Here is a 57047-nt window from a genome sequence, read left to right as displayed (position 1 = left end):
GTCAGCGTCAGGGCCAGTTGCCCGGCCAGCACCGTCGGCGAAGCGAGTTGACCATACATTTCCTGAACCCTGACTGAAAAACCCGCTCCCCCCGGCAGGGTGTAATCAATACTGACTCTGGAGCCAGCCGGGGTTTGCCAGTGCTCCGGTAACCACTCGTTCAGTTGCTGTTGCTGCCGGTAACTCAGCTGCTGCCACAGTAAATTGTATAACGGCAGTTGTTGTAGCTCCGTCAGCTTATTCAGCTCGCCAAGGTAGGGGCCCAGCCAGACGGATAAGGTCGTTAGTAAGGCAGCATCGCTCAGATCCGGTAAGCTGCTGTCCACAGTGCGCGCCAGCGCCAGCCGCTGCTGCAGTTGCCGGCAATGGTCGTTAAACGGCAATAACTGCAGACCCTTACGCAGCAGATAGTCGAGCCAGGCTTGCTGTCTGAGCTGGGGGGCCAGCTGTAACTGCGCCGGCTTGCGCTGCAGTACTAACTGACCAAAGCGCAGTTGCTGTTCACTAAAAAACGCCTGCTTCTGCTCATCCCAACCACTGTAACTTTGCCAGCTTAACTCAGGCCAGTCCGCCAGTACCTCGTCCAGCGTAATCGCCACCGCCTGACTAATGCGGTTTTGCTGCTGATAGTCACGGCTGCTGCTCACCACCAACAAGGCTTGCCCCGACAAGGGATCATCCGGCGCCAATACCGCGCCACAACCATTGGCCAGTAAATAGCCCTGACCACGGCGCTGCGCCAGCCGATCCGGAAAGGCGCGTAGCAATAAGGTTGGCAGCAATTGCAGTGGCAAGGTCGTCAGCTTGCTCACGCCAAGCTTGCGGGCAAACTGCTCGGCCTGCGGGTATAAGCTGGCAAAAGGTGGCCGCCGCTGCTGGAGCAGTGCGAGTTGTTGATACAGGTCCTGCGTAGCGGGCCGGCTCTCTTCCAGCAAGGCGGCTAACAGGGCTGCCAGCCAACCGGCACCGGCGGTACTTTCTTCCAGCTGCCTGGCATGCTGTAACATACTGGCCAGCCGGATGTCGGTAGCAAACTGGTACAGTTCACGACCATAGCGGGTGAGCTGCCCTTTAGCATCCAGCACCTGTAGTTGCTGCAATAAGGCCGTCGCCGCGGCCAGATTACCGCTGGCCGGGGCCGTTAACCAGTTTAACGCCTCTGGCTGACAACCCCAGACTGCCAGCTCCAGCCGCAGCTGGGTTAATTCCGCCAATTCGATCTCCGGCGGCTCGAAAGCCGGGCGGCGCTGCCATTGCTCCGGCGTATCCAGCCGGTAACAAATGCCCGGCGCCAAACGACCAGCGCGACCGGCGCGCTGCACCGCTGCAGCCTGGCTTATGGCAACGGTTTCCAGTTTAGTCAGGCCATTACGCGCCTGATAGCTGGCCCGGCGTGCCTGGCCACTGTCTACCACTACGGTAATGCCTTCAATGGTTAAGCTGGTTTCGGCCAGATTAGTCGCCAGCACAATTTTATACTGGCCGGCCGGTGGTGCGGCAATAGCGGCTTGTTGCTGCGCCAGGCTGAGGCTACCGATTAGGGGCCAGACTTGCAGCTCTGGCGGCAAGCCCTGGCTCTGTAACCAAGTGGCGGCCTGCTGAATTTCGGCCTGACCGGGTAAAAATACCAGCAGATTGCCGCCGTGCAGACGATAAGCCTGTAATGCCAGCTTAGCGGCCTGTAATGCCAGCGGTTCTTTCGACACCGGCATCGGCGGCTGATAGCGGATCTCAACCGGATAGCTGCGACCGTCGCTTTGCAGCAGCGGCGCCTGCAAATACTGTTGCAGTGCCTGACAATCCAGCGTCGCCGACATCACCAGCAGCTTTAACTGTTCATTCAGTTGCTGCACCTCTAACGCCAGCGCTAACCCCAGATCGGCATGCAGCGAACGTTCGTGAAATTCGTCGAATATTAAGAAATCGACCGTAGATAACAGCGGATCTTGCTGAATTTTGCGGGTTAAAATGCCCTCAGTCACAATCAATAGCCGGGTATCAGCGCTAAATTGACTGTCCTGGCGGATTTGATAGCCCACTGTTTTACCGACCGGCTCACCCAATTGCTGTGCCAGATAGGCGGCAATGCTGCGTGCCGCCAGGCGGCGCGGCTCCAGCAACAGGATCTTCTTACCGGCAAACTGGGGCTGCTGTAACAGATACAGCGGCAAATACGTCGATTTACCGGCACCCGGTGGCGCCGACAGGATGAGGCGGTTTTGCTGTGCCAGGATCTGGCACAGCTGAGGCAGGATCTCTACAACAGGTAACAAGCTAGAGCTCTCTCAGACAGTGGCAGCATGCTCGCCGCTGGCTGCCACTGCCACTTAGGCTGACAATTCCGCTAACAGGGTAGCGGCAATAGTACGAATGCCCTGACCGGTGGCACCGGCCGCCCAATAGGCATTGGCGCTGCCATTAAAGGCGGCAGCTAGATCAAAGTGCAACCAGCCCTGACCGTCATTCGGTACAAAGCGACTTAAAAAGCCGGCAGCATTGCTGGCGCCACCGGCACCGCCACCTTTGACCGGCCGGCTGTTGGCCGTATCGGCATAAGGTGACGGGCATTGCTGCTGATGCCATTTTGCCAGCGGTAACTGCCAGGTCAGTTCCTGTTGTTCCGCCGCATAAGCCAGCGCCCGCTGTGCCAGTACCTGATCTAAGGCAAACAAGGCATTATATTCGGTGCCCACCGCCGTTTGCGCGGCGCCGGTCAGGGTTGCAGCATCAATAATCAGCCCGGCACCACTGTCGCCCGCCAGTTGCAGACCATCCGCCAGTACCAGCCGGCCTTCGGCATCGGTATTGACGATTTCTACTGTGGTACCATTTTTATAGGTAATAATATCGCCAAGCTTATAAGCATGACCGCTGATCAGGTTTTCGGCGCAGCATAAGATCAGTTTGACCCGCTGCGTCAGACCACCGAGGATCGCCAGCGCCAGCGCTGCCGTGACTGTCGCGGCACCACCCATATCACATTTCATCGTCAGCATGCCTTCAGTCGCTTTAATCGAATAACCGCCACTGTCAAAGGTAATGCCTTTACCGACCAAAGCCGCAGCAACAGGCGCATCCGGGGTGCCGGTCGGGTTAAAGTCCAGCTCCAGCAGTGCCGGTGCGCGATCGCTGCCGCGACCGACCTGATAAATCCCATGCCAGCCCGCCTGTTGCAGTTGTTCACCGAGCAGGATCTGCTGCGACACCTTGCCCTTACCTGCCACCTCTTGAATAAAGGCTGCCGCCTGCTGACACAGCAACTCAGGAGATAATTGCTCCGGCGTCTGGTTAATCAGGCCACGGGCAAAGCTGTAACAACGTACCAGCTGCTGCAAACGCGTCACGGTCGCCGCATCGCCGGTAAAATTAACACCGGTAAAGCGTTTGGCATTAATAAAGCCCTGATAAAAGGCCCACTGCGCTTCCAGCGACCAATCACCCGTTAACTGCACTTCGGTCAGGCCAAGATTATCCAGCTGCCGGGCTGCTTTTTGAATACTACGCAGCTCATCACCGGCTTTAACATGAATCTGATAGCCCTGGCTGCTTGGCGTCAGGCTGGCTTTACCAAAGGCAGCAGCGGCTGGCTGCTGAGTCAGTGAAATGTGTAACAGCTTAGTGGTCGATTCCATCTTTTACTCCGTTTATAGGGGCGCTCGGCGTTTGACGTTCGCGGGTGTGAGTCATTGTAGCACAGAGCGACTGCTGAAAATAAAGTGACTAACGGCTGTTCAGTCTGTATACTCCCGCGGTTTTTCAATAGTGATTGCGATAGCATTAATATTCTGCTATCTATAGCCGCCATCTTTTTTGCTTGGCGGTATTGTACAGGAGAGAATCATGCCAGAGGGCAATAACAACAAAACCCTGGGGCTGCTGGCACTGGCCGGTGTTGAGCCATATCAGGAGGCGGTCGGGGAAGAGTACATGAACCCGAAGCAACTGGAGCATTTCCGCAAAATTCTCGATGCCTGGCGCCAACAGTTACGGGAAGAAGTGGACCGTACCAAGAACCATATGGCCGACGAAGCCGCTAACTTCCCGGATCCGGTAGACCGTGCTGCCCAGGAAGAAGAATTCAGCTTAGAACTGCGCGCACGGGATCGTGAACGTAAACTGCTGAAAAAGATTGAAAAAACGCTACAAAAAATTGAGAACGACGATTTCGGTTACTGTGATACCTGCGGCATTGAAATCGGTATCAAGCGCTTAGAAGCGCGGCCAACTGCCGATCAGTGTATCGACTGTAAAACCCTGGCCGAAATCAAAGAGAAGCAGTTAGGCGGCTAAGGTCTTATCCCTTGGCAAACGCCAGCACTTCCCCCCAAAACACGGCCGGCTATACCGGCCGTTTTGCTCCCTCCCCTTCTGGTCCGCTGCACTTTGGCTCCTTAATTGCTGCCCTGGGTAGTTATCTGCAGGCAAAAAGTCAGGCCGGCCGCTGGCTGGTACGCATCGAAGATATCGATACCCCGCGCACCCAGCCCGGTGCCGACAGCGCCATTTTAACGGCACTGGAAAGCTTTGGTCTGCAGTGGGATGGCGAGATTTGGTATCAAAGCCAGCGGCTGGAACGTTACCAGAGCATTTTTCAACAGCTACGCCAGCAAGGGCTGATCTATGGTTGTCAGTGCAGCCGTAAACAAATTAGCGATGGCGGTGGGATTTATCCCGGTACTTGTCAGCAGCTCGGGCTGTCTGCTGAGCCGTTAGCCTGGCGACTCTGCAGCCCGGCGGCAACCGGCTTTACCGATCTGGTCTTCGGCCCGCAGCAGATCGACGCGGCCCTGGCCGCCGAGCACTATGTGGTAAAACGTCGGGATGGTCTGTTTAGCTACCAGTTGGTGGTGGTAGTGGATGATTGGGATCAAGGCATCACACAAGTGATCCGTGGCGCCGATTTGCTGACGATGACCAGCCGTCAACAGCACTTATTTTGGTTATTGGGCGCAGCAGCGCCTGACTATGGCCATTTACCGCTGGCGGTAACGGCACCTGGCCAGAAGCTGAGTAAACAAAACCATGCCAGGCCGCTGCAAGCTTGGCCGCTGACACAAAGCATGGCGGCGGCTTTAACTGTACTTGGTCATCCGCCGCCGGCAGAGCTTGCCGGTGCCCCGGTGAGCGAGCTGTTAGCCTGGGCACTTGGCAACTGGCAATTACGTCAGGTACCGCAGCAGTTGGAAGTGCGCTGCCCTGACTTTGCCTGATAAATTTGCCGCCGGCCTTACATTCTCATTTTCCGGCAATTCGGGTATGATACGCCGGTTTTTCGGCCAAAGTGCCGTATCGGTTTTTAGGAGACATATCATTATTTCGCGAGTGCTTGATTTTTGCCGCCGTAAGCTGAGCAAAACTGCTACCCAACCGAGCAGTGGCAAGCCGGCTAAAGCTGCCAAAACCCCGGCGACTAAAGCTATCAGCGCCAACCCGGTGCCCTCTTCAGTTTTGCCGCCTTTGCAGGTGATTAGCCGTGATCGGCATGCCATTTCGCGCAAAGATATCAGCCCGAATGCGCTGAAAGTGTTGTACCGGCTCAAAGATGCCGGCTACGACGCCTATCTGGTCGGTGGCTGTATCCGTGATTTATTGCTTGGCTTACAGCCAAAAGATTTCGATGTGGTCACCAATGCCAAACCGGAAGAAATTAAGCAGGTGTTCCGTAACTGCCGGCTGATTGGCCGCCGTTTTCGCTTAGCACACGTGGTGTTTGGCCGCGAAGTGATTGAAGTTGCCACCTTCCGTGGCCATCACAGTGGCGTTGACGACGAGGAAGATAGCAGCAAGATCGCCAGCCTCAGCGATCACGGTCAGATCCTGCGCGATAATGTGTACGGCACCATTGAAGAAGATGCCGAGCGGCGCGATTTTAGTGTCAATGCGCTGTACTACTCGATTAAAGACTTTGCTATCTATGATTTTGCCAATGGCATGCAAAGCATCGCCGAGCGGCGCATTGAACTGATTGGCGATCCGGAAACCCGTTATCGCGAAGATCCGGTGCGGATGCTGCGCGCCATCCGCTTTGCCACTAAATTAAATATGCAGATCGCACCGGATACGGCGCGCGATATCCCTGAGCTGGCGGTATTGCTAAAGAATATCCCGGCGCCACGGCTGTTTGATGAACTGATTAAGATGTGGCTGGCCGGCAAAGGCTTCGACAACTTTATGCTGATGCGTGAGCTGAAAGTCTTTAAGGTGTTACTGCCGCAGCTGGAAAAACTGTTAAAGCAGGAACCGGAAGGTAAAGCCTTTCAGCTGGCCACCCGTGCTTTGCAGGATACCGATCAGCGGGTCGCGCAGGACAAACCGGTGACGCCGGCCTTTGTGTTTGCCGCCATGCTGTGGTACCCGGTAGAAGTGCGGGCTCAGACGCTGCTGATTGAGAGTGGCCTGAATGAAAATGACGCCCTCAGCATCGCGATGACCGAAGTGCTGGATGACGTGCAGCGTAGTATTGCCATTCCGAAACGCTTTAGTCTGGCCATGCGCGATATCTGGATCTTACAAAGCCGGCTGCCAAAACGCGCTGGTCGTCGTGCCTTTAAGCTGATGGAACAAAACAAGTTCCGCGGCGCGTTTGACTTTTTGCAACTAAGAGCCGCCGCCGAAGGCGGTGAACTGACAGCACTGGCAAACTGGTGGCAGAGTTTTCAATTTACCGATGAAGCCGGCAAGCTGCAGCTGATTAATCAACTCGGCAAAGCCGGTGTCGAGCGGCCAAAGCGCCGGCGCACTAAACGTAAAGCGCCTACTGGCAATACTGATAATGCTGCCAGCTGAACGGTGTTATATTGGCCTGGGCGCCAATCTGGTGGAACCGGTGGCGCAGCTGCAAGCCGCGGTGACAGCCCTTGGACAACTGCCCGAAACCAGGCTGGTGCAGGTGTCGCGCTTTTACAGCTCCAAACCGATGGGACCACAGGATCAGCCGGATTATGTTAATGCGGTGGCGGCGCTGGATACCCGTTTAACGCCGCTGGCGTTACTGCATGCCTTACAGCAGATCGAACTTGCGCATGGCCGGCAACGCAAAGCCGAGCGTTGGGGCCCCCGCACCCTGGATTTAGATATCCTGTTATTCGGCATGCAACAAATCGATCATCCCGAGCTGACTGTGCCACACTATGGTATGCGATTGCGGGAGTTTGTGTTGTATCCGCTGGCCGAGCTGGCACCCGATTTAATTTTACCTGATGGCGTGGCATTAAATAGCTTATTACAACAGGTGCCACTAAATGGCCTGGCGCCACTGCAACCTCCTTGCGACTGACGCTACTTTGTGCGAAGGTGCGCATCCGGACTCACTGTCGGAATTGATCAAGATGGCTAAAATTACCACTGCCGTACTGCAAAAAATGAAGCAGCAAGGCGACAAAATCACCATGTTAACGGCTTATGATGCCAGCTTCGCCAAACTCTTTGCCGAACAAGGCGTCGACGTGCTGCTAATTGGCGACTCGCTGGGCATGGTACTGCAGGGCCATAGCGATACACTACCCGTTACCACCGCCGATATCGCTTATCACACCAGGGCGGTGCGCGCCGGTGCCCCCGATGCCTTTGTGATTGCCGATATGCCCTTTATGAGCTATGCCACGCCGGAGCAGGCGATGCAGAATGCGACGCCGCTGATGCAGGCCGGTGCCAATATGGTGAAATTAGAAGGCGGTGACTTTTTACTGCCCACCATTAAAGCCCTGACCGAGCGGGGTGTGCCGGTGTGTGGTCATTTAGGCTTAACGCCGCAATCTGTCCACTTGTTTGGTGGCTTTAAAGTGCAGGGTAAAACCGCGGAAAAAGCCGATGCCATGGTCCGGCAAGCGCTGGCGCTGCAGGAAGCCGGTGCGCAACTGCTGGTGATGGAATGTATTCCACAGCCGCTGGCCGAGCGCATTACTCAGGCGCTGACTATTCCGGTGATCGGTATTGGTGCCGGCAACGTCACCGATGGCCAGGTACTGGTGATGCATGATTTACTTGGCATCAGCAGTGGCTATATCCCAAAGTTTTCTAAAAATTACCTGGCGCAAACCGGTGACATCCGTAGCGCCATAGCAACCTATGTCAGTGAAGTGAAAGCCGGCATTTTCCCGGCAAAAGAGCACAGTTTTCAATAATGCAGCACCTGGAATCGATCTCTGCGCTACGGGCGCAAATCCGCGACTGGCGTTTAGCCGGTAAACGCATAGGCTTTGTGCCAACGATGGGCAATCTGCACGCCGGGCATTTCCGGCTGGTTGATATCGCCCGCCAACATGCCGATGTGGTGATTGCCAGCATCTTCGTTAATCCGATGCAATTTGGTCAGAACGAAGATCTGGATAAGTATCCGCGTACGCTGGCGGCAGATATGCAAGGCCTGACTGCACATGGCTGTGCCGCCTTGTTCACGCCCACGCCAGCCATCATGTATCCGCGTGGGCTGGATGTACAAAGCTTTGTCGAAGTACCAAAGCTGGGCGATTTACACTGTGGCGCCAGCCGGGCCGGTCATTTCCGTGGCGTCAGCACTGTGGTGGCAAAACTATTTAATCTGGTGCAACCGGATGTCGCCTGTTTTGGTCAGAAAGACTATCAGCAACTGGCGATTATCCGCCAGATGGTGGCGGACCTGTCGTTTCCGATTGAGATTATCGGGGTGCCGACTGAGCGCGCGGCGGATGGTCTGGCACTCAGCTCACGTAACGGTTATCTGACGGCAGAGGAACGTGCCAAGGCACCGGCGCTGTATCAGATCCTGCAGCAACTAAAACAACAGATCCTGGCTGCAGCCGCCCCCTACCGCGAGCTGGAGCAAAACGCCAAAGCGACGTTACAGGCGGCCGGTTTTATCCCGGATTATCTGAATATCAGCCATCGTCAGACCTTAGCCCTGGCCAATGACGCCAATGAGCCAAAAGTGATCCTGGCGGCAGCCAAACTGGGTAGCACCCGGCTGATCGATAATCTGGAAGTGTAAATGCTCTATCTGGGCTGCCCGCTGTGGGCTAATCCACACTGGCGTGGCAGCCTGTATCCGCAAGGCACCAGCAGCAGCGACTTTCTCGCCCATTACGCCGCCGTGTTTAACAGCGTCGAGGGCAATACCAGCTTTTACGCCGATCCGGACAGCGCCACCCTCGAGCGCTGGGCGGCGACCTTGCCTGCTGACTTCCGGCTGCAGTTAAAGCTGCCGTCACGTTTTTCGCATAACAGTGCAACGACGCAAGCAGATGATATCCTGGCCTGGTTAAAGACGCTCAGGGTGTTAGGCGATAAGCTTGGCATGCTGCATTTACAACTGCCGGCCAGTACCGGCCCGCATGCTTTGCCCTGGCTGGAACAGCAACTTATCACCCTGCACCCGCATTACCAGTTGTGCGTTGAAGTGCGGCATCCGGCCTTCTTCGATAAAGCCGTACACGAAATCCGCTTAAACCGCTTACTACAGCAGTATCAATGCGAACGGGTGGTGCTCGATAGCCGGGCTCTGTTTAGTGTGCCGGCCCGCAGTCCGGCGCTATTGGATGCGCAGCAAAAAAAGCCCCGGCTACCGGTACATGCGATCTGTCTGAGCGCCCAACCGGTGATCCGCTTTATCGGCTGTGATGATGCCAGCATCAACCAGCATTATTATCAACCCTGGTTACGCAAAGTCGCCGACTGGCTGCAGGCCGGTAAAACTCCCTACTGCTACTTTCATACTCCGGATAATCATGGCGCACCGGCCTTATGCCGCCAGTTTGTCGCTGATTTACAGCCATTGGTGCCCGGCTTGCAGCACCCGGTGCTGGCTCTTTGGCCAGGAGAAGCGCGCCAACAACTCGGTCTTTGGTAGAAAAGACCGCTGAGATCAAAGTTTTTCCGCCCAAAATCAGCTATGCTGCTTCTTAGAATGGCGTGAATGGAGAGCGGATCAGTGCTTAACACCCTGCTAGGCGTCAGCCGGGCAAATTTTCTAACCCTGACCTTAGTTTGCATCCTGCTGGCTGCCACCGCCAGTTGGCAAGCCGGCGCCTCACCTGGCTGGCCAACCCTGTTATTGGTGACCTTGCTGGCGCTCTGTGCCCATATCAGCGTTAATGCCTTTAACGAATATTTTGATTTTAAGTCCGGTCTGGATTTTCTAACCGAGCGCACACCCTTTAGCGGCGGTAGTGGTACTCTGGTGGCTAATCCGGCTGCCAGTTACACTGCACTGGCGATTGCCGTGGTCAGCTTAGCATTACTGATCGCTGGCGGACTTTACCTCACCTTATTGCATGGCTGGCAACTGCTGCTGATTGGCATACCCGGCGTGCTGATTATTTACGCCTATACCCAATACCTGAATCGTTATCCGCTGGCCTGTCTGCTGGCACCGGGCATTGGCTTTGGTTTACTGATGACGCTGGGCGCGTTTTGGGTATTTGCACAGCAAGTCAGCATGGCAGCCTGGCTGTTGGCCACCATTATCAGTTTGCTGGTCTCCAACCTGTTACTGCTAAATCAGTTTCCGGATGTCGAAGCCGACAGGCAGGTCGGACGCCGGCATTTGCCGATTGTCATTGGCCGCCGCCACAGTGCCAGTGTTTATAGTCTGCTGGCCGCTGCCAGCTACCTGTTACTGCTGCTTGGTGTTGCCCTGGGAGCGCTGCCCTGGCAAAGCTTACTTGGCTTACTCAGTTTGCCGCTGCTGCTGAAAATTCTGCCGGGCATTTTCCGGCTGGCAGATAAACCACGCGAGCTGGCACCTTACCTTGGCCTGAATGTGTTGCTGTGCCATCTTTATCCCTTACTACTCAGTGCCGGTCTGTACTGGGCCGCCAGCGGCAATTAATCACGGAGGCAGAATGCAGGTTTTAACAACGGATATTATTGTGGTCGGCGGCGGTGGTGCAGGCTTGCGCGCGGCTATTGCTGCGGCACAGATCAGACCGGATGCCCGCATTAGTCTACTGTCCAAAGTCTATCCGATGCGCTCGCATACGGTTGCAGCCGAAGGTGGCGCGGCGGCCGTCACGCTGGCCGAAGATAGTCTGGACGCACATTTTCAGGATACCGTTGCCGGCAGCGACTGGCTGGCTGACCAGCTGGTGGTGGAACACTTTGTTAAAGCCGCTTATCAAGAGCTGGTGCAACTGGAACACTGGGGTTGTCCGTGGAGCCGTAAAGCCGATGGCAGTATTCAGGTGCGGCGCTTTGGCGGCATGAAAACCGAACGCACCTGGTTTGCCGCCGATAAAACCGGCTTTCATATTTTGCATACGCTGTTTCAAACCTCGCTGCAATATCCGGCCATCCAGCGGCTGGATGAGTTCTTTGTGCTGGATTTATTAGTCAGTGAACAGCAGGTGCTGGGGGTACTGGCGTTGCAACTGAATAGCGGCGAGCTATTCCAGATCCTGGCGCCGAAAGTGATACTGGCTACCGGCGGCGCTGGCCGGCTGTTTCACTACAATACCAATGGCGGCATCGTCACCGGTGATGGTATGGCGCTGGCGTACCGGCATGGTGTGGCGCTACGGGATATGGAGTTTGTGCAATACCACCCCACCGGCTTACCCGGCTCCGGCATTCTGATCACCGAAGCCGCACGCGGTGAAGGCGGGATTCTGCTGAATAAAGACGGCTATCGTTACCTGCAGGATTATGGCCTGGGCCCGGAAACCCCGCTGGGACAACCAAAGAACAAATATATGGAGCTGGGACCGCGCGATAAACTGTCGCAGGCGTTTTGGCAGCAACAACAAGCCGGCCTTACCGGTGACTATCAGGGGCATGCCGTCGTCTATCTGGATTTACGCCATCTGGGGGCGCAGAAACTGGCCGAGCGGCTGCCCTTTATCTGTGAACTGTCACGTTCTTACGTCAATATCGATCCGGTACAACAACCGATCCCGATCCGCCCGGCAGTGCACTATACCATGGGGGGAATTCTGACCGATCTGCACGGTGAAACCAGCATCAGCGGCTTATATGCCATCGGTGAATGTGCGTCCGTTGGTTTGCATGGTGCTAATCGTCTGGGTTCAAATTCACTGACTGAGTTGCTGGTGTTTGGCAAAGCCGCCGGCGAACATGCGGCGCAAAGCCTACCGCCAACCAACACTAGCCAGCCTACTGCGGCCAATATCCAGGCTCAAAGCCGACAACTGCAGCTGGCCAGTCTGTTCGGCGCGAAACAGCAACATAGCGTCGCCAGTCTGCGCAAAGCGATGACGCTGGCGATGGAGCAAGGCTGCGGTATCTACCGCGATGACGCAGGTATGCAGCAGTGTCGCAGTACTCTGCTTGAATTACAGCAACAACTGGCTAAGCTGAAAGTCAGTGACCACAGTAAGGTGTTTAACACTGAACTGATCCAGTATCTGGAACTGAGTTTCGGCCTGGACGTCGCCCTGACCATTTGCGAAAGCGCGCTGGCCCGAAAGGAATCACGCGGTGCGCATCAACGGCTGGATCCGGGCCTGACCCAGCGTAATGATCAGGATTTTTTACAGCATACCCTGGCTTACCGGGCAGCGGATGGCCGTGTTGCACTGCGTTACCAACCAGTTAGGATCACCAGCCTACCACCGGCGGCCCGCGTCTACGGTGCTGCCGCTAAGCAAGGAGCCTGAGCATGGAAAAAACCATTATTATTCAGCGCTATAATCCCGAGCAAGATCAGGCACCCAGCGCAGAGCGCTACCAGGTCCCCTTTGACCACAGCACCTCGGTGCTGGATGCGCTGCTGTATATTCAGCAGCAACTGGATCCGACGTTGGCCTTTCGCTGGTCCTGCCGGATGGCGATCTGCGGCTCTTGCGGCGTGATGGTGAACAAAATCCCGAAATTGGGCTGTAAAACCTTTTTACGCGATTATCCGGCTGAACTGACGATTAGCGCATTGGACCATTTCCCGATTGAGAAAGATCTGATCAGCGATATGGCGGTGTTTTTAGACCATCTGCAAGCGGTAAAACCTTATCTGATTAATGATAGTAAAAACACTGAACCGCACCGACAAACGCCGGCGCAGCTGAAAAAATACCAGAAATTCTCCAGCTGTATTAACTGTGGCCTGTGCTATGCTGCCTGTCCGCAGTTTGGCCTTAATCCGGAGTTTCTGGGGCCAGCGGCGATTGTCACCGCGCAGCGTTATAACCTCGATAGCCGTGATCAGGGCAAAGCACAGCGCATGCCGCAGCTAAATGGCAAAAATGGCGTTTGGGCCTGCACCTTTGTCGGCTTTTGTGCCGATGTCTGTCCAAAACACTTAGATCCGGCAGCGGCGGTCAATCAGGGCAAAGTTGCCTCGGCTACCGATATGCTGATCAGCATCTTTAAACCTTAGGAGGCCCTATGCCAGACTCTGCCGGCGCCCGCCGCCCCTATCTGCAACCGCTCTCGCGCAGCTGGTGGCTAAAACATAGCTTTTTTCTGCGCTATATGCTGCGCGAAGCAACAGTGTTGCCGTTACTGTTTTTCTGTGGCTGCCTGCTGGCGGGGCTTTACAGCCTGAGTCAGGGAGAAAGCCAGTATCAAAGCTGGCTGGCGTTTATGGCGCAGCCCTGGGTGATAGCGCTGAATGCACTGGTGCTGCTGGCCAGCTTTTATCATGCTAAAACCTTTTTTGAACTGTTCCCACGGGTGATGCCGCTACTGCCGGCACCACTGATGATTGCCGGCCAGTGGCTCGGCACCATCGCGGTCGCACTATTGTTACTCTGGTTATTTGGAGCTATCGGATGAATCAGCCAAAACGCTCAGATGAACCGATCTGGTGGGCGCTGTTTAGTGCCGGTGGCGTCTGCTTTGCGGTGATGATTCCGGGTCTGGTATTAACCCTGGGTCTGCTATACCCACTCGGATTATTGCCAGAAGCGGCTTTCAGTTATAGCCGGGTTCAGCAACTGTTACAGAGTTTTTGGGGCTTAGCGGGCCTGATATTGGCTGGAACGGCGATTTGTTTACCGCTATTTCATGCCATGCACCGGGTGCATCATGGTTTGCATGATTTAAAGCTGGCTAAAGGGCCGCTGACCAAGGTCCTCTGTTATGGCCTGGCCAGCCTGCTGAGTATTGTTGCTATCGCTTATAGTGGGATTATTGTTTAAGGGTAGTCAGAAAGCGCTCTGACTCAGCGATGGCTTTATTCATCTCGGCCAGTAACCGGCTGATATCGCGCTCAATACTGCCAAATTCGCCTTTTAGCGCACCAATCGCCTGGGCATTCAGATTATGCTTTAAATACAGCGCATTATCTTTTAATGACGATAACACCGGTTGCATCGTTGCTTCGGCCTGGCGCATGGTCACTAACAAGCTGGTGTACTGGCGGCGGGTTTGGCTAAGTTTGCGTTCGCTATCACGCTTCAGGCTCTGATTACTATATTCTTTCAGCTCCTGCTGCCACTCTTTAAATAGCGCTTCGGCGACCTGCTCAATGGCATCGATACGGTTTTTCACATCCAGAGCTGACTTTTCACAAGCATCGTATTCCGCCTGAGTCAGTTTATACTGCCGCTGTAAATCGCCACCGTCATATTTGACCAGCGCTGAAAACTGCTCCAGCGCCGAACTGAATTGCTCCTGCGCCTCACGTTGTGATTTCTGGGCATTTTCTACGCGATCGACCAGAATATCTCTTTTATGAACACCCACCTTTTCCATCGTCGAGTAATATGCCTGCTGACAGCCGCTAAGCAGCAACAGCAGCACTAACCAGAATTTTGCCATCCTAAACTCCCTGTTCCTTATTCTCAAAGCGCGAACTAGCCGTGCAGTTGCTGCGCCGCCAGTTGTAATAGCTTAGGATAAAACTCTTTATCCTGCTGCGCTAATTGATCCTGCTCCACTAACACATCACGCAAAATCTGCTCTGTGGTCAGCGGATTGGCCAATACCACCCGAAACACTATGGTTTCCTGCCGCTGATAGCGGGCGGGTGTTAGCCGGGTGCGGGAGACGAAAGATTTACCTTCTTCGCGCTGCCGCTTCTGAATAAACTTGGTCAGGCCGTTAAGCAGTTCGTTAAAGCGCAGCAACTGCTCCGGGCTGGCACTGGCCATCGCTTTTTGCACCTGCGCCGGCACATAGCGATAAGTCAGAATACAAAGCTCAGGCTCGGTAATCAGTTCAAAGTCGATATTATGGCTAATCAACGTCGCAAAATAGCGGGCCTTTTCCAGACTGCGGTCGATCAGGATCTGATAACCCTGGCGACCAATCACCTGTAAGCAGGCATGCACCAGCATCGCCATACCGGGTCTTGAGCCTTCCAGCGTTTGGCTGCCTAAATCTTTCGAGCCTTTACGCAAAATATATTCGGCATGATGTTCAATCACGTTCGCCGTCGACGGGTGTTTAAAGACCACCATACCGGCGCCCATCGGCACATACATCTGTTTATGCGCATCAATGGTCACAGAGTCAGCACGCTCAATACCCGCTAGTAAATGCCGGTACTTAGCTGACAATAAGGTCGCACCGCCCCAGGCGGCGTCAACATGGAAATGGCATTGTTGTTGCTCGGCCAGATCGGCAAGCTCATTTAACGGGTCTATATTGCCGGTTTCCGTGGCGCCGGCCACGCCGACAATGGCCAGCACTTTAATATTACGCTCCGCAAGGTCGGCCAGTACCCGGCGCATTTCGGCAGTGTCCACCTTGTTATTGGCGTCCGTTTTGACCGACACCACCATATCACGGCCGATACCCAACACATCTGCGGCCTTACCCAGCGAATAGTGACCGCGTTCTGACACTACTATCGCCAGCCCCTGATAACCATAATGCTGCATCGCGCGGAACAGACCTTCTTTGGCGATACCTTTAAAGTCACCGTCCGGTTTTAACAAGCGGTTGCGGGCAATCCACAGCGCAGTGATATTGGCAATGGTACCACCGGAGCAAAAGGCACCCAGCGAATGATTAGCGCTGTGCATCCACTTTTTATAAAAGCCGTCTTTTTCGCCGTACACCAGATGATGCATCATACCCAATACCTGCCGCTCCAGCGGGGTAAAGGCTTTTGAGGTCTCGATTTTTACCAGGTTCTGATTTAAACCCACCATCATTTTCGACAGTGGCAGCACAAAATAGGGTAAGGCCGACGTCATATGACCAATAAAACTGGGGGCTGCAGTATGCACTGAGTGCGCCACCAGTTTTTGCATAATGGTGTCGGTATAATCAGAAACAAAAGACGGTTGCTCCGGGATCTGGAACGCCTGAAAATCCCGCTCAATCTGCCATAACGGTTTTTCCACCGCTACGATACTTTCATTTAAAAAGCCGGCCAGATTCTGCGACAGGTTTTGTTCGATAATACTAAGGGTCGAGTCCGGCGCTTCCGGGATCGTAAAAATACGCCACAGCGCTTCTTCGGAAGCCGTGGCCTGGCGTTTAATGATGTCGTTCATGCCTGTCGTTACCTGCTGTAACTCTGTCAGCGTTTATACGCAGCAAAGCGTTCAACTGTACTGCAACCACTTAAAAATGTCTGCAACTTTCTGAATTCCGTGTTGTATTGCCGCTAACTGCGTAAGCCAATACCTTTATTGATCAAATACATTGCATAGCTGAATAACACCAGAATAAAGCCTACTACTACCGCCAGCGCCAGCCATAAATTGACATCGCTGTAACCCAAAAAGCCAAAACGGAAGGCATTCACCATATAGACAATCGGATTCAGTTGCGCCAGTTGCTGCCAGAATCCGGGCAACAAGGTCAGTGAGTAGAAGACACCGCCCAGGTAAGTTAAGGGCGTTAACACAAAGGTTGGAATAATGCTGATATCGTCAAAGGTTTTGGCATAGACGGCATTGATCAGGCCACCCAGTGCGAACAACATCGAGGTCAAGACCACGGTTAAGATAATAATCGCCAGATTATGGATACTGATGGTGACAAAGAATAACGACAACACCGTAACGATTAAGCCGACTAAGATACCGCGCGCCATGCCACCACCAACATAACCGAGCACTATAATATAGTTGGGTACCGGCGCTACCAGCAGCTCTTCGACATTACGCTGGAACTTGGCGCTAAAAAACGACGAGGCCACATTGGCGTAGGAGTTGGTAATAACCGACATCATAATCAGGCCGGGAACAATAAATTCCATATAACTAAAGCCGTTCATCTCGCCGATCCGCGAGCCAATTAGGCTACCGAAAATGACAAAATACAGGCTCATGGTAATGGCCGGCGGCACCAGGGTTTGCACCCAAATGCGCATAAAGCGGGTAATCTCTTTGGTCAGAATACTTTGTAGCGCTATCAGATAACGGCCATTCATTTCGTTTGCCCCCGGCCATGCTCAACCAGATTAACAAAGAGTTCTTCCAGCCGGTTGGCTTTATTCCGCATTGATAATACCTTTACCTGCTGCGCACTAAGTTGCTCGAAGATCGGGTTTAAGCCGGCACTTTTCTCCACATCCACTTCCACACTGTGTTGATCTAACTTTCGCCAGACAAAGTCGGCCAACTGCAGGCTCTCCGGCACTTGGTCCAGATCCAGAATAAAGGTTTCTTTACCCAGCTTGGATAACAGGGCTTTCATACTGGTGTTTTCGATAATCCGCCCTTTATCAATAATGGCGATATTACGACACAGCATCTCGGCTTCTTCCAGATAATGGGTAGTCAGGATAATCGTCACACCCTGCTGATTTATCGTGCGTAAGAACTCCCACATTGAGCGCCGCAGCTCAATATCAACCCCAGCCGTCGGCTCATCGAGGATCAACAACTTTGGCTCATGCATCAGCGCCCGGGCAATCATTAGCCGCCGCTTCATGCCACCCGACAACTCACGGGCCCGGGCATGACGTTTTTCCCATAACCCCAGCTGGCCTAAATATTTCTCAGCGCGCTGTAAGGCCACGGCACGCGGTACGCCATAATAGCCGGCCTGATTGACCACGATTTGCAGCAAGGTTTCAAACTGATTAAAGTTAAATTCCTGCGGCACCAGGCCAAGCTGACTTTTTGCCGCTTCCAGCTCGGTATCCAGGTCAAAGCCAAATACCTTAACTTGCCCGCGGCTTTTATTGACCAGCGCACTGATAATACCGATGGTGGTACTTTTACCGGCACCATTTGGCCCCAGCAACGCAAAAAAATCGCCCTGCTGTACCTGTAAATCGATACCACTGAGTGCGACTGTGCCGCTACGATAGATTTTATGTAAGTCTTTAATGTCCAGTGCCAGCGTCACGCTATTCTCCTGTTTGCTGTTGTCGCGCGTCATAGCCCCAGCGCCCCACTAACTGTTGCGCTAAGCCCAACTGGTCCAATACCCGGGCCACCATAAAGTCGACCAAATCGCTGATTTGCTGCGGCTGATGATAAAAACCGGGCGCGGCCGGCATAATACAGACGCCAAGGCGGGCCAGCTTCAGCATATTTTCCAGATGAATAGCGCTGAGTGGACTTTCGCGTACCACCAGAATTAATTTACCGCCTTCCTTAATCACCACATCAGCGGCACGCTCCAGCAGGTTATCACTGGCGCCCTGCGCGATAGCCGACAGACTACCGGTAGAACAGGGGCAAACCACCATCTGTTTCGGCGCCGCCGAGCCGGAAGCAACCGGCGAAAACCAATCGTCCTTACCATAAACCTTTAACAGGCCGGGTGCAGCTTGCAGGTACTGTTCCAGCTGCTGTGCGCATTTCTCCGGCGCAGCACTTAACTGCAATTGCTGCTCAGTGGCAAACACCACCCGCGCCGCACTGGACATCAGCAGATGCACTTTAATGCCCTGCGCTAACAATACCTGTAATAAACGTAAACCGTAGGGCGCACCCGATGCACCGCTAAAGGCCAGGGTAATCTCTTTGCTGGTTATCATTGGCTTTCCTGTCGACTGGCCACGCTTAACTCAGCGCCTCCAGTAGTTGTTGATGAATGCCGCCGAAGGCGCCATTGCTCATTATTACAATCTGATCGCCTGGCTGCACCAGCGCCAGAATGCTGGCTTTCAGCTCAGCGATGTCATAACAGACACTGGCCGGCATCGAGAGCCGCGCGGCCAGCTCGGCCATCGACCAGCCGGCATTGCGCGGTTCATATAAAAATACCTGATCTGCCGTTAACAACGCCTGCGGCAAAGCCGCCTGATGCACACCGAGACGCATAGTATTGGAGCGCGGCTCTAATACGGCGATAATCCGCGCCTGGCCCACTTTCGCCCGCAAGCCTTGTAGCGTAGTAGCTATCGCGGTGGGGTGATGGGCAAAATCGTCATAGATGGCAATACCTTGTGGAGAGCCTTTTAGCTCCATCCGCCGTTTTGGTGCCACGAAGCTGGCTAAGGCCTCGGCTGCAACACCAACCGGGACCCCGGCATGACGCGCGGCAGCAATCGCCATTACCGCATTATCAACATTATGTTGACCACTGAGCGACCAATTTACCCGCGCCACCTGTTGCTGTTGCCAATACAGCGCAAACTGACTGCCATCCGGTGTTAATAACTCAGCCTGCCAGTCACTGCCATAGGCTTCACGTTGACTCCAGCAGCCCAGCGCCAGCGTCTCGGCGACAGCAGGCGTCGCTTCCGGAGATAACACCAGCCCTGAAGCTGGCACGGTGCGCAACAAATGATGAAATTGCCGCTGGATCGCTGCCAGATCCGGGAAGATATCCGCATGATCATACTCAAGGTTGTTAATCACCAGGGTACGCGGCCGGTAATGCACAAATTTGGAGCGCTTATCAAAAAACGCCGTATCGTATTCATCGGCTTCAATCACAAAGAACGGCGCCTCACCTAAGCGGGCAGAAACGCCGAAATTTTGCGGTACACCGCCAATCAGAAAACCCGGCTTAAGACCGGCATAGTCTAAGATCCAGGCCAACATACTGGCGGTGCTGGTTTTACCATGGGTGCCGGAAACAGCCAGTACCCAGCGCTGCTGCAGTAACTGTTCGGATAACCACTGTGGGCCTGAAGTGTAAGGCAGGTTATGTTCCAGCACATACTCAACGGCCGGATTACCACGCGATAAGGCATTACCGATAATCACCAGATCCGGGGCGGGTTCCAGCTGTGCGGGGTCATAACCCGGAGTCAGACTGATGCCCAGCTGTTCCAGCTGAGTGCTCATCGGCGGGTAAACCTGTTGATCGGAACCTGTGACCTGATGGCCAAGGGCTTTGGCCAGGGCTGCGATACCGCCCATAAAGGTGCCGCAAATCCCCAGAATATGAATATGCATAATGTACTTCTCTGTTAAGCAGGGGCTTATTGTAGCAAATGCAGAATAAGCTGCGATCAAAACTGCAATTTAAGAATAAATTCTTTAAAATAACCCAGACTGAATGAGATTTCGCCACTTGTACCGGACGAAAGCTTAATCGGTCTGACTCTGTCTTACCCGAAAATATAACAAGGACCTACTATAATGCGTCGCATCTCACCCGTACTGCAACAAGATGGCGTGGATCCGGATCTGATCTCGTTGTTAAAAACTATCCTGGCGGCCTGCCGCGAAATCGCCTTCCGCGTCGGTCAGGGCGAACTGGCCGGTGTACTGGGTTCAACTCTGTCAGAAAATGTGCAGGGCGAAACCCAGAAAAAACTGGATGTGATCGCGAACGAATTACTAAAAGAAGTGATCCTGGAAACCGGCGTGGTGAAAGCTATCAGCTCAGAAGAAGAGGATGATATCGTACCGGGTAATCCGCGTGGCCGCTATCTGGTAACCTTTGACCCTTTAGATGGGTCCTCCAATACCGATATCAATAGCCTGATCGGCACTATTTTCTCGATATTACCGGCCGATCCACACAAGGACGCCAGTGATGCCAGCCAGTTTTTACAACCAGGCACCGCTCAAGTTGCAGCGGGCTATGTGTTGTATGGCCCATCAACAATGCTGGCGCTGACCACTGGCAAAGGCACCCGCCTGTACACCCTGGATAAAACCTATGGCGGCTTCCTGTTAACCGAAGAGCAGGCCACCATCCCGAAATACACCGCCGAGTTTGCCATCAATATGTCAAATCAGCGCTACTGGCAGGCACCAATGCAAAGTTACATCGCCGATTTACTGCAAGGTAAAGAAGGGGTGCGCGGTAAAAATTACAATATGCGCTGGATTGCCGCCATGGTCGGCGATGTGCACCGGGTACTCTGTCGTGGCGGCATCTTTGCCTATCCCCGCGATCTGAAAGATCCAAGTAAGCCGGATAAATTGCGCCTGATGTATGAAGCTAATCCGATGAGCTTTCTGGTAGAACAGGCTGGCGGTGCCAGCTCCACTGGCTATCAACGCATTATGGAGATCATTCCGACTGATATCCATCAGCGGGTAGCAGTGATTTTAGGTTCCAAACATGAAGTGGAAACCTGTGTTGGCTACCATCAAACCGGTAGTGCGCCAACCACATCAGACTAATTATCAATAGCCATTTTTACGGCCGTCATTATAATGGCGGCCAGCAATTAATCAGAGGACCAAGCAATGAGCTTAAGCGATGTAGCAGCTGGCAAAAATCTGCCGGATGAAATTAACGTAATTATTGAAATTCCGGCCAATGCCGATCCAATCAAATACGAAGTGGATAAAGACACCGGTACCGTCTGGGTAGACCGCTTTATGGCCACCCCTATGTTCTATCCCTGCAACTACGGCTTTGTGAACCAGACTTTGTCTTTGGATGGTGACCCGGTTGACGTACTGGTACCAACGCCTTACCCACTGGTACCAGGCGCCGTGATTAAATGTCGCCCGGTTGGCGTACTGAATATGGAAGATGAGTCTGGTCAGGATGCCAAGGTTATTGCCGTACCTGTTAGCAAGCTGACCAAACTTTATGACCATATCCAGGATATCAACGATGTGCCTGAGCTGCTGAAAAAGCAAATCCAGCATTTCTTTGAGCGTTACAAAGAGCTGGAGCCAGGTAAGTGGGTTAAAGTTACTGGTTGGGCCGATGCCGCCGCCGCGAAAGCTGAAATTATGACCTCTTTCGAGCGCGCCAAAAAATAAGCCAACAGCCGCTGTTGCCAATAAAAAAACCGGAGCGCCCTCCGGTTTTTTTATTGGCGTTAACATTAAGGCCTTAACTTGCCATCCTGATACGCCAGTAAATACTGCATTAAATCGGCAGCAGGCATCGGTTTAGCAAACAAATACCCCTGTACTTCTTCGCAGCCCATCGCCATCACGGCCTGCAACTGCTCCTTGGTTTCAACACCCTCGGCAATAGTGGACAGACCGATACGTTTACCTAAACTGATAATGGTCTCAGCAATCAGTCCGCCACCCTCGTTCGTTACGGTGCTGACAAAGGCACGGTCTACCTTGATCCGATCCAGCGGCAGTTGCTGTAAATAGCTCAACGATGAGAAACCAATGCCGAAGTCGTCGATCGCCACTTTAATACCAAAGCTCTTTAGCTGCTGCAGTGCATCAATCACGATTTTCGGCTCGTCCATCACCACTGACTCAGTGATCTCCAGCTCCAGTAACTGCGGATTAACCTGATAGCGTTTAACCGTGTCGATAACGGAGGGCACAAAATGTGGCGAACGGAATTGTGGCATCGACACATTTACCGCAATTCGCAGACTGCCACAGTTGGCTGCCGCTAATTGCTGTAGTTGCTTACAGGCCTGCTCTAAAACCCATTGCCCAATATCGACAATCAGGCCTGAGTACTCTGCCAGCGGAATAAAGATCGCCGGCGAGATATAGCGCCCGGGTTGATGTGGCCAACGTAATAAAGCCTCCATCCCCACTACGGCCTGGCTCTTCAGACACAGCTGTGGTTGATACCAGAGTTCCAGTTTATCCAATGCAAAGTCGGCGCGCAGCATTCTGAGCATCGTCAGCCGCTCGGTCACCTCTTCTTCCATTGCCGGTTCATAATACTGATGGTGTACGCCCAGGGTTTTTTTGGCTTTATTCAGCGCAATATACACCTGCTTCATAATCACCATGCCCTGCTCTGCAGCTTCGCGCAGCCGGCAGATACCAAAGGTCGCATTCATTTGCAGGCTATGTTCCGATGCCTGGAACGGTTGCGCGAAAACAGCAGTTAAACGCTCTGGCGTTAACTCATCTTCCGGCCCCGCCAACGCAAAAACGTCGGCACCAATACGGCCTAACTGCGAACTGATACCAAAATGCTCGATCAAGCGCAGCGTAATCGCAATCAGCAGTTCATTGCCGACATCCTGCCCCAGACCATCGTTAACATCGGAAAAGTGGTCAATATCAACCAGTACCGCCACCATATGCTCAGGTTCAAAGCGGCGGGTATCCTGTAAAATCTGAATAAATTCGTTGCGGTTTGGCGTCTTAGTCAGCGGATCGATATAGGCGGCATGTTTTAATTGCTGGAACAGCGCAACGTTCTCATAGCCAACAGAGATATTACTAAGGAAGACTTCAATCAGCTGTTTATCTGCATCTTCAATCGGCCGGTTGGTTTCGATATAAACTGCAGCATTATGTTTTTCATTACCCAGATATAATACTGTGTCCTGATCCGAAAACAGGTGCTGGCGATTTTTCAGGCAGAGATTAATCTGTTCAACGATGCGTTTATTGTCCAGCCGGTCAAGCTGACATTTAATAAAAGGGGCATAATGGCCGGCGGCGCCCAATACATAAATTTTATCGCTGGCGGTACCATCATCCTCAATCTGGGCACAAAGCACCCCTTCCGCGTGCAGACCAATTAGCGACGAGATTTGGGTAACCACCCCTTCGGAAAATTCGTGTAAGGAGTGCTGCTCTAATAAATTGGCTCCGGCCTTAATGATCTTCTGCAAGCCGCGGCGGTTCTGATTAATGGTCTTAATTTGTTGGTAAGAACGCAAAGAAGAGATAATGGTGGTGACAAGTTTACTGCGGGTCAGCTCGGTCTTCGTTTTGTAGTCGTTAATATCATATTCTTTAATAACGCTTTCTTCCGGAGCATAACCGGGTTGTCCTGTCCGCAACACGATGCGTAATTCGTCCATTTGCAGCTCATCACGGATCCGTCGTACCACCTGCAAGCCGGCATCATCGGTTTCCATTACCACATCGAGCAGAACTAAAGCGGTATCAGGGTGTTGCTTCAGAAAATCCAGCGCCTGCTGGCCTGAATAGGCATGATGAAACTCCAGCTGTTTTCCCAATACGACCAGGTCGCTAAGTGCTAACTTAGTGACAGTATGAATTTCCTGGTCATCGTCTACGATAAGCAGCGGCCAGACCCCTGCAGCAGGTTCTTTTGGCACACTGGCACTGTCGTCATCGGCTAAAAACAGAAATCCGTCCTCTGTTTCTTTTGATGTCATGAGCTGGTCCTTTGCTAAAGCTTGCTGTAAATATACCCGCATCTTTGCAGAAAAAGAAATCCTGCAGCGATTTAATTTTACATGCCCTAAACTGCAACCACATCAGCACAGCCGATAATGCTGCAGCAAAGTCTCAAATTTACAGGGATCCAAGGGTTTAAGCACAATATCATCCATACCGGCAGCGCGGAAACTTGCTATCTCTGCTGGCAAAGCGTGTGCAGTAAACGCCAGTATCGGCACCTGTTGATAGGACGTCAGACGCCTTAGCTGACGGGCGACTTCCGTACCTGCCAAATCCGGTAGTCTGATATCCAACAACACCAAATCGAACTGTTGCTGTTGACACAGTGTCAGGGCTTCAGCTCCCGTCAGTGCTGAAGTCAGTTGCACGCCCTTATGCTGTAACAAAACCTTGATAAAAGCCTGATTAGTCTCGTTATCATCGACAACCAGTAGATGTTTCAAAGGGCGCGTTGCCAGCTCGTGTAGCCGCTGTGCGAGCCAACCCAGACAAAAATCGGCGCTGGAAAGGCAGCTGAGGTTTTGCTGCCACAGCGACAGGCTAAGCGGCGGAACAAAAATAAAACGTGGACAGCGGATCTCCGTTAATACCGTTAACCACTCCTGGCAGGGGGCCTGACCAGGCAGAAAAATCAGTATCGCAGAGTATGCTTGCTCCTGTAGCCTTTTGCGAAGTTCGCTGAGATTACTACAACTGCTCACTTGCAACGCCAGGTTATGCAAGCTCTGCAGGCGCTCGGTCAAACGCTCGGGATCTGCATCGAATACCAGCAAATGCTCCAGCAGTGGCACACTATGCCGGGCAGCTGCGGTTAACGGCCATTGCAGGCTGATGCGCACACCTAACCCCTCCAGCGACTCAACATGCAAACTGGCGCTCAGTAACCTGGCGGCCAGTTTAAGGACGGCGATGTCAGCATCGCGCCATTGCAGGGCCGAACTATCCGCTTCGTGCAGCTGCGCGGTCAAATGTCGTGGTAAACCATTACCATCACAGGCCAGTTGTAAACTTAATTGCGGATCTGGACTAGCAAGCAACTGAAGTTTAAAACTAAAACGCCTTGCAGACTCTGAACGCAGCGCCAATAACAACATAGCTTGCAATACATGCTTTAAAAATTCAGCATCGATTTCCGGCAACAGTTGATAACAGTCTCCGGATTCTAACCAATCCATAGCGCAATCATCAGGCAACAGCATATTGAGCGTGCCGAGCTGTTCAGTCAGCCACTCCGGTAACAGTAATGGCTGCGGCTGCAAGCCAGCTGCAGCAAACTGATGCTTGGCATAACAATAATGCAGCTGCTGTAGAGTGTCGAACATCGCTTCGGTCAGCTGTGGCTTGCGCTGACCTAACAGCTGCCACTGGTGCAACCAACGGATCAGACACTGTTGCCTGCGCTGTTGTTGTATCTGTTGCTGCTCACTTTGCTGCTGAAACAGCTCAAGCTGAGCCATCAGCTGCTGCTGTTGCGTATCGAACTGTCGGTTCTGTTGTTCCAGCTGTTGCTGCTGCTGCAGTACTTGCAGTAATGCCTGGTCCAGCCCGACGCTGTCCTGACATTGCAATAGTGGCTCGACACCTTGTAACTGTAATGACTCGGCTCGCTGTTTAAACGTGTGTAAACGTTGTAGCTGTTGACGCTGAGGCGCCTCCCGCAAACGCCAGGCTAACAGCAGCAACACCGTCAATAATACCCACGCCAATACCGCCGGCCACCATAGTAGCCAAATCGCGGTCGGCGCTTCAGGGATAATCAGTAACAGATATGTAGGTTGGCTGGAAAAAGGTTCGAAGGGTAAAGCCGGCTTTTGTAATGGCAACACCGCAACATCGCGACCGCTCAGCGTAATCAGCGTTAAACTGCTAAAGTCCTGACCCGGTAACTCCAGCGGTACCAACTCTGTCTGTCCAACCGACAACAGCAGTTCCCCCTGCAACGGATACAATGCCAACGCGGCCACCGGTATACTGGCACCGAACTGTAATTCCGCCAGCTGTTGCTGCAACTGCTCTGGCGCAGCCTGACCAAGCTTCGGGGATAACGCGAGTTGGATCACATCACCGTATAGTTGCAGCTGTGCCTGCAGCAGTTGCCGGTTGTGATGTTGCTGCCAAAGCAAGGTTGACATCACTAACACGGCACAGGCCGCGCAGTAGAACAAGAATAAATAGCGATACTGGGCGATCAAGGTGGTGCTCAAGACAATAAAATCAGAGCACCACTATATGTCTAAAGTAGCCGGGGCTCAAGTCTTGCCCCTGTTTCGAAAAGCAGGTTAGAAATGTATCGCGATACCTGCGAAGATGCCACTAAAGGTGATACCGGCGTAAAGATCGTCGATATCATCCAACTGCAGATCCAACCAGCGATAGCCAAGTTTTAATCTGACATCCAGTGTCAGACTGTCTACCAACTGATAGGCGACGCCGGCTTGCAGATCATACCAATGATTACCACTAAACTGGCTTGCCTGGCCATTGGCAAACAGCTCCAGACCACTGCCCGGCAAACCAAGCCGACTATCCAGATACAACAAAGGTAGCCATTGACGGACACTTTGGCTGGCCTGGCGGTTCGCAGCCATTATTGTCAGTTCACCGGAGAGTTTTTTGGCAACCAGACCCAGATCAAGCTGCAGCAAGCTATTATCCAGTAACTCGTAGTACAGCACATAATCGGTATACCGAAAATCCAGCTCAGTACTCAGCGCGGTACCGGCCGCAAAGGTTGCTCCGCCAAAACTGAAGCTGTTGTTCAGTTCAGTATGACCCTGGCTTTGTAAATTCTGCCACTGCACTCTAAGATTGGGTAACACTGGTACCAGATGTTCAAACGCCAGATAATAGCCTTGTTGGTTCTTATCCCGAAAACTAAAATCCTGTAATTGCTGACTATTCGCAAAACCACCCTGAGTACTGGCTTGCCAGCTATCATAGCCCGCGTGTACACCGAAAAACGTATCCGCCTGTACCGGCGCCATACCAACTGTTGCAGCCAGTGCCAAGATTCTTACCACTTTCATTCTCTACCCTTGCTTTAATAATTCAGATAAATCAATCAGCGCCGCATTGGCGCGGGAGATATAATTTGCCATCACCAGACTATGATTGGCCAGAATACCGAAGCCACTGCCGTTTAATACCATCGGGCTGTGAATAGGCTGCTGAGCGGCTTCCAGCTCACGAATGATTTGCTGTAGGCTCACCATCGCATTACGACGCTGCAGCACTTCCGCAAAATCAACTTCCACCGCCTTCAGAAAGTGCAGCAATGCCCAGGTTGCACCGCGCGCTTCATAAAATTCATCATCCAGTTTCCACCAGCTGGTTTTTACAAAGCGGCGGTCCGGTGTTTCCGTCGACTGACGAGCAGCGATGTCGCCAGCGAGATCGGTATTAAAACGCTCCTGCCCAACACTGGCACTGAGACGCTGTGAATAGCTACCCAAACGCTTTTCGACATTCTTCAGCCAGTCACGCAGATTGTCTGCCCGGGCATAGAACTGGCTGTCCGTTTGTTTTGGATCGACCAAGGCGCTGCGATACAAATAAAGCTGAGCAATCGCCTTACGATATTCAGATTCGGCGCTCGGTAATACCCAACTGCGATGATCAATATTCAGTTGCGGTTGAGCAATCCGTAAAAAGGCATTTTCCGCTGATTGCGACTGAGAGCGGCTAAAGTCTTTGCGAAACGCCAGTGCCAGATCACGTGACATTTCCAGCACGCCAAATTCCCAGGCCGGCATATTATCCAGTAAGCTAAAGGGTGGCAGAATATCATTTGACATATAGCCGCCGCGCTTTTGCAATAAGGTTTCCGTAACGCGGATCAAGGCAGTCGTAGTGTTGTAGCCGACAACCCGGCTGCCATCATCCAGATGTAACCCTTGCTGCACTTCTTCTATCAGTAAGGCGGGCTCGCGACTTACCCACCAACTAAATAACCACAGCACCAGTAAGATCCCGGCTACAACGGCTGACAGAGTAGAGGTTTTATTCATATCATGTCCTAATGGTTTGGCATAGTCGTGACAGGGCGTCACTGCATCCTGTCGTCCTGCGCTATCCGCAGCCAGCCATTATGCATCGTCTAAACCCGATGCAGCCGCGGACAACACTATCTTACACCAAAACCACTGTCACGGCAGCGATAAGCCGGTGATAATCTTGGCCGGGTCAGGCTCCTGCCCCGCCAGGCCCAGCCTTTTTTATAAGCCTGCCAAACCACGACCGCTGGCATAGCGCCAAGCACCAAGCCCAATACCGGCAGCAAATAGATCAGCAGTAAAGTCTGCTCAGCGAAGGCCAACATTTACTCTGCCACCATTGTTACGGCCGCTTTCTCAGCGAGCTGTTGTGCCAGCTGCGGCATTTCGCCTGGTTGCTGTAACACAAGTGGCATCTGCGTGATGGTACTCTCGATCGAATATTGGCTTTGTTGCCGCACATCCAGCGCCAGTTGTTGCTGTAACTGCTGTTGTTGTATTGTCATAGCTGCACGCAGCGATTCAGCTGGATCGGCTAATAGTTGGGTGCTGGTTAAACTAACAACACTAGTAAAAAGAAGAGTAGTTAAAGTACGCATTTGGTTGCTCCTGCAAATTCAGTTCAGTGGTTCGGTACTGCTGCGATACTGAATTCAAGGGGCATGCCAAAGCCGAAAATCCACATAACCATTTGTTTTATAATGATTAATGCAGAGATCAACAAAGAAGGCTGTAAGTGCGGGAAAGTTAGAAAACCAAAAAATAGTCAATTTTGCTATTTTTTGGTTTTTATATAGACAGTCAGTTAATTAGCCGTAGTGTCTGGCGATTCAGGCACCAGTGATAGCGCCTGTAACAGCAACTCTGGTTTGGCATCAGCTAGATGTCCTTGCTCACTCAGTAAGCGACGCCACTGCCGGGCACCCGGCTGCCCCTGAAACAGCCCTAACATATGACGGGCAATATGCCAAAAACGCGCCCCTTGCTGCATTTGTTGTTCAATGTAGGGCACCATCAACCGTACCAGTTGATGCTGCCCCGGTACCGACCAGACATCCTGATATAGTACGGCATCGACCTGGCTCAGTAGATAAGGGTTGGTGTAGGCCTCTCGGCCGATCATCACGCCATCCAAATATTGCAGCTGCTGCTCAGCCTCAGCCAGGGTTTTGATTCCACCATTGATACTGATGTCCAGTGTCGGGAAATCCTGCTTTAACTGATAAACCCTTGGGTAGTTCAGCGGCGGGATCTCACGGTTTTCTTTCGGACTTAAACCTTTTAACCAGGCCTTGCGGGCATGGATCACAAATTGCCGACATCCTGCTGCCGCGACAGTGGCGACAAAATCCTGTAAAAACTGATACTCGTCAGAATCGTCAATACCGATGCGGGTTTTCACACTGACCGGAATACTGATGGCATCCTGCATCGCCTTAACACTATCGGCAACCAGTTGCGGCCTGGCCATCAGGCAAGCGCCAAACATACCGTTCTGCACCCGATCTGATGGGCAACCGACATTTAAGTTTATTGCAGCATAACCACGCTGCTCAGCCAGCTTGGCACAATGCGCCAGCTCAGCCGGTTCGGAACCACCCAGCTGCAGTACTACCGGCTGCTCTTGCGGATTAAAACCAAGATAATCGCCTTTACCATGGATAATGGCGCCGGTTGTGACCATCTCGGTATATAGCACCGCATGCTTGCTCATCAGACGATGAAAATAGCGGCAATGCCGATCGGTCCAATCTAACATCGGAGCAACGGAAAATTTTTGTGGCAAGATAGCGTTATTCAAGTTAGCAAACCATTCAGACAGAAATCAGGACCCGGCATGAACCAGATAAGCCGTTAATTTTTTCACCAGTGGCAACACCAGTAGCAAGGTCGGAAAAGCAATCAGCCAGGATAGGCCCCAGGCTGATAGCCACCCTTGCAGTGTAAAAGCCTCCAGCCCAAGACTTTTCAGGGTGCTGACCAAGGATACGATCAGCGTCATCAGCACTGAGAGTAACAATGGCATGACCAGTGACGCGGCTTTAGCAGGCAGTTTTGGCATATTACAGTTTGACCCGGGTTTAAAAAACGCGAAATTATACCCGATTTTCGGCTTAAATGTGCGGCTTCTTACAGTCACTGGTTTCAGACTAACAATATGGTAAACTGCGGCTAAGTATGGGAGGGCAAGCATGTCTACTGAGAGTTTAGTATCAAAAGCCAGAGCCATCTGCGAGCAAAATGGCGCCCGCTTTACCAGTATTCGGGAGAAAGTTTTCCGCCTGATGGCAGAAAATCATGGCGGCCAGGGTGCCTATGAATTACTGGAACAATTGAAACAAACTGAACCCGCTGCCAAACCGGCAACGATCTACCGGGCGCTGGAGTTTCTGACTGAGCAGGGCTTTATTCATAAGATTGAGTCAAGTAATGCCTTTATGTTGTGCCAGCATTTCGACAAGCATCACCCGGCGCAGCTGTTGATATGTGAGAAATGTGGCAACGTGACCGAACTGCATTCGGCCACTTTAGACGCAGAATTTAGCAAACTGGCCTCGGCACTGGGTTTTCATATTCACCGGAAAACGATAGAGGCGCGGGGGATTTGTCGGCAGTGCCATGGAAATTAACCGCAAAACATTAGCTGCACTCTTGTATAATAAAGAAAAAACTTCTAGGCTTAATTTTGTTGCCATTATCTCGAATCCTCAACTCGTAGGCATTTTAAATGAATGTTGAATATATAAACCCTTTTCTTTCCTCACTCGTCAATGTGCTTTCGACCATGGCTAATACCAAAATTGTGCCGGGCCAGCCACGGGTTAAAAAAGATGAAGTCGCGCAGGGTGATGTCTCAGGTCTGATTGGTATGGTCGGCCCGACCATGAAAGGGTCATTTTCTGTGAGTTTCGATGAGAGTCTGGCGATTGAAATTATGTTCCGGATGCTGGGTGAAAAACCGGCAGGCATTAATGCCGATGTAACCGATATGGTGGGTGAAATTACCAATATGGTCACCGGCGGTGCCAAGCGCATTCTGGGTGAAAAAGGCTATGAATTTTCGATGGCTACCCCGATCGTGGTATCGGGTAAAAATCATACTATTACCCACAAGTGTGACGGCCCAACCATTCTGATGCCGTTTAACTCAGACTTTGGCAAAGTCCATATTGAAGTCAGTTTTGATAAGTAACCGCTGAACGCGGCGTGTTAACGCTCAGCAGTACTGATAATCAACACGTGGCGTAATATTACATAGTAGCTCATAAGGTATGGTAGCCGCACAGGCTGCCACCCGCTCAATGGCCAGTTCAGGCCCCCACAATACGGCTTCGTCGCCAAGTTGATCCAAAGCATTCGGCCCCAAATCCACAGTAATCATATCCATCGACACCCGGCCGGCCAGCGGTACTTCCCGCCCGTTCAACCAAACCGGTGTGCCATTTATCGCGTGGCGCGGATAACCATCACCATAACCTACCGCTATAACGCCTAGCGTGGTATCACAACTGGCCTGCCAATGCCCGCCATAGCCAACCCGTTCACCGGCACGCACCTGACGCAGAGCTATCAGGCGGCTACTCAGTCGCATCACCGGTTGCAGTTGATGCTCGCTGCCAATTTTCCCGGCGAAAGGTGAAATACCATGCAGCATCAACCCGGGTCTGACCCATTCGGCATGGCTCTGTGGAAACGCCAGGATTGCAGCGGAGTTAGCTAAACTGCGCTGCTCTGCCTTAGCAGCCGTTAAGTCAGCAAAGACTGCCAGTTGCTGTAAGGTGCGGTCTGAGTCAGGTTCATCGGCACAGCAAAAATGACTCATCAGCCGGATCCCCGGTAATACCGCACTGCATTGCCACAGCCGGCGGTAAAAATCGTCAAACTGCGCCGGCTCGATCCCCAACCGGTGCATGCCGCTATCAATCTTCAGCCAAACCTTTAGCTGGCCATCCAGCACAGTTTGTTCCAACGCCTGTAACTGCAATTCGTTATGTACCACGGTTTGCAAATTGTTAGCCAGTAACAGGGGTAACTCGGCCGCTTCGTAAAAGCCCTCGAGCAGCACTATCGGTTTGACAATACCACCAGTGCGCAGCGCCAGAGCTTCATCAATCCGCGCCACGGCAAAGGCATCAGCATCACTCAGCGTCTGCGCCACTTTAACCAGGCCATGACCATAAGCATTGGCTTTCAGTACTGCCAATAGCTGACTCTGTGGCGCCAGTTGCCGAACCCGGCTTAAATTATGCTGCAGTGCCTGTAAATTGATTTGCGCGACCGGCCGTCGACTCATTAATACTCATCCTCAAAACGGGCACTGCCGGCATAATTATCAAAGCGCGAAAAATGGCCGTGGAAAGTTAACCGCACCCGGCCTATCGGGCCATTCCGCTGCTTACCAATAATAATTTCGGCGGTGCCTTTATCGGCGCTGTCTTCGTGATAGACCTCATCACGGTAGATAAACATAATCAAATCCGCATCCTGTTCGATCGAACCCGATTCCCGCAAGTCCGAGTTAACTGGCCGCTTATCGGCGCGTTGTTCCAGTGAACGGTTAAGCTGCGATAGCGCGACTACCGGCACTTTCAATTCTTTTGCTAGGGCTTTTAACGAGCGGGAAATTTCGGCGATCTCCAGGGTGCGGTTTTCACTCATCCCGGGTACCGTCATCAGCTGCAGATAGTCGACCATAATCATGCTTAAGCCACCGTGCTCGCGGGCAATTCGCCTTGCCCTCGAACGCACTTCGGTAGGGGTTAAGCCTGAGGCATCATCGATATACATTTTGCCTTTGCTGTTCAGAAGCTCTATCGCCGATGACAAGCGCGCCCAATCTTCGTCTTCCAGCTGGCCGGTACGCACCTTGGTCTGGTTAATCCGGCCTAATGAGGCCAGCATCCGCATCATAATCTGGTCTGACGGCATCTCTAAGCTGAAAATCAGTACCGGTTTATCGCTGGTAATAGCCGCGTGTTCACACAGGTTCATGGCAAAGGTGGTTTTACCCATCGAGGGTCGCGCCGCGACGATAATCAGATCCGATGGTTGTAAACCATTGGTCATCTTGTCCAGATCGACATAGCCGGTCGACACCCCGGTAATGCCATTTTGTGGCGAACGGTACAGCGCGTCTATCTTGTCGATGGTTTTAGCGAGGATACTGTTGATCGGCTCCGGCCCTTCATTGGCTTTAGCGCGCTGCTCGGCAATCTTGAATACTTTGGTTTCGGCAAAGTCCAGCAGCTCTGCCGCAGTGCGGCCCTGAGTATCGTAACCGGCGTCAGCGATATCATGGGCAACACCAATCATATCCCGCACTACCGCGCGTTCGCGGACGATATCGGCATAGGCCAGAATATTGGCGGCACTGGGGGTGTTTTTGGCAATTTCACCCAAATAAGCAAAGCCACCAATATCGTCTAACTGTTGGTTGGCTTCCAGTGCTTCCGAAACGGTGATCAGGTCAATTGGCTGGTTGCCCTCAGCCAGGCGCGCCATCGCATTAAAAATCAGCCGGTGTGAGCGCAGATAAAAATCATGCTCTACCACCTTTTCGGAAACCCGATCCCAGGCTTCATTATCCAGCATCAGGCCGCCCAGCACTGATTGCTCCGCTTCAATCGAATGCGGTGGCATCTTTACTGCTGCAACCTGCTTATCTTTTACACTTTGTTGTGCCACGTTGTACTACCACAGGAAAAAACTTGCTGATGGCGTCATGCTAACCTGCGACTGCGCCAATGCCAATTAAAGCTTTGAAAATTTTACCTGTGATTGGCTGACTGACAGTTGAATGGCTTTGGATTTAACAGAAAAAATGACAGAAAAAGCAGAGGGGATAACAGAACAGAGAAAACGCACTGCCAGGCGGCAGTGCGTCTTAGCCAATTAGGCTTCAGCGATAATGATTACTTTGATAGTGGCAATCACTTCAGCGTGTAACTGCAGGTCGATGTCGAACTCGCCAGTTTCACGTAAAGTACCATTTGGTAACTTCACTTCCGCTTTAGTTACGGCAACGCCGGCTTCAGTGATCGCATCAGCGATATCACGGGTACCAACAGAACCGAACAGTTTACCCTCGTCACCCGCTTTAGAAGCGATAGTCACCTGGGCCAGTTCAGCTACCTTGGCAGCACGGTCGTTAGCAGCAGCTAAACCAGCAGCCAGTTTGGCTTCTAATTCAGCGCGACGGGCTTCGAATTTCTCGATGTTAGCCTTAGTAGCCGGAACTGCTTTACCCTGAGGGAATAAGAAGTTACGGGCATAACCAGACTTAACAGTTACATTGTCACCTAAACCACCCAGGTTTGCGACTTTGTCTAACAGAATAATTTGCATTGCCTATACCCCTCTGTATTAGCTGTGTGAGTCGCTGTATGGTAACAGGGCCAGGTAACGGGCGCGTTTGATGGCGCGGGCTAACTGACGCTGGTATTTAGCGCTGGTGCCAGTAATACGGCTTGGTACGATCTTGCCACTTTCTGTAACATAGTTCTTCAGAACGGCGGTGTCTTTGTAATCAATCTCTACAGTGCCTTCTGCAGAAAAACGGCAGAACTTACGGCGACGGAAAAAACGTGACATTTGTCTGTCTCCTAACTTAATTGTTCAATCTGTTGCGCATGCAGGACCAGTTTTGCCTGACCACTGCGGCTTTGGTGCCGGTTTAAAAAACCACTCACCCTAACCGTGCTGCCCAACGTCAGATGCTGAGCGTGTTGTTGTAACACTGTGCCGCTTAGAACCACCTGCATCCGCACATAAGCCTGACGATTTAAGCCAGCCTCCTGTTGCATGCTGCGATGTTCCAGGGTTAACACAGTGTGCGGGATCCCCGCCGGACTCTCACTGCGCTCAGGGTGCCGGCAAAGGGCGCCACTTAGCACAAAGTAATTGTCCATCTCCAACTTACTCGTCGTTTGCTACTTGCTCTTCAGTTTCACGAGGAGCACGCTCACGACGCTCTTCACGTACCTTAGCCATTGGTGATGGCTCAACGATGGCACCGTTAGTGCGCATAATCAGGTTACGTAATACCGCATCGTTGTAGCGGAAGTTAGTTTCCAGCTCATCGATCACGCTTTGTGGTGCTTCCACGTTCATCAGCACATAGTGTGCTTTGTGCAGTTTTTGAATTGGGTAAGCCAGTTGACGACGACCCCAATCTTCTAAACGGTGGATAGCACCGCCCGCTTCTTTGATCGCGCCAGTGTAACGCTCGATCATACCAGGCACTTGTTCACTCTGATCAGGGTGAACCATAAAAACGATTTCGTAATGACGCATTGTAGCTCCTTACGGTTAGTAAGCCTCGGAAGAACTCGGCCGGGTTCTTATAAAGGCAAGGAACGTTGAGTGTATGGCCGAAGGTCGCGTATTTTAAGGAGTCAGCCGTGAAATAACAAGTGAAAGCGGCAGATTGCACAAAAAAAGTTCAGGCCAGCGAGCTGGCCTGAACATCAAATTCGCCGCGTTAATGACTTTAGCGGGGCGCCAGCTGGCAACGGGCGCCGTTAAGGCGAACACTCTTGCCTGAGCCAGGATGCTGTAAAATACAACTGTCCCCGACTTTAACCAGTACAAAACGGTAGGATGGCAAACTATGCCGCCCATCCAGCGGCCGGCCCTGACTATCTACTGGCATCCGCTGTTCGATAAAAAGTTCAGTGCTGTGCATCAACACATCATCAGCCAGCGTAACACTGGTGCCTCCAACAATACTGACGATAAAATCATTCAGCTGTTGCCGGACGCCGGGTTCTACGCTGCTCAGCACCGCAGGCTCAGCCGCCCGGCTATGCTGACAGGCTGCCAGCATAACAGCACAGCAGCTTAACAGCAGGGCAATGGCTCTCACTGCGCCCCCTCAGCCGGTAGCAACTCAGTCACCAGCTTATTGTTGAGCAGGATGTCCTGATAGCGCGGGTCTAATAAGCGCATTTGTCCGGGCTCGTCACTGTCGATCCTGGCTTCTGGTTGCAGCCAGGCCGCGGCACCCGCCCCCGATGCACCTGCACTCACCGTCGGACAACTGTTGTTCTGGGCATAGTACAGGGCAGCACCTAACAACCGCTCCGCCGGGTCGCCAAGGGGTTGGCTGAAATCATCAGCTAATGGGCAACCTTTTACATCGGCCTGAAACACCGGATTGGTGCGCGGTACAAAGCCATCGGCATACTCACCAAAGCCCTTGGCATTAATACCGGTAAACTGAATAGTAAAGTAGGTGGTGCCACAGTTATCGGTTGGATAAAAGCCATAGGGTTTACCACAGGTACGGCCACCAATCAGGATCACCTCGACATCAATACCTCTGAGTGCATTAACAAAGGCTTCACTGGCGGAGCAGGTATTGCCGGTACTGAGGATAAAAACCCGGCTTAAATTCAATGATGGTAGAGTGGTATTAGTCAGAACACCGGCTTCATAGTCAATCACCCGGCTATAAAACGGTATAGGTGACAGAGTGCCACCGGTAACCGGATTGATGGTTGGGTGCTTATCGTTAAAGATCGTGCGCTCAAAGAAACGGCGCTGAATAATATTCGGACCGCTGACCATATAGCCAAGCTGCGAGGCAAGGGCCAGCAAGCCGCCGCCGTTATAACGCAAATCAATCACCAGTTCATTCACGTTCGCCGAAGCAAACTGATTGACCGCATTAATCAGCTGCTGCTGGGCCAGCGCAATATGGCTGTTAAACTGCATATAACCGACTTTACCGGCTGCGGTATCCAATACCCGGACATTCTGCACCGGACTGCTGGACACGTTCGCCGAGGTCATGCTGACTTCTTTACGAACGCCAGTAGCAGACTGAAAGACAAAGTTATAACTCTGGCCGGTTGCCGATGGAAAGAGCGCGCGATTCAGCAGATCAATACCAGCCTGGGTATTATCGTTAATAAAGTCGACACCGTTGATGCTCAGTAGCTGATCGCCACGCGCCAGACCCGCATTGGCGCCGGGTGAATTGGGCTCAGTATAGGCAATGGTCAGAGAGCGAGGTGGTGAGTTACGGCCAAAGGACCAGCGAATACCATAACCAGCCGACACACCGGCCTGAGTTTGCTGTTGATATTCAGCAGTATTTTCCGTGAAATGAAAGTTATCTTTTGGCGTGCCGGAGTCGGTCAGTTGCTCTGTCTTTAGCAGGTTAAAATACTGCGCTACCGAGAACGGTGCCGGGTCACGATCTGCGACCTCGCGATACCAGAGGTAGGTATTATTAGTCCAGGACCGCAGCCACATCTTTTCATGCATCGCAGTACCGGCACGATCCGGGAATGGTCGGTTACTGAACGGATCGGTGCCGGTACGTGGCGTCTGGCAGAAATCTTTTAAGGTGCTCTCCGCCGGAAACTGTCCAGCAACCCATACCGGTGCAGCCGGTAAGGTGCCACCACCGCTACCGCCACTACCACCTCCAACGCCGCCAGAACCAGAACCGCCCGAACCACCGCAAGCCGTCAACGACAATGTAACCAATGACAATGCCAGTAATGACAGCGCCGAACGGCCCGAAAACTGTTGTTTACCCATGCTAAACCTCCATCTACAACTATAGAGCAGCCATTAATTTACGTGAAATTAACACAAGCCACGCCAAGCTGCAAGTCAAGCACTCTCTGGTGCCCCTGAGTATAGTACGGGTAAACTAGGGTGTCAGATGAGCGACTGCCGTTGCCGGACTGCTTCAAACAGACAAATCCCGGCTGCAACAGAGACATTCAGACTGGATACAGTGCCAAACATCGGTATCTTTACCAGTGCATCACAGGTTTCCCGGGTCAGACGCCGCAAGCCCTCACCTTCGGCGCCTAATACCAGAGCTAAAGGCCCTGTTAAATCGGCTTGATAAACCAAGGTCTCAGTTTCACCGGCAGTGCCTACCACCCAAATACCGGCTTCCTGTAATTGCCGCAACGTACGCGCCAGATTCGTTACCGTGATAAAGGGTACCGACTCGGCGGCACCGCAGGCCACTTTGCGTGCTACTGAAGTTAATTTTACCGAACGATCTTTCGGTGCGACCACCGCATGCACACCCGCCGCATCCGCGCTACGCAAAATGGCACCCAGATTATGCGGATCCGTTACACCATCCAGAACTAACAGCAAAGGCTTACTGTGCGCTTCCACAATAGCGGCTAAATCGGTTTCGTTACCACTACTACTTAACCGAGCCTTAGCAACAATACCCTGATGCTGGCCGCTGACCATCTCATCCAGGGTTTTACGATTACAAAATTGCAACGAAATGCCGTGTTGCCGCGCTTGTTGCAACAGTGGCTGCATCCGTTTGTCGTCGCGGTCTTTTAACGCGAAAATTTCCAGCACATCCTGTGGCGCGCGTTTTAATAAGGCTTCGACCGCGTGCAGGCCAAATACCAGATCATTACTCATAGCTTACCTGTAGTGAATTACAGAGCGCCGTACTAGCGGCGACTCTTGGATTTCTTTGCTTTCGGCGCAGCAGGCTTTTTGCCTGCCGGGGCTTTGGCTGCTTTGGTGGTTTTGCCTGCTTTAGTTACTTTGCCAGCCTTAGCAGGCGCAGTTTTGCCAGCTTGTCGCGCCAGTTTTTCTTCAAAAGCGGCATTTTTACTGGCTTTAATCTGCCGACCAGAAACCTGGGTGCGGATTTCGCCAACCAGCACCAAATCAATTTTCCGCGCCTCCAGATTTACCGCCACCACTTTCACGGTCACCGCATCGCCCATCCGGTAACTGACACCTGAGTGCTCACCGGTCAGAATTTGCCGTTCGGTATCAAAGCGGTAATAGTCGTTCTGCAGCGAGGTGACATGTACCAAACCTTCAATATACAAGTCACTCAGTCTGACAAAGAGCCCGAAATTGGTGACGGTTGACACCACCCCAGGAAACTCTGAGCCCAGGTGATCCTGCATATATTCACATTTTAGCCAGTCGGCGACTTCACGGGTCGCATCATCGGCCCGCCGCTCTGTCATCGAGCACTGCTCACCGAGTGGCGCCATATCTTTTTCAATATAGGCTTTCGGACCGGTAACCTGCTGACCTTGTTTCGCCAGAATAGCTTTAATGGCCCGGTGCAGCACCAGATCCGGATAGCGGCGAATTGGCGAGGTAAAGTGGGCATAGGCTTCCAGCGCCAAACCAAAGTGTCCCTGATTATCACCCTGATATACCGCTTGTTTCATCGAGCGCAACATCGTGGTTTCAATCAGTTCGCGGTCAGGTCGTTCGGATAAACGCGCCAGCACCTCAGTCAGCTCCAACGGTGTCGGTTCATCTGACAGATTGGCTTCAATACCCAGCTCAGCTAAAAAGCGTTTAAAGTTAGCAAAGCGATCGCCATCCGGCCGCTCGTGTACGCGGAATAAGGCATGAGCTTCATGCTTCTCAATAAAGCGTGCCGCCGCCACGTTGGCCATAATCATACATTCTTCAATGATCTTATGCGCTTCGTTGCGATGCACCGGCACAATCTGCTCAATCTTGCGGTGGCTGTTAAAGATAAAACGGGTTTCCACGGTTTCAAATTCAATGGCACCGCGCTGTGCCCGTACTTTCGCCAGTTTTTTATACAGGCTGTACAGGGTTTCCAGGTTGGTTAGCTGGGCGGCATATTCCTGCCGTAGCTTAGGATCACCCTGTAAAATGGCATGCACCTTGTTATAGGTAAAGCGCGCCGCTGAATGCATCACCGCTTCGTAAAACTGATAGCTCTCCAGCTTGCCGTGCGCACTGATATGCATTTCAGCGACAAAGCATAAGCGGTCAACGTGCGGATTTAATGAGCACAGACCATTCGACAAGGCTTCGGGCAACATAGGAACCACATGGTCCGGAAAGTACACCGAATTCCCGCGCTCCAGCGCACTGTGATCCAAGGGCGTGCCAAATTGCACATAAGCACTGACGTCGGCTATCGCCACCCACAGCTTCCAGCCACCGTTTTCCTTCGCTTCAGCATAGACCGCATCGTCAAAATCACGGGCATCCTCACCGTCGATGGTCACCAGCGGCAGCTGCGTTAAATCAACCCGCCCCTGCTTAGCCGCAGCAGGTACCTCTTCGCCAAATTTCGCGACCTGCTGAATCACCGCATCGGAAAAGACGTGCGGGATCTGATGATTTCGGATCGCCACTTCGATTTCCATCCCGGGCGCCATATGCTCGCCCAGTACTTCGACGACCCGCCCCATGGCGTTAACCCGCTTCGATGGCCGTTGGGTAATTTCTACTAATACCACCTGACCGTGGCGGGCAGCACCCTGCTCGCCCTCAGGCACAATAATATCCTGGCAGATCCGCGCATCATCGGGCACCACAACGCACAGCGCATGGTCTTTATAATAGCGGCCGACAATGGCTTCGCTGCGCGGCTCCAATACCCGCACCACCCGCGCTTCGATCTTATCTTTACTTTTTACGCTGGCGGCGGTCGCCAGTACCTTATCGCCTGGCAGCAAACGCTGCATTTCATGAAAGGGCAGATACCAGTCTGGCCCGCCTTGTTCTAATTTTAAAAAGCCAAAGCCTTCACGATGACCGATCACCGTGCCTTTGACTAAATCCATATGGTCTACTAACCCATAGCGCTTACTTTTGGTAAACAGCAGCTGACCATCGCGCTCCATAGCACGCAAGCGCTTTTTCAGCGCAAAAATGGCTTCATCGTCATTCAGACCAAGTTCGCTTACTAGTTCTTCAAAGTAGGCCGGCTGTTGCCGTTTTTCGATGTGCTCGAGAATAAACTCGCGGCTGGGGATAGGGTTGTCGTATTTTTCTTGCTCACGCGCAAGATGCGGATCATTTACCGTCATTAATTAAACTTTTGTTTCCTTTTGGTACTATTCAGTGTAACACCCCGCAGAGAAAATGAGATGAATTTCATTTTACAGGGCGTTCGGCATTCGCCACTACCCGTGCTGGCATCTTGTCTGCCAGCTGTTTTTTTAGGCGGTTAATTTTAGCATGAGTTGCCTGATCAGCGGTAATGCTATGATGCAACCAACGATAAGTTTGTTCAAAATCAGCCGGACTGCCCTGCCCGGCGACCAGAATTTCCGCCAGCCGGATCCGTGCCTTTAAATTACCCAGCGCCGCGGCCTCACGCAGATAGACAATGGCTTTAGCCATATCTTTTTGCACCAAACGACCAAGATGATAGTAACGACCGATTTGCTCTAAGCCCTCAGGTAACCCCTGTGATGCCGCCTGCAACATAAAGTCCCAGCCACGCTCGACATCGCGCGGTACACAGACACCATAGGCCAGCATATCGCCAAACAAAAACTGATAGGACGGCAGCTTCATAATTTCAGCCCGGGCCTCAATATCCTGCACTAATTGGCAATCGTCGGCTTTGACCCGCTGTAAATGGCTGTTCTCACGGATCAGTTTAATCAGCTCGTCTTGAGTGTACAGCTCGACTGGCTGCAATTCCTGGCTGTGCAGAGGTAGCACTGCAGCCATGGCAACAACGCTGACAGAGATAAAGAGAGCCGATTTTAGCATAGCGTCAAACAACCATCGTTAAAGGCAGATACAAAAGCTAAGCAAATTTTACGCCATAAAGCAAAAAATGCCTGGTCAATCCGTTCCAATAGCCACTATAAATAAAAAACGCTGCTCAGTGGCAGCGTTTTTTGATGTTGCAACAAGCTTAGTCCGCAAACGGATGGGTCAGCACTATGGTTTGTACCCGATCTGGTCCGGTAGAAACGATATCAATAGGTACGCCGGTCACTTCTTCCAACCGCTTAATATAGTTGCGCGCAGCCTGTGGCAGCTGCTCCAGCTGCTGGATGCCGAAAGTGGTTTCACTCCAGCCTGGCATTTCTTCATATACCGGCTGCACCAGTTCAAAGCCTTCTGCTGCCAGCGGCGGAGTTTGCAATACTGAGCCATCAGGTTGACGGTAACCGGTACAGATTTTTACTGTTTCCAGACCATCCAGTACATCCAGCTTAGTTAAACAGAAACCAGAGATACTGTTCAGCTGCACCGCACGGCGTACCGCCACAGCGTCAAACCAACCACAGCGGCGTTTACGGCCAGTGGTGGCGCCAAATTCATGGCCCTTCACACCCAGGTGTTCACCGACAGCACAATCCAGCTCGGTTGGGAACGGACCTGAACCAACACGGGTGGTGTAGGCTTTAACGATACCCAGTACATAATCCAGATAACGCGGGCCAAAACCACAGCCAGTTGCCACGCCACCTGCAGTAGTGTTTGAAGAGGTCACATAGGGGTAAGTACCGTGGTCGATATCCAGCAAGGTGCCCTGAGCACCTTCAAACATAATACGCTGGCCGTTTTTGCGAGCCTGATCCAACAGCTCAGTGACGTCAACCACCAGAGATTTCAGTAAATCGGCCATCGCCAGCGCATTATCCAGCGTGCTCTGATAATCAATGGCATCAACTTTGTAGTACTGAGTCAGCGTAAAGTTGTGTAAGTCCATTACGGTTTTCAGCTTTTCAGCAAACAGCTCCGGATTAAACAGATCGCCAACGCGTAAACCACGACGCGCAACCTTATCTTCATAAGCCGGGCCGATACCGCGACCCGTGGTGCCGATTGGCTTATCGCCACGGGCTTTTTCACGGGCAACATCCAGTGCAACATGGAAAGGCAGAATTAACGGACAGGCTTCGCTCACCAGTAACCGCTCTTTCACCGGTACGCCACGCTGTTCCAGCATGGTCATTTCTTTCAGGAAGGCTTCTGGTGACAGTACTACGCCGTTACCAATCACACATTTTACATTGTCACGTAAAATGCCTGACGGGATCAGGTGCAATACCGTTTTCTCACCATTGATTACCAACGTATGCCCGGCATTATGGCCGCCCTGATAGCGCACCACATAGCTGGCTTTATCGGTTAATAAGTCAACAATCTTACCTTTACCTTCGTCACCCCATTGGGTGCCGAGCACAACGACGTTCTTAGCCATGGTTCCCACATCACGGAAAAAATTAGGCGTGGATTTTAACAAAAGCCCGGCCAAGTTTCAGCCGTCCAGACGAAAAAAAGGCCGTGAATTTTCACGGCCTGGTCAGTTCATTGATTTATAAGGATTTAAGACACGACAAATCAAACTGGTCAGCGTTCTGATAAAGGGCAAAACCAAAGCGTAGCCGATCGCCGCGATAATCGGTCTCAATACCATGCTGTTTCAGATAGGCAGCCAGCTCGGCAACCTGACTGGCACTGCCCAGCCTGAAGGTAAAAAAGTGGCCATGACAGCTGGCATCATGCAGTAATAACTGCTGTTGATTAAGCTGCGGATGCGCCAGTTCGTCCAGCAAGGTCAGGAAGTGCTGCTGCAACTGCTGCACATACTGATGGATACGCCCGACCGTAATACCCTGCTGCTTAAACAACAACAAGGCCGCTTCCAAGCGGTATAGCGCACTAAAATCCAAAGTTGCACCGGCAAAACGGTAACCATCCTCACTGTATAACACCAGGGCCGATTTTTGTGCGGCCAAAGTGCCAAACTCGGCAAACCAGCCGGTGTAAAGCGGACGCTGCTCACTGCCGGCCGGCACCGCCATAAAGCAGCAGCCTTCGCCGCCCTGCGCATACTTATAACTGCCTGCCAGATAGAAAATCCGCTCCGCAATCTCAGACAAATCGGTAGGCAGGGCCATAAAACCATGATAACCGTCGATCACCAGCATCGCCTGACTGACCGCAGCCAAACCTTTGACGAAGGCTGGCAGATCGGCGATGGCATAACCAGAGTTAAAAAATACCTGGCTGCAGAAAATCAGCTGGTACTCAGCCTGGGCGGCAGCGGCGGTAAAACGTTCGGTAAAGCTGGCAAAAGGTTCAGTTGGGATCTGTACCACTTCAACGTTGGCTAACTCTGCCAGACGTTTGATCTGCCGTTGAAAACTGTAAAACTCGCTGTCCGTCGTCAAGACTTTTAATGGTTGCTGCCAGTCAAAACAGCTTAGCAGCCGCATCACCAGTTCATGGGTATTGGGGGCGAATACCAACTGCTCCGGCAAGGGCAGATTCAGGATATCCGCAATCAGCTGCTGAGTTTGCGGCACTTTCTGGCCGAAAATATATTGCCACTTATCATCGACCAGCCGGGCACTGTCATCCCAGTATGCCAGCTGAGCCTCGCGGGTAACGTCCGGCCAATAATGATGCGAGTGACAGGCAAAGTGCTGCTTACCGGCATTAGCGGTTAAGAATTTCTGATAAAACTGCTGGTACATAGCGCCTCCCCGCCAGCGATTTTATACGGAAGAAAAAGGCCCTGACGGGCCTTTTTCAATGCAAGCTAAACTGAGTTAATTGCGACCTTTTTCCGAACGCATAAATTTGAAGAAGTCATTATCCGGCTGCACAATCAGCACATCGTTCTTCGAATTAAAGCTGTTGCGATAAGCCTCTAAGCTGCGCACAAAAGCGTAAAACTCGGCGTTCTTGCTGTACATTTCAGCATAAATTTGTGCGGCTGTAGCATCACCTTCACCTCGAACTGTACGCGAATTTCGCTCAGCATCAGCCAGCATGACCGTTACCCGGGCATCAACATCAGCACGAATAATCTCTGCCTGTTCCCGACCACGGGCACGGTGCTCATCAGCTACCGCTTTTCGTTCGGCTCGCATCCGGGCAAAGATCGAATCACTGATTTCGGTTGGCAGGTTAATTTGCTTTACCCGAACGTCAATCACTTCGATTCCCAGTTCGTTAGCTGCCAGGGCGGCCTGAGACAAAGCGCTCTGCATTAGCTGCGTCCGCTCACCAGAAACGATTTCCTCAATTGTCCGGGTACCAAACTCAGTCCGTAAGCCGTTATTAATATACTGTTTTAACAGCACTTCGGCTTGCGACTTAATGCCGCCGGTTGACAGAAAGAAGGCACCAAAGTCTTTGATCCGCCATTTGACATAGCTGTCAACTAACAGGTCCTTTTTCTCTGCGGTCACAAAGCGGTCAGCCTGGTCATCCAGAGTTTGTACCCGGGCGTCCAGCTTACGGACTTCCTGGATCAGCGGTAACTTAAAATGTAAACCTGGTTCATACACTAACACCCGGTTTTCTGCATCACGCTGAATTTTACCAAACTGAGTAACAATGGCGCGCTGGCCTTCCGGCACCACAAAGATGGCAGATACCACGACTAATGCCACAACCACCAAAATTGCAATAATAAAGTTTTTCATCTGCTATTACCTCCCACTGCCGGTACGGGGTGTTGAGCTACGCACCGGTGCCGGTTGCATTGGCGTATTGCCACTGTCCAGATTCGGTCTGACCGGGGTTACCCCCTGGGTGCTCTGGCCAGCTGCGCTACCTTTCATCAGCTGTTCTAAAGGTAAGTACATCAGGTTGTTGCTATTTTTCACATCAACCAGAATTTTCGAAGTATTGCTGTAGACATATTCCATCGTCTCCAGATACATCCGGTCACGGGTAACCTGAGGTGCGGCCAGATATTGCGGTAATAATTGTTCGAAGCGGGCAACTTCACCCTGTGCTTTCAGTACGATTTGTTGCTTGTAGGCTTCAGCTTCCTGCATCACGCGGTTAACCTGACCACGGGCACGCGGTTCCACTTCACGGGCATAGGCGGTCGCTTCCTGGACAAAGCGCTCCTGATCTTCCTGGGCTTTGATTGCATCGTCAAAGGCGTCACGGACTTCTTCCGGCGGACGGGCGTCACGGAAGTTAACGTCAACCAGCACCAGGCCCATATTGTAAGGCTGAATAATGCTTTCCAGTTCCTGACGGGTATTTTGCCGTACCACTTCACGACCGCGGGTTAACACATCATCCATAATCGAATGACCGATAACAAAGCGCAATGCGGCATCTGTCGCTTCACGCAAGCTACGGTCAGCATCGACCACCGAGAACAGATATTGGCGGGCATTGAAAATCCGGTACTGAATTTCGAAAGTCACCCGGACCAGGTTCTGATCCTGCGTCAACATAAAGCCATCGGTCCGCAGTGAGCGAACTTCCTGGGTATTGACCGGTGTAACAGTGTCGATAAAGGTTGGCTTCCAGTGGATCCCTGCACCAACTTCAGTATGGTATTGTCCGAAGCGCAGGATCACGCCGCGTTCCGCATCTTTAATGGTATAAAAACCGCTTAAACCCCAGATTAATAACGCCACCACCAGCACTACGGTAAAGAGTGCTGACGCGCCGCCACCAGAATTGTCGCCTTTGCCACCAAAGATACCACCAAATTTCTTACCGAAATTGCGGAATACTTCATCTAAATCGGGCGGGCCTTGATCCCGACCCCCTTGCTTCCAGGGATCGTTATTCTTGCCGTTATTGCCCGGCTCATTCCAAGCCATGCTTAACTCCACTTATAAAGTTACTGTCAAAGGTTAATGTATCAAAAAACTGGCGGCCTGACGATATAGTTTTCCAGCGGCTGCCCGTACTGCTTTAGCAATCTGGCCCATTGTGCTGCCGCCAGTTTCAGCTGTAGCTGATAACTGCCGTCTTCTAAATACTGTTCGTGTTGTACTGCCTGCAGTGCAAACAGCTGCGCCCGCAGTTGGCCATAATGCGGCGGTAAACACAACTGCAGATGCAGATACTGCTGCGATAAGCGTCCAATTAACGCCTGTTGCAATAAATCCAGGCCGGCGCCAGTTAACGCAGACAACCAAACAGCCGCCGGCAGCCCCTGTTCGTTGTACTCTATACGGGGTTGCTGTGCCAACTGGTCAATTTTGTTAAACACTAATAACTGCGGCACCTCGGCAGCGTCAATTTCAGTTAACACCAGCTGCACCTGCCGCATATTCTCGTCACGCCGAGAGTCAGCGGCATCAATCACATGCAGCTGGAGATCAGCATCGCGGGTTTCCTGTAACGTCGATTTAAAGGCCGCCACCAGATCATGCGGTAAATGCCGGATAAAGCCGACAGTATCCGCGAGTATGGCTTCGCCAAACTGCGGCAAGTTGATTTGGCGCAACGTGGGATCAAGGGTCGCAAACAGCTGATCTGCGGCATAGACCTCAGCCCGGGTCAGACGGTTAAATAAACTGGATTTGCCGGCATTGGTATAACCGACGATAGAAATGACCGGTTGTTCGGAGCGTTGTCTGGCGCGGCGGCCTTGCTCGCGCTGGCGGCCAAGCTTTTCCAGCCGGGCCTTTAACGCCTTAACCCTTTCCCGCAGCAAGCGCCGGTCGGTTTCCAGCCGGGTTTCACCCGGACCACGTAAACCAATACCGCCTTTCTGCCGCTCGTTGTCAAAGCCACGGATCAGTCGCGAAGCCAGATGTTGCAGCTGTGCCAGCTCGACCTGCAATTTCCCTTCATAGGTGCGGGCGCGCTGAGCAAAAATATCCAGGATCAAGCTGGTACGATCTATTACCCGCACCTGACACAGCCGCTCTAAGTTGCGGGTTTGACTGGGGCTCAGCTCGTTATTGAAGATCACGACTGAAGCAGCGGTATCAACGACCAGTGCCGCCAGTTCAGCTGCCTTGCCGGTACCGATAAATAATTTCGTGTCCGGCGCCTGACGACAACAGCTTAATTCGCCCAGCACAGCAACACCCGCAGAAGCCACTAACATGCGTAGCTCCTGCAGATCTTCGGTAGACTGTTCCTGCGGGAAATTAACGTGTACCAGTACGGCTTGCTCAGCCGGCTCAGCCAGTTCAAACAAGCGCTGTTACCCCGCTAATTATTCGAGATCCTCGCTTTCATCGGCAGCACCGCTCTGGCTGGTCATGGTATTAACCGCCCGGGCAGGTACAACAGTAGAAATGGCGTGCTTGTATACCATCTGACTGACGGTATTTTTCAGCAGAATGACGAATTGGTCGAAAGATTCAACCTGACCCTGCAATTTAATCCCATTCACCAAGTAAATTGAAACAGGAATGCGCTCCCGTCTTAAGGTGTTCAAAAATGGGTCTTGTAATGATTGGCCTTTTGCCATGTCACGCTTTCCTTTTTTATTTAGTATGCCTGATATAGGTATTATTTTTTTTATTTCAAGTTGTTAAACGTGAAATTTTTGCCACCATTTTTAGCTTAGCGAAGAAATGACAGCTTGCAAGTTTTCCGCCAGTGGCGCTTCGGTTTTTAACCAGTGTAAATTCGGCCAGCTACGCAGCCAGGTCAGCTGCCGTTTCGCCAGCTGCCGCGTGGCGGCGATACCCTGACTGACCATGGTGTCGTAATCCACGCCGCCAGCCAGATAGTCCCACATCTGACGGTAGCCGACACAGCGGATCGAGGGCAAATCCGGATGCAGATCACCTCGCTGATATAACTGCCGTACTTCCTGCTCAAACCCCTGAGCTAACATCTGCAAAAAGCGTTGTTCAATACGCCGGTGCAACTCAGCCCGATCAGTCGGAGCTATGGCAAACTGCCGCACCTGATACGGCAGTGGCTCTGCCTGCTGCGCCGTTAACGCCGTCAGGGATTGTCCGGTCAGACGGTATACTTCCAGCGCCCTGTTGATCCGTTGTGGGTCATTCGGGTGGATCCGTGCCGCCGCCACCGGATCAATCTGCGCCAATTGCTGATGCATGGCCTGCCAACCTTTGACCGCAGCTTCTGCTTCCAGTTCCGCCCGAACCGCAGGATCCGCAGCCGGTAAACTGGAAATACCTTGTAGCAGGGCCTTAAAGTACAGCATGGTGCCGCCGACCAGAATAGGGGTATTCCCCCTTTGCCGGATAGCAGCGATCAGCTCCAGTGCATCCTGCCGGAAATCTGCCGCAGAATAGCTTTGTGCCGGATCGCGGATATCCAATAAAAAATGTGGTGCCGCCGCCAATTCTGTTGCATCCGGTTTCGCCGTTCCGATGTCCATACCACGGTAAACCAGCGCACTGTCAACGCTAATCAGCTCTGCCCGCTGCAACTGCTGTTTCAGGGCGATCGCCAGGGCAGTTTTACCTGAGGCGGTGGGTCCCATAATACAGATCAGCGGTAACTCAGTGTTCATCTGCCCGTCCCGCGCTCAGCGCTAATAATTGCTGCGCCGACACCTGGCACGCATTAACCGGTGGTGTCGTCAAAATCTGTGAAAATAAGTTTAACAAAAATTCTGCCTGCAGCACATTGGCTGTTAGTAGTATTTCTAACACCTGTCTGGCTAAGCCGTGCTCTGCCACCCCTTGTTGCAGCAGTTGTGCAAACCAGTCACTGAGCGGTGTATGCCGCAACCACTTCGGTACAGCGCGGATAATCAGCTGCTGATCCCGTACCAGCAAATCAAACCCCAACTGAGTAAAATTGTCCGCCTGGGCTAATAGCAGCTGTAACTCAGCCGGCGCCAGCGCCAGCCGAAGTGGTAACAATAAGGGTGCACTTTCTGTTTGCTGCGGCCAGTAGCTGGCAGCCAGCTCAGCCAGATCCTGCACACACAACTGTTGCTGGTGTACGCGCAGCAAATAGCGGTTTTGTAGTAGCAGATAAGCGGGTTGTTCGACCTTAGTTGATGCTTCGGGCAACGGCATCGCCAGGTACTGCAGTTGCGTCTGAATGGCGGCCGGTTCTGCTACCGGCCAGGCCGGGCTGCGACGCGCCTCCGGATAAGCGTTATTGCCTGAGCTGCCCGGCATACTATGCTGCCTGACAGCAGGGATAGCAGCATCAGAGCGACTGATATTTACCTCAGTTAAGGCGGCAGCCGGCGTAGCTTGACGCTCTGCGGTAGCAGGCAAAGTCACAGCAGCCAGCTGTTGCAGAGCATCAGACAGCGCACTGACGACAAAGTCATGCACCAACCGCGCCTGATGAAAGCGCACCTCGTGTTTCGCCGGATGCACATTGACATCGACTTCGCCCGGATCCAGCTCCAGATAGAGCACAAAGGCCGGTTGCTGTTCAGCGCTGAGTTGCTCGCCATAGGCCTGCCGGATGGCATGGTTCAGTAACTTATCCCGCATCATCCGGCCATTCACATAACTGTACTGACAGGCCGGCTGCCCCTGACAGGCTGCGGCCGGCAGGATCCAGCCGCTTAACCGGATCTGATCGTATTGGTTTTCAATCCACAGCGCCTGCTCGGCAAACTGGCGGCCACAGAGTGCGGCCAGTCGTTTCTGCCTGGCTATGGCCGTGCTGGCAGCAGGCAAGCGCCTGACTTGCTGGCCGTTATGGCTAAGTGACCAGCTAACATCAAACCTGCTCAGTGCCAGGCGTTTGATCAGCTCATCGATATGACTAAATTCAGTTTTGTCGCTACGTAAAAAACGGCGTCGGGCCGGCGTATTAAAAAACAGATCCAGCACTTCAATACTGGTACCCTCTGGATGCGCCGCCGGCGACACCTGCACAGCCATCTCCCGCCCTTCGGCCCGCGCCTGCCAGGCGGTGGCCTGCGCAGCGGGTTTTGACGTCAGGGTCAAACGGGAAACCGAGCTGATACTGGCCAGTGCCTCACCGCGAAAACCCAAAGTGAAAATCTGCTCCAGATCACTTAGGCTACTGATTTTACTGGTTGCATGCCGGCTTAACGCCAACACCAGTTCCTGCTCGGCGATGCCGCTGCCGTTATCGCGGATCAAGATGCGTTTGCTACCGCCTTTATCGATTTCGATTTCCAGCTGGGTTGCACCGGCGTCCAGGCTATTTTCAACCAACTCTTTGACAACCGAGGCCGGCCGTTCTACCACCTCACCGGCGGCAATCTGGTTAGCCAGCTGCGGCGGCAATAATTGAATAGGCATCTTAAGGGATCCGCAGCACCTGACCAATACGCAGGCTGTCTGAACGTAATTCGTTATGCCGTCTTAACTCATCAATCGATACGTTGTAGCGCTGAGCCAACAACGATAAGGACTCACCGGCCTGGACCCTGTGTTCACGGGCACGACGCTGCGCAAACAGCGAATCAGCCGGTGGCGAAAGCTCAAAGTGCCGCCTTACGCCATTAAAAATGGATTGCACCAGTTTTTGCTGATGGTTGGGATTACGCAGCAAGCGTTCTTCCTGCGGGTTTGAAATAAAGCCAACTTCCACCAGGATCGATGGAATATCCGGTGCCCGCAGTACGCCCAAACTGGCGGACTGCGGCTCCCTTTTATGCAAGGTCGTGACCTTGCCCATCTCGGACAGGATCTGGTTCGCCACCTGATGCGCACTGACCATCGAATGGTTCATAGATAAGTCCAGTACCGTCTGTGCCAGATAACGCTCATTTGCAGAGTCTTTGATCACCTCTGCCACGCCACCGAGTAATTCGCTGTGGCGCTCTGTTTGCTCCAACATCCGGCCCACTTCTGAGGTGGCACGACGCAATGACAGCACCCAGACTGAAGCGCCGCGCGGATGCGGTGAAGTAAAGGCGTCGGCATGCACAGAAATCAATAAGTCAGCCTGCAGGCGCCGGGCAATGTCGGTACGGCTATTCACCGGCACAAAGTAATCGCCGGTACGGACCAGGGCAGCTTTCATGCCGGGTTCGCGGTTAATCCGCTCCACCAGTTGGCGGGCAATGGGTAAGGTCAGATTTTTCTCAAAGGTGCCGGCTGGGCCAATAGAGCCGGGATCGGTGCCACCATGACCGGCATCGACCGCAATCACAATATCGCGCGCCGCTCTGATACTGGCTGGCGGCACAGGCTGTGGTGTTCGGTTTCCCGCAGAGGACGTAGCCGTAGTGCTGGCCGGTGGCGTTGTGGTAGTAGGGTTAGCCGCTACTGCGGCACTGCCAGTGCGACCCGGTAAATCGACCACCAGACGATGGCCATGCGGCGCGGCTGGCGCCAACGCAAACACATTCGGTTTTACGCCCTGCGTCAGATCCAGCACTATCCGCATCTTGCCCTGACCACCGCTACTGCGAATGCCACGGATAAGATCGGCCTGGCCCTGACTGGCCGGTAGGTTAGTATTGCCGCGGACATTACTCAAATCGATGACCAGCCGGTCGGGATTATCCAGCGTAAAATATTTAAAGTCCGGGGCCGAAGCCAGATCAAACACCACCCGGGTATTGTCTACCGTCGGCGAGATCCGAACATTCTGCACCTGGCTACTGGCCTGTGCCGCCGGTAAAGCCAGCAGACACAGTAACCACAGGCATAGCAGTGACAGCGCGTTAGTTTTTCTCATTATCCGTCAATATCGTTATTATTTTACTGCCAGGCTGACTCGCCGCCGTTAACTGCAAGATGCGCAACTCTCCCTGTTGAGTCAGCTGAATCCGCAAATCCGGTAGCGGCAAAAACCCCTCACCGCGCTCCGGCCACTCAATTAAACACAGGCTCTGTTGATTAAAGTAATCGCGGATGCCCATAAATTCCAGTTCTTCCGCATCATGCAGCCGATATAAATCAAAATGATAAAGCTGCAATTGTCCCAGCTGATAGGGCTCGACCAGGGTATAGGTTGGGCTTTTGACTGTGCCCTGGTGCCCCAACGCCTGGATCAGGCCACGGCAGAAGGTGGTTTTTCCGGCTCCGAGCGAGCCTTGTAAAAACACGACCATACCGCCCTGTAGCTGTGCCGCTAATTTAGCCGCAAACGCCAGCGTAGCCTGTTCCGACGGAAGTTGCACCACATAAGACGACACGCTAATACTCCTGACCACAGTACCCAGACAATTCGTTTGCTATGGTAACAAAGGTGGCGCGCCCTGAGCCAGAAAAACCGCTTAATTCTCCCGCTTCGACGTTGCTTTGTGGCGCAAGTTCCTCAATTACGCTGACTTTGGGTAAAAAGTTCCGTCTTATGTTACAGTTAGCGTATCTCAACCTCAGTCACTTTCAGCCGCATCTTATGGCGCTGCTGAACGGATAGCATGCAAGCAGAACAGATTAGTCAGCAAATTAAAACCTGGGCCAAAGAACTGGGCTTTCAGTCCTGTGGCATTAGCCGGCCGCAGCTGGGCGCCGAGCAGGAGGCGCGTTTGCAGCAGTGGCTGGACGCCGGTTACCATGGCGAAATGCAGTATATGGCAGAGCATGGCATGTTGCGCGCCAGACCCACCGAACTGCATCCGGGGACCTTAAGTGTGATTAGTGTACGGCTGGACTATTTGCCCAAAGCCGCCGCCTTTGCGACGAACCTGGCCGATCCCAGTCAGGCCTATATCAGCCGCTATGCGCTGGGTCGCGATTATCACAAGTTAATGCGTAACCGCTTAAAACAACTGGGACAAAAAATTGCCACCCTGATCTCGGATCTGGACTGCCGGCCCTTTGTCGATTCGGCGCCGATTTTAGAACGGCCTTTAGCGCAGCAAGCCGGTCTGGGTTGGATAGGGAAACACAGCTTGTTGCTGGCTGAAGAAGCCGGTTCCTGGTTTTTCCTCGGCGAATTGCTGGTTAATCTGGAACTTCCGGCCGACCAACCACACCCGGGCGATTGTGGCAGCTGTGTCGCCTGTATTACCAGCTGCCCAACCGGCGCTATCGTCGCACCCTATGTCGTTGATGCCCGCCGCTGTATCTCCTATCTGACAATTGAACTTAAAGACGCCATTCCAACGGAATTCAGACCCTTACTGGGCAATCGTATCTATGGTTGTGATGATTGCCAGCTGGTATGCCCGGTTAACCGGCAGGCGCCGCTAACTGAAGAGCCGGATTTTCAACGCCGGCCACAGTGGCAGGATCAATCACTGCTGGCATTATTTCAGTGGGATGAAACGACCTTCCTGCGCCTGACCGAAGGCAGTGCCATCCGGCGTATTGGTTTTGAACGCTGGCAGCGCAATCTGGCAGTGGCGCTGGGTAATGCACCCTATCAGCCAGAAATTGTCGCCACGCTTAAACAGGCACTGCCAACAGCGACGCCGCTGGTTGCCGAACATATTGAGTGGGCCTTGCAGCAACAAAAACACAAAAGCTATCTGGCGCAGAATCTGTTACCACGCAGTACCGAAAGACTGGTGCGAATTATTCAGAAGGGCTTGCCCAGAGATGCTGGCTAAGTTGCTCATCCCGCTGCACCAGCCGGGCGGCGGCCAGATCGCAGATCTGTTGTTGTCGACGACTCGATGCCTGATGCCACTCGGTAATTTCGCTGAGTAGCCGGCCGCAGCCAAGGCAACAGTCCTGTTGATCTAAACAACAATTTCGGATACAGGGGGATTTGACCATACTCAACCTCCGACCACAGCTTATCGGCACTCTTGCAGTATAGATCTTGCGCTGCTAACGCGCAGAAAATTTAACAGAAAATCTTTATCAGGCCAACATCGGCGCTAGCAGCGCAACTCGGCTCAGGCGTCAGAAACGACAAAGCAGCCGTTAGGCTGCTTTGTGTTGAATTTGGAGCGAGTTACGAGGTTCGAACTCGTGACCTCGACCTTGGCAAGGTCGCGCTCTACCAGCTGAGCTAAACTCGCATCGGGTCGCAGTGATTAACAAGGTTAATCTTGCGTTTGATGGCGCGCATTTTACAAAATCAGTCGCCCGATGCAAGGTTTTTTTCAGGGTAAACGAAAAAAATATTGGCGATAGGTGACTAATTCAGCAATCGACTCGCGGATATCATCCAGCGCCAGATGACTGCTGCTCTTTTGCACCTTCTGCAGCACCTCAGGATGCCAGCGCCGCGCCAGTTCTTTTACCGTGCTGACATCTAAATTACGGTAATGGAAGAAAGCTTCCAGCTCTGGCGCATACTCCGCCAGAAAACGCCGGTCCTGACCAATGCTGTTACCACACATCGGGGATTTGCCCTTGCTGACATACTGGCTTAAAAAAGCGATGGTTTGCTGCTCGGCCTCTGCCAGCGTCACCGTGCTGGCACGACAACGGGCAGTCAAACCGCTCTTGCCATGCTGCTCTACACACCAGGGGTCCATATTATCCAGAATCTCGTCCGCCGTCTTAATCGCAAATACCGGGCCCTCGGCCAGAATATTTAACTGACTGTCGGTAACGATGGTCGCCATTTCCAGAATGACGTCGGTTTTCGGTTCCAGGCCGGTCATTTCCAGATCCAGCCAAATCAGATTAGTATCATTTACTGCCATAGTTTCCTCAGCTATATCGAAGCCAGATGGCTTTGTCCGCGGGCGCTTTACAGGTATGATACACCCCAGAAACCAACTGTGATAGCTAAAGCCAGCAAAACGGTAAACCGTGACCAAGAAAAAACACCTGAATCAACGCCAGCATCAACGTATTGCCGACAATGAGCAGCGGCGGCTAAAACGCAGCAGCAAAGCCAGTACCAGTGACTGGGACGACGCCCTATTGCATCCGCCGGAACAGGGTCTAGTGCTTAGCCGCTTTGGTCAGCATGCCGATGTCGAAGATGCCAGCGGTGCAGTAGTGCGCTGTAATATGCGCCGCACTATCAGTTCGGTGGTCACCGGCGACGAGGTCAGCTGGCGCCGCAGCAAACAACCGACCGGCAGCATTGATGGCGTGATTGAAGCGGTGGCAGAACGGCACTCGGTACTGCTACGCCCGGATTTCTATGATGGTTTAAAACCGGTCGCCGCCAATATCGATTTAATGATTATTGTCTCCGCTATCCTGCCGGCACTGTCGTTAAATATTATCGACCGTTATCTGGTGGCCTCAGAAATCACCGGCATTAAACCACTACTGGTGATTAATAAAGTCGACTTATTACCCGAAACCGAACAACAGGCGCTTGACCAGCACCTGCAACTGTACCGGCAGATGGGCTACGCCTGTCTGCTGGTCAGTGCCAAAACCGGTCAGGGTATGGCCGAGCTGCTACAGTATCTGCATAGCGGTACCAGCATCTTTGTTGGCCAGTCGGGCGTCGGCAAGTCATCGCTGATGAATACGCTGATGCCGGGTCTGGCGGCCGCGACGCAGGAAGTATCGGAAGTATCAGGTCTGGGCCAGCATACCACGACGGTATCCCGGCTGTATCACCTGCCGGAAGGTGGCAAGCTGATTGATTCACCGGGTATTCGCGAGTTTGCACTCTGGCATTTATCGCCGGAGGAAGTGACCAACGGCTTTATCGAGTTCCGCCCCTGGCTGGGCCGTTGTAAGTTTCGCGACTGTAAGCATCTGACCGATCCGGGCTGTGCCATACAGCATGCGGTGGCAGAGGGCGAAATCAGCCCGCTACGCTACGAGAGTTACCAGAAAATCCTGCACAGTATGGCGCAGGATAAACCGCATTATTTTTAACTTTTAGTCTTTTAATACGAGTAGCTGACATCTTATGGATAAATTTAAAATCACTCTGCAATACCTGTTACCCAAGCACCTGTTATCACGTTTGGTGGGTTATCTGGCCGCAGCGAAACTGGGTTTTATCAGTCATGCCCTGATTAGCCTGTTTATCAAAGCCTATAAGATCAATATGCAGGAAGCCAGGCATGAAAAAGCCAGTGACTATGCCAGCTTTAATGAGTTCTTTACCCGGCCGCTGAAAGACGGAATCCGGCCGCTGGTCGCCGATCCTGCCATCGTCGCGCACCCGGTAGACGGTGCCATCAGCCAGCTCGGCGATATCGTCGCTGGCCAGCTGGTGCAGGCAAAAAACCACGATTACAGCCTGCAAAGTCTGCTCGGCGGTAAAGCCGAAACGGCGGAGCCTTTTGCTGGCGGTAAATTCGCTACGATTTACCTGGCGCCCAAAGATTACCACCGTATCCATATGCCGGTTAGCGGCACCCTGCGCGAGATGATCTATGTACCAGGTGAGCTATTCTCAGTAAACCCGCTGACCGCTGAAAATGTCCCGGATCTGTTTGCCCGTAATGAACGAGTAGTAACCATTTTTGATACTGAATTCGGCCCTATGGCATTGGTATTGGTTGGCGCCACTATCGTGGCCAGTATCGAAA

The 57047-nt window shown here is 52.6% G+C and carries 58 protein-coding genes and 1 tRNA gene (2 of these 59 only partly in view); 19 read left to right on the top strand and 40 right to left on the bottom strand.

Annotation, left to right across the window (positions count from 1 at the left end):
- Together hrpB and pepB are read right to left on the bottom strand one after the other, a co-directional pair.
- Window positions 1–2273: the 5' portion of an ATP-dependent helicase HrpB gene (gene hrpB, locus AEST_RS03720; RefSeq protein ID WP_008607163.1), read on the bottom strand. It extends 178 nt beyond the left edge of the window; the window shows 2273 of its 2451 coding nt (coding positions 1–2273); its start codon is at window positions 2271–2273; the stop codon falls past the left edge of the window.
- 54 nt (window positions 2274–2327) lie between these two features.
- Window positions 2328–3632, bottom strand: coding sequence for an aminopeptidase PepB (pepB, locus tag AEST_RS03715; protein WP_008607162.1), 1305 nt, complete (start codon window positions 3630–3632; stop codon window positions 2328–2330).
- Window positions 3633–3840: 208 nt separating this feature from the next.
- On the opposite strand from pepB, the gene dksA reads away from it, so the two are divergent.
- From dksA to frdD, 12 genes are all read left to right on the top strand, one after another.
- Entirely contained in the window at window positions 3841–4290 is a 450-nt protein-coding gene (gene dksA / locus AEST_RS03710; RefSeq protein ID WP_008607161.1) for an RNA polymerase-binding protein DksA, read from the top strand.
- Window positions 4291–4301: 11 nt separating this feature from the next.
- On the top strand, window positions 4302–5210 hold the full coding sequence (gluQRS, locus tag AEST_RS03705; protein ID WP_008607160.1) for a tRNA glutamyl-Q(34) synthetase GluQRS: 909 nt from the start codon (window positions 4302–4304) through the stop codon (window positions 5208–5210).
- A 112-nt stretch (window positions 5211–5322) separates the two neighbouring features.
- On the top strand, window positions 5323–6786 hold the full coding sequence (gene pcnB, locus AEST_RS03700; RefSeq protein WP_008607157.1) for a polynucleotide adenylyltransferase PcnB: 1464 nt from the start codon (window positions 5323–5325) through the stop codon (window positions 6784–6786).
- The gene (gene folK / locus AEST_RS03695) at window positions 6773–7276 is read left to right on the top strand and encodes a 2-amino-4-hydroxy-6-hydroxymethyldihydropteridine diphosphokinase (protein ID WP_008607156.1); all 504 of its coding nucleotides are present in this window, start codon (window positions 6773–6775) and stop codon (window positions 7274–7276) included. Before pcnB ends, folK begins: the two co-directional genes overlap by 14 nt.
- A gap of 52 nt (window positions 7277–7328) precedes the next feature.
- On the top strand, window positions 7329–8123 hold the full coding sequence (gene panB / locus AEST_RS03690) for a 3-methyl-2-oxobutanoate hydroxymethyltransferase (RefSeq protein ID WP_008607155.1): 795 nt from the start codon (window positions 7329–7331) through the stop codon (window positions 8121–8123).
- The gene (panC, locus tag AEST_RS03685) at window positions 8123–8965 is read left to right on the top strand and encodes a pantoate--beta-alanine ligase (RefSeq protein WP_008607152.1); all 843 of its coding nucleotides are present in this window, start codon (window positions 8123–8125) and stop codon (window positions 8963–8965) included. Before panB ends, panC begins: the two co-directional genes overlap by 1 nt.
- Window positions 8966–9823, top strand: a complete 858-nt coding sequence (locus AEST_RS03680; RefSeq protein ID WP_008607150.1) for a DUF72 domain-containing protein — start codon at window positions 8966–8968, stop codon at window positions 9821–9823. It begins immediately after the preceding gene.
- An 81-nt stretch (window positions 9824–9904) separates the two neighbouring features.
- The gene (locus AEST_RS03675; RefSeq protein ID WP_008607149.1) at window positions 9905–10804 is read left to right on the top strand and encodes a prenyltransferase; all 900 of its coding nucleotides are present in this window, start codon (window positions 9905–9907) and stop codon (window positions 10802–10804) included.
- A gap of 13 nt (window positions 10805–10817) precedes the next feature.
- Window positions 10818–12587, top strand: a complete 1770-nt coding sequence (frdA, locus tag AEST_RS03670) for a fumarate reductase (quinol) flavoprotein subunit (RefSeq protein WP_008607148.1) — start codon at window positions 10818–10820, stop codon at window positions 12585–12587.
- Between the two features lie 2 nt (window positions 12588–12589).
- Entirely contained in the window at window positions 12590–13303 is a 714-nt protein-coding gene (locus AEST_RS03665) for a succinate dehydrogenase/fumarate reductase iron-sulfur subunit (RefSeq protein ID WP_008607147.1), read from the top strand.
- 8 nt (window positions 13304–13311) lie between these two features.
- A complete protein-coding gene (locus AEST_RS03660; RefSeq protein WP_008607146.1) occupies window positions 13312–13701 on the top strand; it encodes a fumarate reductase subunit C in 390 nt (129 codons plus the stop codon).
- Complete coding sequence (gene frdD / locus AEST_RS03655; protein WP_008607145.1) at window positions 13698–14066, top strand: fumarate reductase subunit FrdD; 369 nt, start codon at window positions 13698–13700, stop codon at window positions 14064–14066. The genes AEST_RS03660 and frdD overlap by 4 nt, the downstream gene beginning before the upstream one ends.
- Here frdD and AEST_RS03650 read toward each other — a convergent pair.
- From AEST_RS03650 to mpl, 6 genes are all read right to left on the bottom strand, one after another.
- Entirely contained in the window at window positions 14056–14688 is a 633-nt protein-coding gene (locus AEST_RS03650) for a DUF2959 domain-containing protein (protein ID WP_008607144.1), read from the bottom strand. The genes frdD and AEST_RS03650 overlap by 11 nt on opposite strands.
- A 35-nt stretch (window positions 14689–14723) precedes the next feature.
- Complete coding sequence (gene panP / locus AEST_RS03645; protein WP_008607143.1) at window positions 14724–16373, bottom strand: pyridoxal-dependent aspartate 1-decarboxylase PanP; 1650 nt, start codon at window positions 16371–16373, stop codon at window positions 14724–14726.
- 113 nt (window positions 16374–16486) lie between these two features.
- A complete protein-coding gene (locus AEST_RS03640) occupies window positions 16487–17257 on the bottom strand; it encodes an ABC transporter permease (RefSeq protein ID WP_008607141.1) in 771 nt (256 codons plus the stop codon).
- Window positions 17254–18213: an ABC transporter ATP-binding protein gene (locus tag AEST_RS03635; protein ID WP_202948010.1), complete on the bottom strand. Its 960-nt coding sequence runs from the start codon at window positions 18211–18213 to the stop codon at window positions 17254–17256. Before AEST_RS03635 ends, AEST_RS03640 begins: the two co-directional genes overlap by 4 nt.
- Window positions 18182–18817 (bottom strand): flavin prenyltransferase UbiX, encoded by a 636-nt coding sequence (locus AEST_RS03630; protein WP_008607135.1) that lies wholly within the window; start codon window positions 18815–18817, stop codon window positions 18182–18184. Before AEST_RS03630 ends, AEST_RS03635 begins: the two co-directional genes overlap by 32 nt.
- A gap of 25 nt (window positions 18818–18842) precedes the next feature.
- Window positions 18843–20186, bottom strand: a complete 1344-nt coding sequence (mpl, locus tag AEST_RS03625; RefSeq protein ID WP_008607134.1) for a UDP-N-acetylmuramate:L-alanyl-gamma-D-glutamyl-meso-diaminopimelate ligase — start codon at window positions 20184–20186, stop codon at window positions 18843–18845.
- Window positions 20187–20372: 186 nt separating this feature from the next.
- Between mpl and AEST_RS03620 the strand changes: the two genes are divergently transcribed.
- Window positions 20373–21368 (top strand): class 1 fructose-bisphosphatase, encoded by a 996-nt coding sequence (locus AEST_RS03620; RefSeq protein ID WP_008607133.1) that lies wholly within the window; start codon window positions 20373–20375, stop codon window positions 21366–21368.
- A 66-nt stretch (window positions 21369–21434) separates the two neighbouring features.
- Window positions 21435–21962 (top strand): inorganic diphosphatase, encoded by a 528-nt coding sequence (ppa, locus tag AEST_RS03615; RefSeq protein WP_008607132.1) that lies wholly within the window; start codon window positions 21435–21437, stop codon window positions 21960–21962.
- Between the two features lie 65 nt (window positions 21963–22027).
- Here ppa and AEST_RS03610 read toward each other — a convergent pair whose 3' ends face one another.
- The 8 genes from AEST_RS03610 to AEST_RS03575 form a co-directional block, all read right to left on the bottom strand.
- Window positions 22028–24265 (bottom strand): two-component system response regulator, encoded by a 2238-nt coding sequence (locus AEST_RS03610; RefSeq protein ID WP_039925057.1) that lies wholly within the window; start codon window positions 24263–24265, stop codon window positions 22028–22030.
- A 102-nt stretch (window positions 24266–24367) separates the two neighbouring features.
- Entirely contained in the window at window positions 24368–26494 is a 2127-nt protein-coding gene (locus AEST_RS03605) for a response regulator (RefSeq protein ID WP_039925014.1), read from the bottom strand.
- Between the two features lie 75 nt (window positions 26495–26569).
- The gene (locus AEST_RS03600; protein ID WP_008607127.1) at window positions 26570–27316 is read right to left on the bottom strand and encodes a TIGR04219 family outer membrane beta-barrel protein; all 747 of its coding nucleotides are present in this window, start codon (window positions 27314–27316) and stop codon (window positions 26570–26572) included.
- Between the two features lie 3 nt (window positions 27317–27319).
- Complete coding sequence (locus tag AEST_RS03595; protein ID WP_008607125.1) at window positions 27320–28297, bottom strand: DUF2333 family protein; 978 nt, start codon at window positions 28295–28297, stop codon at window positions 27320–27322.
- A 116-nt stretch (window positions 28298–28413) separates the two neighbouring features.
- A complete protein-coding gene (locus AEST_RS03590; protein WP_008607123.1) occupies window positions 28414–28608 on the bottom strand; it encodes a hypothetical protein in 195 nt (64 codons plus the stop codon).
- Window positions 28609–28881: a hypothetical protein gene (locus tag AEST_RS03585; RefSeq protein WP_008607122.1), complete on the bottom strand. Its 273-nt coding sequence runs from the start codon at window positions 28879–28881 to the stop codon at window positions 28609–28611.
- Between the two features lie 206 nt (window positions 28882–29087).
- Entirely contained in the window at window positions 29088–30083 is a 996-nt protein-coding gene (dusA, locus tag AEST_RS03580) for a tRNA dihydrouridine(20/20a) synthase DusA (protein WP_039925010.1), read from the bottom strand.
- 24 nt (window positions 30084–30107) lie between these two features.
- Window positions 30108–30344: a DUF2798 domain-containing protein gene (locus AEST_RS03575; protein WP_008607120.1), complete on the bottom strand. Its 237-nt coding sequence runs from the start codon at window positions 30342–30344 to the stop codon at window positions 30108–30110.
- 130 nt (window positions 30345–30474) lie between these two features.
- Here AEST_RS03575 and AEST_RS03570 point away from each other — a divergent pair, with 130 nt between their 5' ends.
- The gene (locus AEST_RS03570; protein WP_008607119.1) at window positions 30475–30912 is read left to right on the top strand and encodes a transcriptional repressor; all 438 of its coding nucleotides are present in this window, start codon (window positions 30475–30477) and stop codon (window positions 30910–30912) included.
- Between the two features lie 98 nt (window positions 30913–31010).
- Entirely contained in the window at window positions 31011–31475 is a 465-nt protein-coding gene (locus AEST_RS03565) for a chemotaxis protein CheX (RefSeq protein ID WP_008951232.1), read from the top strand.
- A gap of 24 nt (window positions 31476–31499) precedes the next feature.
- On the opposite strand, the gene alr is transcribed toward AEST_RS03565, so the two are convergent.
- The 21 genes from alr to tsaE form a co-directional block, all read right to left on the bottom strand.
- Complete coding sequence (alr, locus tag AEST_RS03560) at window positions 31500–32576, bottom strand: alanine racemase (protein ID WP_008607117.1); 1077 nt, start codon at window positions 32574–32576, stop codon at window positions 31500–31502.
- Window positions 32576–33967, bottom strand: a complete 1392-nt coding sequence (gene dnaB / locus AEST_RS03555; protein WP_008607116.1) for a replicative DNA helicase — start codon at window positions 33965–33967, stop codon at window positions 32576–32578. Before dnaB ends, alr begins: the two co-directional genes overlap by 1 nt.
- A gap of 207 nt (window positions 33968–34174) precedes the next feature.
- Entirely contained in the window at window positions 34175–34627 is a 453-nt protein-coding gene (rplI, locus tag AEST_RS03550; protein WP_008607115.1) for a 50S ribosomal protein L9, read from the bottom strand.
- An 18-nt stretch (window positions 34628–34645) separates the two neighbouring features.
- Window positions 34646–34873: a 30S ribosomal protein S18 gene (gene rpsR / locus AEST_RS03545; protein WP_008218940.1), complete on the bottom strand. Its 228-nt coding sequence runs from the start codon at window positions 34871–34873 to the stop codon at window positions 34646–34648.
- Between the two features lie 11 nt (window positions 34874–34884).
- Complete coding sequence (gene priB / locus AEST_RS03540) at window positions 34885–35190, bottom strand: primosomal replication protein N (protein ID WP_008607114.1); 306 nt, start codon at window positions 35188–35190, stop codon at window positions 34885–34887.
- Window positions 35191–35197: 7 nt separating this feature from the next.
- The gene (rpsF, locus tag AEST_RS03535) at window positions 35198–35575 is read right to left on the bottom strand and encodes a 30S ribosomal protein S6 (protein WP_008607108.1); all 378 of its coding nucleotides are present in this window, start codon (window positions 35573–35575) and stop codon (window positions 35198–35200) included.
- Window positions 35576–35771: 196 nt separating this feature from the next.
- Entirely contained in the window at window positions 35772–36146 is a 375-nt protein-coding gene (locus AEST_RS03530) for a hypothetical protein (protein WP_008607107.1), read from the bottom strand.
- Window positions 36143–37831 carry a S41 family peptidase gene (locus AEST_RS03525; protein ID WP_008607106.1) on the bottom strand — a complete coding sequence of 563 codons (1689 nt, stop codon included), beginning with the start codon at window positions 37829–37831 and terminating at the stop codon, window positions 36143–36145. The genes AEST_RS03530 and AEST_RS03525 overlap by 4 nt, the downstream gene beginning before the upstream one ends.
- Window positions 37832–37954: 123 nt before the next feature.
- Window positions 37955–38695: a 23S rRNA (guanosine(2251)-2'-O)-methyltransferase RlmB gene (rlmB, locus tag AEST_RS03520; protein WP_008607105.1), complete on the bottom strand. Its 741-nt coding sequence runs from the start codon at window positions 38693–38695 to the stop codon at window positions 37955–37957.
- Between the two features lie 32 nt (window positions 38696–38727).
- Window positions 38728–41100, bottom strand: a complete 2373-nt coding sequence (gene rnr / locus AEST_RS03515; RefSeq protein ID WP_008607104.1) for a ribonuclease R — start codon at window positions 41098–41100, stop codon at window positions 38728–38730.
- Between the two features lie 67 nt (window positions 41101–41167).
- Window positions 41168–41794, bottom strand: a complete 627-nt coding sequence (locus AEST_RS03510; protein WP_008607103.1) for a tetratricopeptide repeat protein — start codon at window positions 41792–41794, stop codon at window positions 41168–41170.
- Between the two features lie 148 nt (window positions 41795–41942).
- On the bottom strand, window positions 41943–43241 hold the full coding sequence (locus AEST_RS03505) for an adenylosuccinate synthase (protein ID WP_008607099.1): 1299 nt from the start codon (window positions 43239–43241) through the stop codon (window positions 41943–41945).
- A 115-nt stretch (window positions 43242–43356) separates the two neighbouring features.
- Window positions 43357–44520, bottom strand: coding sequence for an aminotransferase class V-fold PLP-dependent enzyme (locus AEST_RS03500; RefSeq protein WP_008607097.1), 1164 nt, complete (start codon window positions 44518–44520; stop codon window positions 43357–43359).
- Between the two features lie 75 nt (window positions 44521–44595).
- Window positions 44596–45477, bottom strand: a complete 882-nt coding sequence (gene hflC, locus AEST_RS03495) for a protease modulator HflC (protein ID WP_008607095.1) — start codon at window positions 45475–45477, stop codon at window positions 44596–44598.
- Window positions 45478–45483: 6 nt separating this feature from the next.
- Complete coding sequence (gene hflK, locus AEST_RS03490; protein WP_008607093.1) at window positions 45484–46623, bottom strand: FtsH protease activity modulator HflK; 1140 nt, start codon at window positions 46621–46623, stop codon at window positions 45484–45486.
- 41 nt (window positions 46624–46664) lie between these two features.
- Entirely contained in the window at window positions 46665–47957 is a 1293-nt protein-coding gene (gene hflX / locus AEST_RS03485) for a ribosome rescue GTPase HflX (protein WP_008607091.1), read from the bottom strand.
- An 18-nt stretch (window positions 47958–47975) separates the two neighbouring features.
- A complete protein-coding gene (gene hfq / locus AEST_RS03480; protein WP_008607089.1) occupies window positions 47976–48233 on the bottom strand; it encodes an RNA chaperone Hfq in 258 nt (85 codons plus the stop codon).
- A gap of 90 nt (window positions 48234–48323) precedes the next feature.
- The gene (gene miaA, locus AEST_RS03475) at window positions 48324–49253 is read right to left on the bottom strand and encodes a tRNA (adenosine(37)-N6)-dimethylallyltransferase MiaA (RefSeq protein WP_008607088.1); all 930 of its coding nucleotides are present in this window, start codon (window positions 49251–49253) and stop codon (window positions 48324–48326) included.
- Window positions 49243–50982 carry a DNA mismatch repair endonuclease MutL gene (mutL, locus tag AEST_RS03470; protein ID WP_008607087.1) on the bottom strand — a complete coding sequence of 580 codons (1740 nt, stop codon included), beginning with the start codon at window positions 50980–50982 and terminating at the stop codon, window positions 49243–49245. Before mutL ends, miaA begins: the two co-directional genes overlap by 11 nt.
- Before the next feature lies 1 nt (window position 50983).
- Window positions 50984–52369, bottom strand: coding sequence for an N-acetylmuramoyl-L-alanine amidase (locus tag AEST_RS03465; protein WP_008607085.1), 1386 nt, complete (start codon window positions 52367–52369; stop codon window positions 50984–50986).
- Complete coding sequence (gene tsaE / locus AEST_RS03460) at window positions 52356–52829, bottom strand: tRNA (adenosine(37)-N6)-threonylcarbamoyltransferase complex ATPase subunit type 1 TsaE (protein ID WP_008607084.1); 474 nt, start codon at window positions 52827–52829, stop codon at window positions 52356–52358. Before tsaE ends, AEST_RS03465 begins: the two co-directional genes overlap by 14 nt.
- Before the next feature lie 228 nt (window positions 52830–53057).
- Between tsaE and queG the strand changes: the two genes are divergently transcribed.
- Complete coding sequence (queG, locus tag AEST_RS03455; protein ID WP_008607083.1) at window positions 53058–54191, top strand: tRNA epoxyqueuosine(34) reductase QueG; 1134 nt, start codon at window positions 53058–53060, stop codon at window positions 54189–54191.
- On the opposite strand, the gene AEST_RS16960 is transcribed toward queG, so the two are convergent.
- From AEST_RS16960 to orn, 3 genes are all read right to left on the bottom strand, one after another.
- On the bottom strand, window positions 54157–54360 hold the full coding sequence (locus AEST_RS16960; RefSeq protein WP_008607081.1) for a DUF1289 domain-containing protein: 204 nt from the start codon (window positions 54358–54360) through the stop codon (window positions 54157–54159). The two genes, queG and AEST_RS16960, sit on opposite strands and share 35 nt — an antisense overlap.
- Window positions 54361–54532: 172 nt before the next feature.
- Window positions 54533–54608, bottom strand: a tRNA-Gly gene (locus AEST_RS03450).
- A gap of 84 nt (window positions 54609–54692) precedes the next feature.
- Entirely contained in the window at window positions 54693–55241 is a 549-nt protein-coding gene (orn, locus tag AEST_RS03445) for an oligoribonuclease (protein WP_008607080.1), read from the bottom strand.
- Window positions 55242–55350: 109 nt separating this feature from the next.
- Here orn and rsgA point away from each other — a divergent pair, with 109 nt between their 5' ends.
- Together rsgA and asd are read left to right on the top strand one after the other, a co-directional pair.
- Window positions 55351–56385: a small ribosomal subunit biogenesis GTPase RsgA gene (rsgA, locus tag AEST_RS03440; protein ID WP_008607079.1), complete on the top strand. Its 1035-nt coding sequence runs from the start codon at window positions 55351–55353 to the stop codon at window positions 56383–56385.
- A 34-nt stretch (window positions 56386–56419) separates the two neighbouring features.
- Window positions 56420–57047 carry the 5' portion of an archaetidylserine decarboxylase gene (gene asd, locus AEST_RS03435; protein ID WP_008607078.1) on the top strand. It continues 248 nt past the right edge of the window, so 628 of the gene's 876 nt are visible here — the first part of the coding sequence; the start codon lies at window positions 56420–56422; its stop codon lies beyond the right edge, outside the window.

This window comes from Alishewanella aestuarii B11 (assembly GCF_000280055.1).
GTDB lineage: Bacteria > Pseudomonadota > Gammaproteobacteria > Enterobacterales > Alteromonadaceae > Alishewanella > Alishewanella aestuarii.
The sequence above is the reverse complement of the archived record's forward strand: the minus strand, read 5'-3'. Positions and strand labels throughout refer to the sequence as shown.

What these genes read in the sequence shown, in the direction of transcription:
- AEST_RS03570 (WP_008607119.1), top strand. Translation starts at nt 30,475, where the DNA reads ATGTCTACTGAGAGTTTAGTATCAAAAGCCAGAGCCATCTGCGAGCAA.
- priB (WP_008607114.1), bottom strand. Translation starts at nt 35,190, where the DNA reads ATGGACAATTACTTTGTGCTAAGTGGCGCCCTTTGCCGGCACCCTGAG.
- frdA (WP_008607148.1), top strand. Translation starts at nt 10,818, where the DNA reads ATGCAGGTTTTAACAACGGATATTATTGTGGTCGGCGGCGGTGGTGCA.
- AEST_RS03525 (WP_008607106.1), bottom strand. Translation starts at nt 37,831, where the DNA reads ATGGGTAAACAACAGTTTTCGGGCCGTTCGGCGCTGTCATTACTGGCA.
- ppa (WP_008607132.1), top strand. Translation starts at nt 21,435, where the DNA reads ATGAGCTTAAGCGATGTAGCAGCTGGCAAAAATCTGCCGGATGAAATT.
- orn (WP_008607080.1), bottom strand. Translation starts at nt 55,241, where the DNA reads ATGGCAGTAAATGATACTAATCTGATTTGGCTGGATCTGGAAATGACC.
- pepB (WP_008607162.1), bottom strand. Translation starts at nt 3,632, where the DNA reads ATGGAATCGACCACTAAGCTGTTACACATTTCACTGACTCAGCAGCCA.
- AEST_RS03635 (WP_202948010.1), bottom strand. Translation starts at nt 18,213, where the DNA reads ATGACGCGCGACAACAGCAAACAGGAGAATAGCGTGACGCTGGCACTG.
- rpsF (WP_008607108.1), bottom strand. Translation starts at nt 35,575, where the DNA reads ATGCGTCATTACGAAATCGTTTTTATGGTTCACCCTGATCAGAGTGAA.
- rnr (WP_008607104.1), bottom strand. Translation starts at nt 41,100, where the DNA reads ATGACGGTAAATGATCCGCATCTTGCGCGTGAGCAAGAAAAATACGAC.
- rplI (WP_008607115.1), bottom strand. Translation starts at nt 34,627, where the DNA reads ATGCAAATTATTCTGTTAGACAAAGTCGCAAACCTGGGTGGTTTAGGT.
- miaA (WP_008607088.1), bottom strand. Translation starts at nt 49,253, where the DNA reads ATGAACACTGAGTTACCGCTGATCTGTATTATGGGACCCACCGCCTCA.
- rpsR (WP_008218940.1), bottom strand. Translation starts at nt 34,873, where the DNA reads ATGTCACGTTTTTTCCGTCGCCGTAAGTTCTGCCGTTTTTCTGCAGAA.
- AEST_RS03505 (WP_008607099.1), bottom strand. Translation starts at nt 43,241, where the DNA reads ATGGCTAAGAACGTCGTTGTGCTCGGCACCCAATGGGGTGACGAAGGT.
- mutL (WP_008607087.1), bottom strand. Translation starts at nt 50,982, where the DNA reads ATGCCTATTCAATTATTGCCGCCGCAGCTGGCTAACCAGATTGCCGCC.
- hflC (WP_008607095.1), bottom strand. Translation starts at nt 45,477, where the DNA reads ATGAAAAACTTTATTATTGCAATTTTGGTGGTTGTGGCATTAGTCGTG.
- dksA (WP_008607161.1), top strand. Translation starts at nt 3,841, where the DNA reads ATGCCAGAGGGCAATAACAACAAAACCCTGGGGCTGCTGGCACTGGCC.
- hfq (WP_008607089.1), bottom strand. Translation starts at nt 48,233, where the DNA reads ATGGCAAAAGGCCAATCATTACAAGACCCATTTTTGAACACCTTAAGA.
- panP (WP_008607143.1), bottom strand. Translation starts at nt 16,373, where the DNA reads ATGAACGACATCATTAAACGCCAGGCCACGGCTTCCGAAGAAGCGCTG.
- hflK (WP_008607093.1), bottom strand. Translation starts at nt 46,623, where the DNA reads ATGGCTTGGAATGAGCCGGGCAATAACGGCAAGAATAACGATCCCTGG.
- AEST_RS03640 (WP_008607141.1), bottom strand. Translation starts at nt 17,257, where the DNA reads ATGAATGGCCGTTATCTGATAGCGCTACAAAGTATTCTGACCAAAGAG.
- panB (WP_008607155.1), top strand. Translation starts at nt 7,329, where the DNA reads ATGGCTAAAATTACCACTGCCGTACTGCAAAAAATGAAGCAGCAAGGC.
- AEST_RS03620 (WP_008607133.1), top strand. Translation starts at nt 20,373, where the DNA reads ATGCGTCGCATCTCACCCGTACTGCAACAAGATGGCGTGGATCCGGAT.
- AEST_RS03660 (WP_008607146.1), top strand. Translation starts at nt 13,312, where the DNA reads ATGCCAGACTCTGCCGGCGCCCGCCGCCCCTATCTGCAACCGCTCTCG.
- AEST_RS03510 (WP_008607103.1), bottom strand. Translation starts at nt 41,794, where the DNA reads ATGCTAAAATCGGCTCTCTTTATCTCTGTCAGCGTTGTTGCCATGGCT.
- AEST_RS03590 (WP_008607123.1), bottom strand. Translation starts at nt 28,608, where the DNA reads ATGTTGGCCTTCGCTGAGCAGACTTTACTGCTGATCTATTTGCTGCCG.
- frdD (WP_008607145.1), top strand. Translation starts at nt 13,698, where the DNA reads ATGAATCAGCCAAAACGCTCAGATGAACCGATCTGGTGGGCGCTGTTT.
- AEST_RS03565 (WP_008951232.1), top strand. Translation starts at nt 31,011, where the DNA reads ATGAATGTTGAATATATAAACCCTTTTCTTTCCTCACTCGTCAATGTG.
- AEST_RS03630 (WP_008607135.1), bottom strand. Translation starts at nt 18,817, where the DNA reads ATGATAACCAGCAAAGAGATTACCCTGGCCTTTAGCGGTGCATCGGGT.
- AEST_RS03585 (WP_008607122.1), bottom strand. Translation starts at nt 28,881, where the DNA reads ATGCGTACTTTAACTACTCTTCTTTTTACTAGTGTTGTTAGTTTAACC.
- rlmB (WP_008607105.1), bottom strand. Translation starts at nt 38,695, where the DNA reads ATGAGTAATGATCTGGTATTTGGCCTGCACGCGGTCGAAGCCTTATTA.
- AEST_RS03500 (WP_008607097.1), bottom strand. Translation starts at nt 44,520, where the DNA reads ATGTACCAGCAGTTTTATCAGAAATTCTTAACCGCTAATGCCGGTAAG.
- mpl (WP_008607134.1), bottom strand. Translation starts at nt 20,186, where the DNA reads ATGCATATTCATATTCTGGGGATTTGCGGCACCTTTATGGGCGGTATC.
- AEST_RS03610 (WP_039925057.1), bottom strand. Translation starts at nt 24,265, where the DNA reads ATGACATCAAAAGAAACAGAGGACGGATTTCTGTTTTTAGCCGATGAC.
- AEST_RS03665 (WP_008607147.1), top strand. Translation starts at nt 12,590, where the DNA reads ATGGAAAAAACCATTATTATTCAGCGCTATAATCCCGAGCAAGATCAG.
- AEST_RS03680 (WP_008607150.1), top strand. Translation starts at nt 8,966, where the DNA reads ATGCTCTATCTGGGCTGCCCGCTGTGGGCTAATCCACACTGGCGTGGC.
- AEST_RS03465 (WP_008607085.1), bottom strand. Translation starts at nt 52,369, where the DNA reads ATGAGAAAAACTAACGCGCTGTCACTGCTATGCCTGTGGTTACTGTGT.
- AEST_RS03600 (WP_008607127.1), bottom strand. Translation starts at nt 27,316, where the DNA reads ATGAAAGTGGTAAGAATCTTGGCACTGGCTGCAACAGTTGGTATGGCG.
- panC (WP_008607152.1), top strand. Translation starts at nt 8,123, where the DNA reads ATGCAGCACCTGGAATCGATCTCTGCGCTACGGGCGCAAATCCGCGAC.
- AEST_RS03650 (WP_008607144.1), bottom strand. Translation starts at nt 14,688, where the DNA reads ATGGCAAAATTCTGGTTAGTGCTGCTGTTGCTGCTTAGCGGCTGTCAG.
- folK (WP_008607156.1), top strand. Translation starts at nt 6,773, where the DNA reads ATGCTGCCAGCTGAACGGTGTTATATTGGCCTGGGCGCCAATCTGGTG.
- alr (WP_008607117.1), bottom strand. Translation starts at nt 32,576, where the DNA reads ATGAGTCGACGGCCGGTCGCGCAAATCAATTTACAGGCACTGCAGCAT.
- AEST_RS16960 (WP_008607081.1), bottom strand. Translation starts at nt 54,360, where the DNA reads ATGGTCAAATCCCCCTGTATCCGAAATTGTTGTTTAGATCAACAGGAC.
- AEST_RS03595 (WP_008607125.1), bottom strand. Translation starts at nt 28,297, where the DNA reads ATGAATAAAACCTCTACTCTGTCAGCCGTTGTAGCCGGGATCTTACTG.
- AEST_RS03575 (WP_008607120.1), bottom strand. Translation starts at nt 30,344, where the DNA reads ATGCCAAAACTGCCTGCTAAAGCCGCGTCACTGGTCATGCCATTGTTA.
- queG (WP_008607083.1), top strand. Translation starts at nt 53,058, where the DNA reads ATGCAAGCAGAACAGATTAGTCAGCAAATTAAAACCTGGGCCAAAGAA.